The following is a 56,821-nucleotide window of genomic DNA, read 5'->3' on the forward strand; positions in this document are numbered from 1 at the left end:
TGCCGGCCTGTGCTGCTGCCCTTGCTGCAAGCGCAGGGCTGGCCGGTGGAGTGGCTGCCGTTGGTGGATCTGGCGGGACCGTGGCCGGAACACGACTGCCATGTGTTTTCGATGAGCTTGCCAGGCCTGTTGCAGCCGGAGCCCGCGCCGGAGCCGGCCTATCTGCGCGCCGAAGCCGCCGGCCGCGCCGTCTGGCGCGCGCGCTTGCCAAGCAGCGGCCGCAAACTGGGACTGGTGTGGCGCGGCCGGCCGGAGCATGAGTTTGATCATTGCCGCTCCTTGCCGGATCTGGAGATGCTGCTTCCCTTGCTGGCCTTGCCCGGTGTTCAGTGGCTGGCCTTGCAGCCGGAGTTGAACGAGGCTGAGCGCGACTGGCTGCGCGCGCGCGGCGTGCCGGCCCTGGGTGATGAGCTGGCGGATTTCTCCGCCAGTGCCGCCTTGCTGGCGGAACTGGACGGACTGGTGACGGTGGACACCGCCTTCGGCCACTTGGCCGGCGCGCTGGGCTTGCCCTGCGCCTTGCTGCTGTCGGCGCGGCACACCGACTGGCGCTGGGGGTTGGGGAGCGAAACCACGCCCTGGTATCCGCGGCATCGCCTGTTCCGCCAACGCGAGCCGGGGGATTGGACGGAAACGCTGGCTCGCCTGGCGAACTCGCTGCCGGACTGCCTGGACCTCAGCGGCTGAGTGCGACAGGGAGATCGATCACAGCCACTTGCCCGGATTCATCAAGCGCTCCGGGTCCAGCGCGGCCTTGAGCGTGCGCATCAGTTCCAGCGCCAGCGGGTCCTTGTAGCGCTCTAGCCATTGCGGCTTGAGCTGGCCTATGCCGTGTTCGGCCGCCAGCGTGCCGCCCAGGCGGTAGACGTGGTCGTAGACGATGGCGTTGACCGCGGCTTCGTCTTCGAACAGATCGACGTTGCCGGGCCGGGTATAGCTGATGTTGTAATGCAGATTGCCGTCGCCGGCGTGGCCGAAGGCGACGATGCGCACGCCGGGATAAGCCCGACGCAGCGCGGCGCCGCAGTCGCGCACCAATTGCGGCAGCGCCGAGGTCGGCACCGCGATGTCGTGCTTGATGCTGGGTCCGTCCAGTTTCTGGATTTCCGAAATCTCCTCGCGCAGCAGCCACAGCTTGCGTCGCTCGGTCTCGCTTTGCGCCACCACGCCGTCGCGCGGGTTCTGCCCGGCCAGCCAGTCCAGCAGCGCCTCGTTCAACGCGGCGGCGTCGCCGCCGTCGGACAGCTCGATCAACAACAGCCATGGCGCGGTGAACGGTAATTGGCCGGGACGATGGCGCGCGATCGCCTGCTGGCAATCGGCCTCGATCACCTCGAAGGCGGTGAGACGGTCGTCGAAGCGCTGGCGCAGGCCGTTGAGCCAGGCGATGGCGGTGTCGATGTCGTCCACGCCGATCAGCGCGGTGGCGCGGGCGCTGGGCAGCGGAAACAGTTTCAGCGTGGCGGCGGTGATCAGGCCCAGCTGTCCTTCGGCGCCGATGAACCATTGCTTGAGATCCAGGCCGGTGGTGTCCTTGCGCAGGCCGGCCAGCGCATCCAGCACTCGGCCGTCCGGCAGCACCACTTCCAGGCCCAGCGTCAGTTCGCGCATGGTGCCGTAGCGCAGCACCGCGACGCCGCCGGCATTGGTGGACAGATTGCCGCCGATCTGACAGCTGCCTTCCGAGGCCAGCGACAGCGGAAACAGCCGTCCGGCCTGTTCCGCCGCCAGCTGCACCTCGCGCAGCGTCGCGCCGGCTTCCACGGTGATGGCGTTGTTGTCCGCGTCCAGCTGGCGCACCGCGCGCAGCCGTCGCATCGCCACCACCAGTTGGCGGCCACTGGCGTCCGGCGTGGCCGCGCCGCAAGTGGAGGTGTTGCCGCCTTGCGGCACGATAGCCACTTGGTGGCGGCGGCAGAGCTTGACCAACTCGGCCACCTCGGCGGCGCTGCCGGGCAGCGCCACCGCCAGCGGGCGGCCTTGATAGCGGCGGCGCCAGTCCAGCGTGTAGGGCGCGGTGTCGGCGGCTTCGGTCAGCAGGTGGGCTGGGCCGATCAGGGAGGCCGCGGCTTGGAGAAAGTCGTCCATGTCAGAAAGGGCCTCCGGCCGCGCGCAGCAGATCGGGCAGACCGTCGTGATCGCTCAGCGGCCGTTCCGGCGCGTTGCTCCAGTGCAGATCGCCGATGGCGGCGTTGCGCGCAGGATGCAGCGGATAGTGCACCTGGTTGTCGTCGCGGTTGACGTCGCCGACGCAGAGCAGGCGCACTGGGCTATCGCTATTGTTGATGAAGGTGTGGGCCAGGCCGCTGCCGGCCTTGAAGCCGACCGAGTCGCCGGGCCGCAACCGGTGCAGCGCGCCGTCCAGCCAGACGTCGGGCTCGCCCTCCAGCACGTGGACGAATTCGTCCTCGGTTTTTTCCGCGTGCGGCCAGCTGGTGCGTTGGCCCGGCTCCAGCAGTTCATGATGGATGCCGAGGCGGGCGAAGCCGTAATGCTTGCCCAGCGCCGCGCCGCGCGCCAGCGGTTCCCGGCTGTCGGGATAGCTTTGCGAACCGGGCTCGATCAGCTCGCTCCAGTGTTTGATGCAATCAGGACGGGAGGACATGGGCGGGGCTCCGTGGGGGCTTAGTCGGGAATGTCCGGCGCCATCAGCACATCGGGGTGCTGCCAGCCCGGCTGCTGGGCGATGCGCTCCAGCCAGGCCTGGACCTGAGGCCAGTCGGCGATGGCCAGGCCAGCGTCGGCCAGCCACCACAGATAGGCGCTGGCGGAGAGGTCGGCGATGCTCAGGCGCTGGCCGGCCAGGTAAGGCTGTTCGGCCAGCGCGGCGTTCAGGGTGTCCAGATCGGCGCGCGCGCGTTGTTCCAGCCAGGCTTCCACCTCCGGCTGAGGCAGCCGGTTCAGCCGCGACCAACGCAGATTGGGCACCGACAAGCCGACACGGTTGGCTTCCCAACTCAGCCATTCGCGCACGGTCTCGCGGCTGCCGTGCTCGCCGCTGAGCTGGCCGAAATTATTGGCCAGCCATTGCAGGATGGCGTTGGATTGGCACAGCGCGGTGCCGTCGGCCACCAGCACCGGCACTTCGCCGAAGCGGCTGGCGGCTCGGAAATCCTCCGGGCGCTGCTCGCGCGGCACGGCCAGGTCCACGTGGACGTAATCATGGGAAACATCGGCCAGCATCAGCGCCAGGCGCACTTTATAGCTGTGGCCGGACAAGCGGTTGCCGTAAAGAGTCAGTGTGGTCATTGAGTGTCAGGGTCGGTGAGAAGTTTCGCTAGCCGATGATACCGCCGTTGCGCCGCGGCGCGAACCCAGCCAAGCCAGCGCAAAGGCCAGCGGCACCGAGAACAGGGCCGGGTTGGCGTAGGGAAACAGCGGTTTGGCGTGGCCCAGCACGCCCACCCATACCGCTGGGCCGGCCACGATCAGCGCCGCTGCCGCGGCCAGGCCGCCCAGGCTACCCCACAGCGCGCCGCGCGCGCTGAGGCCGGGCCAGTGCAGGGCGAGCAGTAGCACCGGAAAATTGGCCGAGGCGGCGATGGCGAAGGCCAGGCCCATCAGGAAGGCGATGTTCTGCTGTTGGAACAGCGTGGACAGCAGCAGCGCCAGCAGGCCCAGGCCGACGGTGGCCAGCCGCGACACCCGTAGCTCGGCGTTGGCGTCGGCGCGGCCGCGCCGCCACCAGGCGGCGTAGAGATCGTGGCTGATGGCGCTGGCGCCGGCCATAGCCAGGCCGGATACCACCGCCAGGATGGTGGCGAAGGCCACCGCCGCCACCAGGCCCTGCCAGGCCGGGCCGCCCAATAAGGTGGCCAGGTGGATGGCTGCCATATTGCCGCCGCCCAGCAGCTTGCCGGCGGCGTCGTGGAAGCTGGGTTCCGGCCCCACCAGCGCCAACGCGCCGTAGCCGATGATGATGTTGACGGCGAAGAACAGCGCGATCAGGCCGGTGGCGAAGCAGGCGGACTGGCGCGCGGCGCGGCGGTCCGGCACGGTGAAGAAGCGCATCAGCACATGGGGCAGGCCCAGCAGGCCCAGGCAAAGGCCCAGGCCCAGCGACAGCACTTCCAGCGGATCGCTCAGCGCCGGGCTGGGCAGGAAGGCTTGCGGTCCGCGCAGCGCCTCGGCGGCGGCGAACAGCCGCGCCGGATCGCCGCCGAAGCGCGCCAGCACGCCGCCGGCCAGCAACAGCGCGCAGCCGCACATCAGCACCGCCTTGACCATCTGCACCCAGGTGGTGGCCAACATGCCGCCCAAGGCCACGTAGAGCACCATCAGCGCGCCGACCAGGCTCACCGCGGCCAGATAGGGCAGGCCAAACAGCAACTCGATCAATTTGCCCGCGCCCACCATCTGCACGATCAGATAGAACAGCGTCACCGTCAGCGAGTTGACACTGGCGGCCAGCCGCACGCCGTCATGGTTGAAGCGGCGGCTGAGCACCGCGGCGGCGGTATAGCAGCCGCTGCCACGCAGTTTCTCCGCCAGCAACAACAGCAAGAGCGGCCAGCCGGCCAGGGTACCAACGGCATAGGCCAGCGAATCGTAGCCCTGGGACAGATACATGCCGGCCGCGCCGAGGAAGGCCGCCGCCGACAGGTAGTCGCCGGCCAGCGCCAGGCCGTTCTGCCAGCCGCGGATACGGCCGCCGGCGGTGTAGAAATCGCCGGCCGAGGTGGTGCGCCGCGCGGCGGCGGCGGTGATGGCCAGCGTCAGCAGCGCGAATAATAGGAAAAAGGCGGAAGCGTGGCTCATGAACGCTCCGCATCGTCGGCGCGGCCGGCGGCCAGCGCATAGCCGGCGGCCAGCAGGAAGAACAGCAGGAACATGGCCAGCGCCAGCAGGACGGATGCCGGCCAGCCGCCCAGCTTGGCTTCCAGCCAGGCCGGGCGCAGCGCCAGCAGCAGATAGTAGCCAAGGCAGCCGGCGGCGGCGGTCCAGGCCAGCCGGCGGGAGAGGGTGCTTGTTCGCGTCATGGCGGCGAATTCTGGGGAAAAGCGCTAGTGTAGCGCATCCAGCGCCGCCGCCGCCGGAGGCTTGCCGCGGCGAGGGGCGCTGTTTATGATGGTCATGTGCTGCACATGACCATCTATCAGGGAGGTTTACGGCAATGACGACGGAACGGATTCCGGTGCTGGTCACCGCGGAGGACAAGAAGCGCTACAAGGCGCTGGCCGAGGCCGCTGGCCTGCCGGTGGGGGAGTTCATGCGCCGTGCCGCCGACGCTTTCCGGCCCGGGGACGACGATGCGCTGCTGGCCGCGATGATTGCGCAGATGGAGAAAACCACCGCGCAAGCCAGCGCCGCCATCGACGAGACCTTGAGCTATGTCGAGGCCTCCAACCGCCGCATCGCCGTCATGGAAGCGCGCGCCAGTGGCAAGCGGGTGGCGTGATGGGGGTGGCTGACAAGATGTGGGACGCGCTGACCACCGTGATCAAGATGAACGATAAGGTGGAGCGCATGGCCGGAGCGATGAAAAGCCAGCAGGCCAAGATCGAAAGCCTGACCGAGCGCGTGATTCGTCTGGAAACCCTATTGGAAATCGCGCTGGCGCAGCAGGGCGCCAAGCCCGCGCGGCTCAAGCGCATAGGCCGGCAGCCCGAAGCCGATGCCGGCGGCGACTGAGTTTCTTCAGCCCAGCAACAGCGCGATGTAAAGCCGGAAGCGGTCCTCGTGGCGTTGCAGATCCAGGCCGGTGATTTCGGCGATGCGGGCCAGCCGGTAGTCGAGCGTGTTGCGGTGGATGTGCAGCGCCCGCGCGGTGGCGCCGGGATGGGACTGGTGGGCGAACCAGGCTTCGGCGGTGCGGCGCAGCCCGCTTTTGCCGGCATGCTCCAGCCGTCGCAGCGGCAGACGCAGTTGCTGCGCCTGCCAGCCGTGATTGAGATCGGACAACAGCACCGGTAGCATCAGTTCGTAATAGCTGTGCGCCCGCCGTTCCGGCTGCCGCTGCCGGCCGATGCGCGCGGCGGCGCGCGCGCTGCGGCAGGATTGGGCGGCGCCATCGCGGCCTGGCAGCGCAATGCCCATGCCCAAGTGGTAGTCCGGCGTGTCCGCCTGTTCCAGCCAGGCGTTGAGCGCGTGCAGCCGGCGGCGCAGCTGCGTTCCGCCTTCGGCCTCGCCGTCTTCTGAGCAAGCCTCCACCAAGACCAACTCGTACGGAGCCGCGACCGCGCTCAGCAGCCGTGGCCAGCGCGTCGCCAGCGCCGCCTGCAACTGCTGCAGCGCCGCCTGGGCCTGGTCCGCGGCCAAGTCCGTCGCATCCAGCTGCAGGCTCAGCGCCACGTGGTTCTGATCCAGCCGCAGCCCCAGCCGCTGCGCCCAAGCATCCAGCGCCGCGTCGGATTCCTCGCGTATCCACTCCAACACGAAAGCCTCGCGCTGGCGCGCGTCGTGTTGCAGCGCCCGCTGCAACTGCGCTTGTTCCAGAATCATCTCGGCGGTCAGCCGCACCAGTTCGCCGAACTGGCGCACCTGCTCCGGCTGGCCGGTCAGGCCGACCACGCCGGCGATGCGGCCGTCCACCTGCAAGGGCAGATTGATGCCGGGGCGCGAGCTATGCAGCTTGCCGGCGGTGGCCTCGTCTATCTCCACCGTGCGCCGCTGTGCCAGCGCCAGCAGCGCGCCGTCGTGCAACTGGCCCAGCCGGCCAGCGTCGCCGCTGCCCAGAATCGCGCCTTGGGCGTCCATCACGTTCACATTGAAGGGGATGATGCGCATGGTGCGGCTAACGATGTCCTGCGCGAGTTCGGCGGTCAGAATGGGCATGGCGCTTCCCGGTTTTGTGCGTTTGCATAATATATTCCGGCAATCCCAGTGCATAAACCAGATGTTTGCATGAAGAATTTTCCGGCGGCGCTGACCAGAATGGGCGGCACAATACAAAAACAATATTCATCAGAACCAAGGAGATGCGCCGGAGGGAAGGCCCCCGCGCGCGGAGGAGATGGATTTGAACCCTAGCGAAACCCTGAACGCGCCGCGGCAGGACATTCTGGACGGTGCTTACAAAAAAGCCGTGTGGCGGCTGATTCCCTTCATTTTTGTCTGTTATCTGTTCAATTACCTGGACCGCGTCAACGTCGGCTTCGCCAAGCTGGAGATGCTGGACGCGCTGGGCCTGAGCGAGACGGTCTACGGCCTGGGCGCCGGCATTTTCTTCATCGGCTACGTCTTGTGCGGCGTGCCCAGCAATCTGATGCTGCACAAGGTGGGCGCGCGGCGCTGGATCGCCTTGCTGATGCTGGTGTGGGGCGCGCTGTCCGCCTGCCTGATGTTCGTCTCCACGCCGCAGTCCTTCTATACGCTACGCTTTTTCACCGGCGTGGCCGAGGCCGGCTTCTTCCCCGGCATCGTGCTGTATTTCACCCGCTGGTTCCCCGCTGACAAGCGCGGCCAGGTGATGGCCTTGTTCATGTCGGCGATCCCGGTGTCCGGCGTGCTGGGCGGCCCGCTGTCCGGCTGGATGCTGCAGCATTTCGCCGCCGGCCAGGGCGGCCTGGCCGGCTGGCAGTGGTTGTTCCTGCTGCAAGGCCTGCCCACGGTATTGCTGGGTCTGGGCGTGTATTTCTATCTGAACGACGGCATCGCCCAGGCGCGCTGGCTGAGCGCGGAAGAAAAGACGGCGATGCAGCAGGCGCTGATCGACGACGAGGCGCGGCGCGCGGCGCAACGTCCGATGGAGCAGTCTTTCGCCAGCGTGCTGGGCAATGTCAATGTATGGATGTTGGGCGCGATCTACTTCGCCATCCAGATGGGGGTGTACGCGATCAACTTCTGGCTGCCATCCATCATCAAGGGCTTGGGCTTTCAGAACGCCGGCGCCATCGGCTGGCTCAGCGCGCTGCCATATCTGGCCGCCTGCTTCTTCATGGTCTGGGTCGGCCGTTCCGGCGACCGGCGCGGCGAGCGCCGCTGGCACGTGGTGTTGCCGCTGTTGATGGGCGTGGCCGGCTTGCTGCTGGCGGCCAATAGCGGCGGCGTGGTCTGGTTGTCCATGCTGGGCCTGACCCTGGCCACCATGGGCGCGCTCGCCGGCCTGTCGATGTTCTGGCCGTTGCCCACCGCCTTCCTGGGCAGCGCCGCCGCCGCCGGCGGGCTGGCGTTGATCAACTCCCTGGGCCAGGTGGCCGGCTTCGTCAGCCCCTTTCTGGTTGGCTGGATCAAGGACTTGACCCACAGCACCGATCCGGCGCTGTACATCCTGTCCGGCGTGATGCTGGCGGGCGCGCTGCTGGTGCTGAGGATTCCGCCGCGGCTGGTCAATCGCTAATATCTTGCTCTTGTCATCTTCTGTGATTGAAAACCGCATGAAAATCGTCATAGCCCCGGACTCCTACAAGGAAAGCCTGAGCGCGCTGCACGTGGCCCAGGCGATCGAGGACGGTTTCCGCGAAATATTTCCCGCTGCCCGCTATTGCAAGCTGCCGATGGCGGATGGCGGCGAGGGCACGGTGCAGGCGATGCTGGACGCCTTGGGGGGGCAGTGGCGCGAAGCGCTGGTGCGAGGCCCGTTGGGCGAGGCGGTGTCCGCGCGTTACGGTTTGACCGTGGACGGCGTCGCGGTGATCGAGATGGCCGCCGCCAGCGGTCTGGCGCTGGTGCCGACGGCGCGGCGCAATCCCTTGTTGACCGGCAGCCACGGCACCGGAGAACTGATACGCGCGGCGCTGGACGCCGGCGCGCGCCGCTTCGTGCTGGGGATAGGCGGCAGCGCCACCAATGACGGCGGCGCCGGCATGCTGCAGGCGCTGGGCGCGCGGCTGCTGGACGCGGACGGGCGGGAGCTGCCGCCGGGCGGCGCGGCGCTGGCGCGGTTGGCGCGGCTGGATTTGTCCGGCCTGGAACCGCGTTTGGCCGGCTGCCGCATCGACGTGGCCTGCGACGTCGACAACCCTCTGACCGGGCCGCGCGGCGCGTCGGCTGTCTTTGGGCCGCAGAAGGGCGCGACCCCGGCGATGGTGGCCGAGCTGGACGCGGCGCTGGCGCATTTCGCCGCCCGCCTGGAACACGAGGCGGGCGTGGCGGTGACGGAGGTGGCGGGAGCCGGGGCCGCCGGCGGCATGGGCGCCGCGCTGTTGGCCTGCTTGGGCGGGCAGCTACGCTCCGGCAGCGCCATCGTCGCCGAGGCGGTGGGCCTGGACGCGTCGCTGGCCGACGCCGATCTGGCGGTGACCGGCGAAGGCCGTATCGATGGCCAGAGCGTGCAGGGCAAAACCCCTATCGGCGTCGCCCGCGTCGCCCGGCGTTATGGCGTGCCGGTGTTGGCGATTGGAGGTTGTTTGGGCGCCGGCAGCGAGCTGACCCATGCGCATGGGCTGGACGCGGTGTTCGCCGCGGTCAGCCGGCCTTGCAGCGTGGAACAGGCGCTGGCCGAGGCGGGCGACAATGTGCGCCGCGCCGCGCGCAATGCGGCGGCGGCGCTGGCGCTGGGCATGAAACTAAGCTCGCAGAACCGGTTCACGATCTAGCGAGCAAGAGCGAGACAAGGCAAAAACAGCCGAGGGAGCGGAATGTACAGGCGGTACATGAGCATTTCGACGCCGTTTTCAACAGCGCAGCAGACTTTGAATCGGTTCTCAGAAACGCTCGAAGTCCGGCACATAGCGCCATTGCCCGGCGGTCAACTGGCCTATCGCCAGCCGGCCGATGCGGATGCAGCGCAGCGCCAGCGGGCTGACGCCGAGGCCGGCGCAGATATCGTCCAACCAGCGCGCGTCGCGCGCCGGCAACACCAAGCGCAGCTGGCGGTCGCTCTGGCGCGAAATCTTGAGATCGCGTGGAGGCTTGCCGCCGGGGCGCAGGCCGTTCTGCCGTTGCTGTAGATCTGCGGCGGAAGGCGCGGCGTCGACATTGATCAGGAACTCCAGCTGGCAATCGGCCAGCCGCTGCGCCAGCTTGCGGTCCTGGGTCAGCGCCACCAAGCCGTGGGCATGCTCGGCCATCGCGCCGAAACCTTGCAGATGCTGGCGATGGCGCGGCAGCCAGCTCAGGCCGCTGACATCGCCGGGCATCTGGCTGTCCGGCCCCAGCAGCGTCAGCGGCTCGGCGTCGGCCGGCTTGTGCAGCAGCAAGGTGATTGCCGCGTCGCGTTGCGCGTCGGGCCGGCCCAAGAGTTCGACGCACTGCTGCGGCTCCACCCGGCTGCCCAGCGCGGTGACGATCCGGCCGTCCACTTTCACCAGGCCCTGCTCGATGCAGGCATCGGCTTCGCGCCGCGTGCACAAGCCCAGTTCCACCATGCGTTTTGAAAGTCGGATTGCGGTGTCGCTCATTGTGTCTGGCCTTGAATGCGGGTGTTCGGGCAGGGATTATCCCCTTTGCCGGCATGGCCGACAAATCTGACGAATCGGTTATCCTTCTGGCCTGGTACTGCTGCGGAAGCGCCGCGCAGAATCTGCTCAAACGGGAGAGGCCGTGAATATACTGATCATTGGAGCGAGCCGGGGCCTTGGCAAGGCTTTTGTGGAAGGATTGGGGCAGGAGGGCGATCGCGTGATCGGCATCTCCAGGCGTAGACCGGAAGGTTTGAAGCCGCCGGCTGGCGTGGCTTTGGACTGGATCGAAGCCGATTTGTCGAATCCGACCCAGGCGGTGCGACAGGTGATGAGCGCGTTGCCGGAACGGCTGGACGTGGTGATGTGCAATGTGGGCATCTGGGAGCGGAAGGCGTTCGAGCCGTCCTATGCGTTTTCCCATTGCTCGGACCTGGAGCTGATGGAGGTGGTGCAGGTCAATATCACGGCGACCATCCTGCTGCTCAAGCATGTGCTGCCGCGCATGTCGGGCGCGGCCAAGCCGCAGTTGTTCTTGACCGGATCGACATCGGCGCTGCCGCGCAGCGGCCGGCCCGAGGTGGCTTTCGCCGCCAGCAAGTTCGCCTTGAGCGGCATGGCCGACGCGCTGCGCGAAGAATATCGCGCCCAGCGTCTGGCCGTGACCTGCCTGCAATTGGGCTACCTTAACACCGAGGACGATTTGTCCGTGCCGCGCGCGCAAGCGGCCGAGCGCGGCGCCGGCCAGCTGATTCCCTTGCATGATGTGGTGAGCCTGACGCGCGCCTTGCTGAACTTGTCCGATGCCTCCTTCGCGCGGGAAATCATCCTGCCCGCGATCCTGGATGAGCGCTTTTGAGGCCGGGCGGCGTGGGGCTGCTCAGGATGCCGCTCCCGTGCGCAACAGCATAAGCAGACGTTTACGGGTCGTTTAAATGGCCGAATCGCATTAAAGTGTCGCCATCATGAGCCTGCTTCCCCAAGCGCTGGACGCGCTGAACTGTCCGCTGACCGGCATCAATCTGATCGAGGCCTCGGCCGGCACCGGCAAGACCTGGACCATCGCGGCCCTGTTCGCCCGGTTATTGCTGGAGGAGCGCGACGGCCAGCCGCCGCCCGGCATCGATCAACTGCTGGTGGTCACCTACACCAAGGCCGCCACCGCCGAGCTGCGTGAACGGCTGCGCCGGCGCTTGAGCGAGCTGGCGCAGACATTGGCCGGCGACGGCGACCCCGGCGGCGATCCCTTCCTGCCGGCGCTGGCGGCGCGTTTTCCACCTGGTCCGGTACGGACCCTGGCGCTGCAGCGGCTCAACGCGGCGATCACCGGCTTCGACGCCGCCGCCATTTACACCATTCACGGCTTCTGCCAGCGGGTGCTGACCGACGCCGCCTTCGAAAGCAGCCAGACCTTCGAAGCCGAACTGGTCAGCGACGACGAGGACAGACTGGTCGAAATCGTCGACGACTTCTGGCGACGGCGAGTGGTGGACGACCCTTTGCTGGCCCAGGTGTTGGTGGATAACGGTGAAACGCCGGACGCCTGGCTGGCCGAGGTGCGCCCCTATTTATCCAAGCCTTATCTGCGCATGCGCGCGCCGCATGTCGCCGGCCTCGAACGCGCCTTGCTCGCGGTGGAGCAGGGCTGGCGGGCGCTGGCGGCGCGGCCGGAACTGGCGGCGGAGGCCGCCGATGTGTTGCGCGCGGTCGAAGGCTTCAATGCGCGCAGCTACAGTCCGGCCATCATTGGCCGCGCCATCGAGGCGCTGGACGCCCTGCTGCGCACGCCGGACACGGTGCCGGTGCTGGACAAGGACGGCCGCCGCCAACTGGATAAATGGCTGCCGTCCAACCTGGCCAAGGGCATGAAGAAAGGCCATACCGCTCCGGAGCATCCCTTGTTCGCCTTGGTGGAGGCCTGGCTGGGCGCCTGGGACGCTTATCTGGCAGAAGTGGCCCTGTCGGTGGCGCAACTGAAGCTGGAGTTGATCGATTGGGTTAATCAGCAGCTGAGCGCGCGCCGCGCCGGCGAGCGCAGCCGTGGTTTCGACGATCTGTTGACCGATCTGGGCGCGGCGCTGATTGATCCGATCAGCGGCCCCTTGCTGGCGGCCCATGTGGCACGCAGTTTCCAAGTGGCGCTAATCGATGAATTCCAGGACACCGATCCCATCCAATACTCGATTTTCCGCCATTGCTTCGTCGCGCAGCAGCGGCCGGTCTTCCTGGTTGGCGATCCCAAGCAGGCGATCTACAGCTTCCGCGGTGCCGACATCTTCGCCTATCTGGCGGCGCGCGACGACGCGCAACACCATTACACGCTGGACACCAACCGCCGTTCCGAGGCGCCGCTGGTGTGCGCCGTCAACGCGCTGTTCGCGCGCGAGCTGCCGTTTCTGATCGACGGCATCGCCTACCAGCCGGTGGCGGCGGCGCCGGCTTCCGGCGGCCGGCTGGAAGTCGACGATGGCCGGTCGCCGTTCTGCTTCCAATGGCTGCAGCCGGAGGCGGCGGACAAGGCCGCCAGCGGCGAAGCCGCCACCGCGCTGGCCGCGGACGCCTGCGCCGACGAGATCGCGCGCTTGCTGGCGTTGGCAGCCGCCGGCCGCGCCGCCATCGTCGGTGGCGAGACGCGGCGGCCGCTGGCCGGCGGCGACATCGCGGTGCTGGTGTCCACCCATCGCCAGGGGGATAGGGTGAGGCAGGCGTTGGCCGAGCGCGGCGTGGCCAGCGTGGCGCTGACCCTGGAGAGCGTGTTCGCCAGCCGGGAGGCCGGCGAGTTGCTGGCCTTGCTGCGCGCCTGGGCGGAACCGGCCAGCGAGGCGCGCTTGCGCGCGGCGCTGGTGACCGAGCTGGCCGGCGTCGACGCCGGCGAACTGCTGTCCAGGGTCGAGGACGAGACACGCTGGGAAGCTCAGTTGCAGGCCAATGCCGCCGATCATCTGCTGTGGCGCGAACGCGGCTTCATGGCGGCGTGGCGGCATTTCTTCGCGCGCGAGCGAGTGGCCGAGCGCCTGCTGCCGCTGCCGGACGGCGAGCGGCGGCTGACCAATCTATCGCATCTGGCGGAATTGCTGCAGCAGGAAAGCGACAGCCGGCAAGGCATGGCGCCGCTGCTGGCCTGGCTGGAAGCGCGGGTGGCGCAGCCGCCGGGCGGCGAAGAAGCGGTGCTGCGGCTGGAGAGCGACGCGGCCCTGGTCAAGATCGTCACCATCCATACCGCCAAGGGCCTGCAATACCCGGTGGCCTTCTGCCCCTTTCTATGGGGCGGCGCGCTGGAGCGGCGCGACACCGCCTTCTGGCGTTACCACGCCGAGGAGCAATCCTGGCTGGCGCCGGACGTCGCCGCCGACGCCGACGTCAGGCTGGCGGCGCGCAGCGAGCTGCTGGCGGAAAAACTGCGCCTGCTCTATGTGGCGCTGACCCGGGCGCAATATCGCCAATACCTGTGCTGGGGCTGGGTGCGCGGCATGGAAACCGCGGCGCTGTCCTGGTTGCTGCATGGCCGCGACGCGCGTGGTTTGCCGCAGCTGGAACAGCTGGAACTGGACGCCGGCGTGGTCAGGCGTCAGCTGGACGGCTTCGTCGCCGCGGCCAATGCCGAGGCCGGCGCCGCCTGCGCGGTGCTGGAAGGCGCTGTGGAGCGGTCATCGCTGGCCGCGCCGCGCGCCGGCGGGCAGGACTACCGGGCGCAGGTTTTCGCGCGGCGGCTGGCCGCGCCGTGGCGAGTGGCCAGCTTCACCTCGCTGACCCATGCGCAGGCGGCCGGCAAGTGGCAGGAAAGTCCGGACCACGATGCGCGCCAGCCTTCGGCGCCGGCGCCGCAAGAGCCGCCGGCGCTGGATCGCTTCGGCTTTCCACGCGGCGCCAAGGCGGGTACCTGCTTGCACGAGATTTTCGAAACCATCAGCTTTGGCGTCGACGCGGCCGGGCTGCGCCAAGCGGTGGAACTGGCGCTGGCCAAGCACGGCTTCGCGCCGGAATGGGCCGAGGCCGGTTATGAGATGGTGGCGGCGACGCTGAACGCGGAACTGGACCCGGGCGTGACGCTGGCGGCGGTGCCGGACGACAAGCGGCTGGTGGAGATGGAGTTCATGCTGCCGGCGCCCAAGCTGGAAGTGGCACGGCTGGCCGCCATCCTGTCCGCGCCGGAGCACGGCCTGGCCGCGCCCTTGCGCGCGGCGGCTGCGCAGTTGGACTTCGCCACCGTGCGCGGCTTCCTCAAGGGCTTCATGGACTTGGTGTTCGAGGCGGACGGGTTTATCTACCTGGTGGACTACAAATCCAACCATCTGGGCGGCCAGCGCGAGGATTACCGGGTGGAGCGCTTGGCGGAGTCGATAGCTCAGGAGCATTATTATCTGCAGTACCTGATCTATAGCGTGGCGCTGCGCCGCTATTTCAGCGCGCGCGGCATCGATTTCGCCGCCCGCTTCGGTGGCGTGCGCTATCTCTATCTGCGCGGCATCGGCGCCGATGGCTGCGGCATCTGGCGCGACCAGCCGGCGCCGGCGCTGCTGGACGCGCTGGACCATTGGTTTGCCGGCGGGCATGCGTAGGAATGCGGAGTGCGCGAGCCAGGGGTATCCAACTAAGCTGAATTATCTGAAGTGGAACGCATCCGGTAAGAACGTGTTTACGATCTCGCGAGCGAAGGCGAGACAAGGCGAAAACGAGCGAAAAAGCGGAATACACAGGTGGTGCATGAGCATTTTGAGCTCGGTTTCAACGCCCATTTCTATCTATCCCGCCGACGCGCAGCAGATCGTAAACAGGTTCTTAAGGGGAGAGTAGCGCCGGGGCGAGCCGACAATAACAAGGACGCATCATGTTCGAATCCGCCGAAATCGGCCACAGCATAGACAAAAAGACTTTCCGCGAAGCCATGCCAAAATTGCGCGAGGCCTTGCTGGATCTGCAATACGACCTGAAGGAAAAAGCCGACTTTCCAGTGCTGATCCTGATCCACGGTTTCGACGGCGCCGGCCGCGGCGAAACCATGAATCTGATCAATGAATGGCTGGACCCGCGGCTGATAGACACCGTCGCCTTCGCCGAGGCCAACGATGATGCCCGCGCCCGGCCCTGGATGTGGCGCTACTGGATGCAGCTGCCGACCAAGGGCCGCATCGGCATGTTCTTCGGCTCTTATTATTCCGACGCCTTGTTCGATCGGGTATTCGCCCGCAGCGACCGCGACGCGCTGGACCGGCAGATTTTCGACATCCTGCGTTTCGAGCGCATGCTGACCATGGACGGCGCGCTGGTGCTGAAATTCTGGTTCCACCTGACCCGCGAGCAGCAGCACAAGCGGCTCAAGCAGATGGAAAAAGACCCGGCCAGCAGCTGGCGCGTGACCAAGACCGACTGGGAGCACTACGAGCGCTATGACAAGATCCGCAAATCCGCCGAGCACATCCTGCGGCTGACCAATACCGCCGCCGCGCCCTGGGTGGTGGTGGACGGCGAGGACGCCAATTACCGCAGCCTGACCGTGGGCAACACCCTGCTCAACGCCATCCGCAACCGCCTGGCGCAAGCTCAGGGTTCGCAGGCCGAGCTGATAGACGCGCCGCCGTTGCTGGCGCCGATAGACAACAAGCTGTTGCTGGACACCCTGCAGCTGGACCAGGCCATGGACAAGGCGAGTTACAAGGCCGAGCTGGAGAAACTGCAAGGCCGGCTGCACCGGCTGACCCGGCATCCGCGCTTCGCCCAGCACTCGCTGGTGCTGGCCTTCGAAGGCAACGACGCCGCCGGAAAGGGCGGCAGCATCCGCCGCATCACCCAGGCGCTGGATGCGCGTCGTTACCGGGTGGTGCCCATTGCCGCGCCGACGCAGGAAGAAAAGGCCAAGCCCTGGTTGTGGCGTTTCTGGCGCCATGTACCGGGCAAGGGCGGCATCACCATCTTCGACCGCACCTGGTATGGCCGGGTGCTGGTGGAGCGGGTGGAGGGCTTCGCCAAAGAGGCGGACTGGATGCGCGCTTATTACGAGATCAACGACTTCGAGCATCAGCTCAGCGAAAACGGCGCCGTCATCGTCAAGTTCTGGCTGGCTATCAGCAAGGACGAGCAGATGGCGCGTTTCAAGGGCCGCGAGGAAACCGGCTTCAAGCGTTTCAAGATCACCGAGGAGGACTGGCGCAACCGCGACAAATGGGATGCCTACAAGCTGGCGGTCAGCGATATGGTGGACCGTACCAGCACCAGCAAGGTGCCCTGGACACTGGTGGAAGCCAACAATAAATACTATGCCCGCATCAAGATCCTCAAAACCATTTGCGATGCGCTGGAAGCCAGGCTGGGCTGAGGTTGCGGCCGGGCTGCTCGCGTTGCTGCTGGCGGCTCCGGCCCTGGCGGCCGGGCTGACCCTGCGCGCCGGCGTGGCCAACGACAGCTTTGGTCCCTTGTTCAGCGCTCAGGACGGCGTGCTGGCCGGCCAATACCGCGCGGCGTTGGAGCAGATAGGCCGGCTCAGCGGCATCCGCTTTGAGCTGGAATATTACCCGTCCTCGCGCTTGCAGCAATTGTTCGAGGTGGCCAAGGTGGATGTGGAAGTGGGCGTCAATCCATCCTGGCGCGCGTTGTCGCCGGTGGCCGGCTTCTACACCAAGCCCATAGACGTTCAGGCGCTGCGGTTGTGCTTCGCCGCCGGCAAGCGCCGCAAGGGCGCGCTGCCGGCCGGCCTCAGCGGTTTGAGCGTGGGCGTGCTGCAAGGGCGTGTCTACCCGGCGCTGGAACCGGGCTTTGCCAGCGGCCAGCTCAAGCGGATGGAGGCCGCCAGCGAGTACGACTTGCTGGGGGGCCTGCGCCAGGGCCGCATGCAGGCCATTGTCTTGAGCCAGCGTCAGCTGGACACCTTGCTGAGCCACTCGCCGGAGGCGCCGCCCTGCGTGCCGGGGGAAAGCGTCGGCAGCGTGCCGGTGATGCTGCGGCTGCACCCGCAATACCGCCAGCTATTGCCGCAATTGGACAAGGCGATTCAGCAGCTGCAAGATAGCGGCAAATTGCGCTGAGGCGTCCCATTCCCGCTCCGCGCCGCGGAGCGCAAAGCATTCGGATCCCAATCGATGTCTGTCCAGCAAGCCCTGCTGCCCGCCGAACTGGCGCGCCTGTTCTCCCGTCTCGATCCCGATGTCGACGATGCCGCGCTGGCGCTGATCCATGAACTGGCCAGCGCCAATCAGGCCGGCCATGTCTGCCTGCCGCTGGCGCAGCGGCCGGAACGCAAGGCGCTGCGGGCCAGCGCCTTGGTTGGCCCGCCCGGCGCTTACGCGCCGCTGATTCTGGATGAGGCCGGCCGTTTGTACTTCGCCCGCCATTGGTTCGACGAGGCGCGGCTGGCCGCGCGGCTGAGCGTCCTGGCGGAGCCGGGCCCCGCGCCGGACGCGGAGAGTCTGCGTCGGATGCTGGACGCGTTGTTCGGCGCGGCTGGGGACGCCACGGCGCCGGACCGGCAGAAGCTGGCAGCTGCCTTGGCCGCGCGCCAACGGCTGATGGTGATTTCCGGCGGCCCGGGCACCGGCAAGACCACCACCGTGGTCAAGCTGCTGGCCTTGCTCGCCGGCCTGTCGCCTCGACCGCTGGTGATGGCGATGGCCGCGCCCACCGGCAAGGCGGCGGCGCGGCTGGCGGAATCGGTGCGCGGCGCACGCGAGCGCTTGGCCGTCGATGAGGCGGCGCTGCGCCAGCTGCCGCAACAGGCGCAGACCCTGCACCGCCTGCTGGGCCTACGTCCGGGCGTCGCCGCGCCGCGTCATCATCCGGGCAACCCATTGCCATTGGATGTGTTGGTGGTGGACGAGGCATCGATGATAGATCTGTCGCTGATGGCACGCACGGTGGAGGCGCTGCCGTCGCAGGCGCGTCTGATCCTGCTCGGCGATCGCGATCAACTGGCCTCGGTGGACGCCGGCGCGGTGCTGGGCGATCTATGCGCGGACATCCATTACCGGCCGGAAACGCTGGACTGGCTGCGCGCGAGCTGCGGGGAAACCCTGGCGGCCACGCCGGGCGCCGGCGGCAAGCTCACCGACTGCGTGGCGCTGCTGACGCATAGCCACCGCTTTGGCGCGGCTTCCGGCATCGGCGAGCTGGCGCGGCGGGTCAACGCTGGCGACGGCTCGGCCAGCTGGGCGGTGCTGCAGGACGCGGCCTGGCCGGACGTGGCGGCGACGCCGGCGCTGGATGCCGCCGAAGTGTTGGCGCGCTGGCAGCCTTATTGGCGGGCGGTGCGCGCCGGCGCGCCGTTGGCCGAGCGGCAGCGTGCCTTCGCCGGCTTCATGCTGCTGGCGGCGGAGCGGCGGCAGGTGGACGCGTTCAACCGCCGCATTGAGCAGCAATTGGAAGCGGACGGCGACAAGCCGGCCGGCCGCGACTGGTATCCGGGGCGGCCGGTGATGATCAACGAGAACGATTACGGCCTGGGCCTGTTCAACGGCGACATCGGTTTCGCGGTGCAGCGCGAGGCTGGGTTGCGCGTGGCTTTTCCCGGAGACGACGGCGGCTGGCGCGAGTTCGCGCCCGGTCGCCTGCCGCAGCATGACACCGTGTACGCGATGACGGTGCACAAGAGCCAGGGCTCGGAGTTCGGCGAGGTTTGTCTGCAATTGCCGGACACGGCGGGACCGGTGCTGAACCGCGCGCTGGTGTATACCGCGATCACCCGCGCGCGCGACCGTTTCATTGTCGCCGGCGCGCAGGCGGTGTGGGAGCAGGCCGCGGCCGCCGCGCCGCCGCGCCACTCCGGCCTGGCGGACAAATTGAAATGACGTTGCGATTAAATTGTCGGCGCGGCGTGTGGCCGCATCGACAATTCCGCAACAGCCTGCCGCAAAATAATCTGTTTATTTGCCGGCTGTTACGCCAGATATAGTCAAAGCGGAAGAAGCATCCTAAGATGCAGCCTTCCCGAAACACATCGCAGCGGAGTTGGCAATGCAAGTGGATGCGGTTCTGGCTTATCTCGACAAGATTACCCGTTTCGATCGTCAGCAGTTCACGCCTTTGTATATCGGCAAAGAGCGCCTGGGCTGGGTCAACGCGGTGTGGAAAGAGCGCTTGCTGAGCAGCGAATCGCAGCTGTTCGAAGAGCAGTACCAGAAACTGCATTGCCGTCTCGACGGCAGCTACCGCAGCATCAGCCACGCCTTGGCGCAGGCGGCGCGCCGCTGGCAACAGGCCGGTTGGCTCAATGGCTGGCGCAATGAAAACTTCACCGCTTTCCGCCACGACGGCTCTCCGTTCTTCGAACTGGAGCGCGCCGCCTTCCGCCCGTTGGGCCTGACCAGCCGCGCGGTGCATCTGAACGGGCTGATCCGGCTGCCGTCCGGAGAAGTGCGGATGTGGGTGGGACGCCGCAGCCCGCACAAGGCGGTGGATCCCAACCGCATGGATAACCTGGTCGGCGGCGGCGTGGCCGCCGGCGAGAGCATAGAGCTGGCGCTGGAGCGCGAAGGCTGGGAAGAGGCCGGCGTGCGCCGCGAGCAGGTGCGCGATCTGCCGCAAGCCAGCCTGCTGCTGGCCGAGCGCCCGGTGCAGCGCGGCCTGCATCGCGAGTGGATTTATGCTTTCGATCTGTGGCTGGAGCAGGGTGAGACACCCTGTAATCAGGACGGCGAGGTGGCCGAGCACATCCTGATGTCCTTCGCCGAAGTGGAGCAATTGCTGCTGGAAGAGCGCTTCATGATAGACGCGGCGCTGGTGGCGACCGATTGCCTGGCGCGCCATGGTTATTGGGGCGAGCGCACCGCGCCGATAGACGCGGCGCTGGCGCGCATTCGCCATGCGCAGCGCAGCGATGTGCACGCCTTGACCTCCTGCTGATTCCCTTGCCGCGCCGGGATGCCATTCACAGTGCCTGGCGCGGTTCTCCCGCCATTGATCTATCCATTTATATTACAACTGCGTGAATTAATTCAGGAATCTTTGCCTGACAGTGCTTGTAATGGGTAGAATCATTCTCAAGAGCGGCAAAAGCCGTCAATAAATGCCAAGGGCTATTGGCCCGCGCTGTTTCTCCTGCCTGTCACCACATGCTGATCTCCGTTCTCGTCTTCGCGCGACGACAACGCTTGGGTATGACCATTGAAATGACAATGTGCTTATTTTGGCAGAATTAACGAAACGGCGGCATCGGGAGATTTCTCACTTGTCAGCGGCGCAGCGACGGCGCGGCATGCGGCAGTCGGCTGGCTGCGCACGATCTTGGGGGGCGTAAGGGGGATGTATCGTTTGAAACTGATCTCGGAGCAGTTCGGCGTCGACGACAGCGGGCCGCTGCATCCCAGCCAGGAGCAGGCGCGGCGCGCGGCGCTGGTGATGTGGAATGTTTATCGCGGCCAGCTGCGCATCGAGATTCACCGCGTGGTGGACCTGCGCAGCCGCAAGACCGAAAAGCTGGAGGAATTATGCTGACTGTCGCGTTTTAGCCAATGTAGTTGGCGGCAATTGTCTTGCGTTCTCGTTTGTTGGCTGAATATGACAAATGCGGGCGCAGGGTGAGAGAAGTTTCCATTGCGCGATTTTCAGCGCTTGGCTATTGTCCAGGTTCCTATTAAACCCAAAGCAGGCGCAGCCGGATCGGCGGCCTCTGCACTGGAGCGATCTTTGTTCAATTGGTTCGAAAAACGGGTAAATCCGTATCCCGACACGCCTCCGGCCCAACCTCCCTCGGGCTTTTTTCCATTTCTCTGGTTCTGCACCCGCGGCTTGCGCGGTCTGATTGCGGCCGTCATTCTGCTGACCGCCGGCATAGGCGCTTTCGAAGCCCTGCTGTTTTCCATGCTGGGCTCGGTGGTGGACTGGCTGGGCGCGGTCAAGCCCGCACTGCTGTGGGACACGCAAAGCCATAATCTGTTGCTGCTGGCGGGCATCCTGCTGGCCAGTCCGCTATTGATCGCTTTGCAGGCCTTGATCAAATACCAGGGTATTTCCGCCAACTTCCCTATGCTGTTGCGCTGGAACTTCCATCGCCATCTGCTGCGGCAGAGCATGAATTTCTATCAGGACGAGTTCGCCGGCCGGGTTTCGGCCAAGGTGATGCAGACCGCGATCGCGGTGCGCGAGACGGTGATGATAGTCGCCGACATCCTGGTGTTCGTGGTGATCTACTTCGTCACTATGATCGCCGTGGTCGGCAGCTTCGACAGCCGTTTGCTATGGCCTTTCCTAGCCTGGCTGGCGCTGTACGTGGCCACGCTGTATTTCTTCGTGCCCAGGCTAGGCCTGGCCGCCACCGCCCAGGCCGACGCGCGCAGCCTGATGACCGGCCGCATCACCGATGCTTACACCAATATCGCCACGGTGAAATTGTTCTCGCATGCGCAGCGCGAGGCCGGCTTTGCCCGCGGCGCGATGCAGGAGTTCCTGGCCACCGCCTATCGCCAGATGCGCTTGATCAGCGGTTTCGAAATCATCAACCACAGCCTGAGCATGTTGCTGATCGCCAGTACCGCCGGCGTCACGCTGTGGCTGTGGAGCATGGGCGAAGTCGGTGTCGGCGCGGTGGCGGCGGCCACGGCGATGGCGCTGCGCCTGAATGGCATTTCGCACTGGATCATGTGGGAAATGGCCTCCTTGTTCGAGCAGGTCGGCACGGTGCAGGACGGCATCGCCACGCTGGCGCGGCCGGTGCTGGTCAATGACAGCGCAGATGCCAAGCCGCTGGCGGTCAAGCAGGGTGAGATTCGTTTCGAGCAGGTGGACTTCAGCTATGGCGGCAGCAAGAGCGTGATCGAACAGCTGTCGCTGACGATACGCCCGGGCGAGAAGATAGGTCTGGTCGGCCGTTCCGGCGCCGGCAAGTCCACCATCGTCAATCTGCTGCTGCGTTTCTACGACCTGGATGGCGGTCGTATCTTGATCGATGGCCAGGATATCGCGCGGGTGACACAGGACAGCTTGCGCGCCCAGGTGGGCATGGTGACGCAGGATACCTCCTTGCTGCACCGCTCGGTGCGCGACAACCTGCTGTACGGCAGGCCAGACGCCGACGACACCGCGATGGAGGCGGCCGCGCGCCGCGCCGAGGCGCATGATTTCATCCTGACCCTGACCGATCCCAAGGGACGGAGCAGCTATGACGCCCATGTCGGCGAACGCGGGGTCAAGCTGTCCGGTGGCCAGCGCCAGCGCATCGCGATCGCGCGGGTCATGTTGAAGGACGCCCCCATTCTGCTGCTGGACGAAGCCACCAGCGCGCTGGATTCGGAAGTGGAAGCTGCGATCCAGCGCAGCTTGTACCGCTTGATGGAAGGCAAGACCGTGGTGGCGATCGCCCACCGCCTGTCCACCATCGCGGCGATGGACCGCTTGATCGTGCTGGACAAGGGGCGAGTGGTGGAAGAAGGCGATCATCGCGGCCTGTTGGCCAAGGACGGTTTGTATGCGCGACTATGGGCGCATCAGAGCGGGGGCTTCCTCGGCGAAGAAGACGACGACGAAGCCGAGCCGGTGGCCAGCATCGCCTGACTCCGACCGCGGGCGGAATGAACCGGGCGGGGCGCGCAAGCGTCCCGCTTTTTTCATTTTCCGCCCAAGGACGCGGCATTGGGCTGCGGCAAGCGTTTTAGTGAAAACAACGGTGGCGATAGCGGGGAAAACGAGGAAATATCAAGACAGGCGGAGGGGATGTGGCGCACCCGACAGGGATCGAACCTGTGACCTTCAGCTTCGGAAACTGACACTCTATCCAACTGAGCTACGGGTGCGCTGTGACTTGCTTTGAGGCAGGGCCGCATCATAGCGCAACTTCCTTACCCGAGTCCAGTGTATGGTTTTGCCTTGCCTTCAGGCTTACCGTATAATTATCCTATTTTAAATGTCATTAATTCCAGGCGAGGCTCGTAATGAGTAATGAGAACGGAATGGCTCCCGGCCAGGTCATCAAAGTGCTGGTTGGCGTCGTTGTCTTTCTTGTAGTGGCAATCTGGCTTCTGGCCAAGCTGGCTACCAGCGGTTACAACGTGGATGCCGAAGTAATGACCAAGGAGGCCATCGCCTCTCGCCTGAAACCGGTTGGCGAAGCCAAGGCCAGCGATGCGCCTCCGGGCATGCGCACGGGCGAACAGGTTTACAAGGGCATCTGCATCTCCTGTCACGGCACCGGCCTCGCCGGCTCGCCTAAGTTCGGCGACACCGCGTCCTGGGGCTCGCGCATCGCCAAGGGCTGGGATACCTTGACTCAGCATGCCTTGCAGGGCTTCAACGCGATGCCGGCCAAGGGCGGCGCCACCGATTTGAGCGATGACGAAGTGAAGCGCGCGGTGGCCTATATGGGCAACTCCGCGGGCGGTAAGTTCACCGAACCGCCGGTGGGCGGCGCTGGCGGCGCGGCCGCGGCGGCCGATCCGGCGGTGGTGGGCAAGAAAATCTACGACAGCGTGTGCATGGCCTGCCACGCGGCCGGCATCGCCGGCGCGCCCAAGTTCGGCGACAAGGCGGCTTGGGCTCTGCGCCTGAAGCCCGGCTTGGACGAAGTGGTCAAGATCGGCATCAAGGGTCTGAACGCGATGCCGGCCAAGGGCGGTTATACCGGCAGCGACGCCGAGTTCCGCGCGGCGGTGGAATACATGGTGAATAATTCCAAATAAGCGGCGGTCCCTCGGAACAAAAAACGCCTTGCTTCAGCGCAAGGCGTTTTTTATCGCTGAAAAATGGCGATTTATATGTTTTTCCGGAAAATTAGGCCTAATGTTGACGACAATGTCCTATGTCAACAAAACCGCGCTGTAACAAGGGACAGGTGCCCTGCTTAGGCGCTTGGGGCATGATGAGCCATCTGTTTAGGTCGTGAAGCGTCAGGCGCTTCGCGGCTTGGTGTGGGGATTCAGTGGGTTTCCACTTTCGCTTCACCCAGAGATGTTCCTCATTCTTCATATGGCGCCACTGGCGCCATTTTCTTTTCCCGCGCTCGGGCATGTCGCCCACGATAGCCGTGCTTCAGGAGTCCGCCGGTTTTTCCTTGTTGGCCAGCATTGCGCTGAGGCTGGCCAGCCGCGATTTGCCCTCGGTCTTGCTGACGATGGGCTCGGCGCCGGGTTTGCCGAAGTGGCGCATATCGTCGCCGTTGATTTCGCTGATGAAGCGTGAAGGCTCGACGAACTGCCATTCGCCGGCGCGCTTGCGCTTGACGCAGTAGGTCAGCGTCAGCATGCGCTGGGCGCGGGTGATGCCGACGTACATCAGCCGGCGTTCTTCTTCCACCATGCCGTTATCGACGGATTCGCTGTGCGGCAGTATGCCTTCCTCGGTGCCGACCAGGAACACATATGGGTATTCCAGACCCTTGGACGCGTGCAGCGTGGACATCTTCACCGCGTCGACCTCGCCTTCCTCGCGTCCTTCCAGCATGGTGATCAGTGCGATGGTCTGGGTCAGCTCCACCAGGTTCTTGCCGCTGTCCTCGCCCTTGCGGCTGAGCCAGCCCACCATTTCCAGGATGTTCTTCCATTTGGTTTCGGCGATGCGCGGGCTGTCCTCGCTATCGTAAAGCCAGGCTTCGTAGCCTATGGCTTGCATCATCTCCATCGCCAGCGGGCCGCCGTCCTCGCGGGTGGCGCGGTATTGCAGATTGGCGATGAAGTCGCAGAACTGCTCCAGCGGTTCGAGCTGGGCTTTTTGCACCTGCAGGCGGAAGCCTTCCTCATGGGCGCTGGCGAACAGGCTCTTGCCGCGCTCGCCAGCCCAGGCGCCCAGCCGTTCCAGCGTGGCGGTGCCGACGCCGCGCTTGGGCGTGGTCAGCGCGCGAATGAAGGCCGGATCATCGTCGGGATTGGCGATCAAGCGCATATAGGCCAGCATGTCCTTGATTTCCGGCTTGTCGAAAAAGCTCTGGCCGCCGGCCATCTGATAGGGGATGCGCTGATTGCGCAAGGCTTGCTCGAAGATGCGCGCCTGGTAGTTGCCGCGATAGAGGATGGCGTAGTCCTTGAACTCGGTGCGGTATTCGAATTTGTGCGCCAGCAGCCTTTGCACCACGGTTTCCGCCTCGTGCTCCTCATCCTTGCACTGGATCACATGGATGGGCTCTCCCAGGCCCAGCTCGCTCCACAGCTGCTTTTCGAACAGTTTGGGGTTATTCGAGATCACCGAGTTGGCGGCGCGCAGGATGCGCGCGGTGGAGCGGTAGTTCTGCTCCAGCTTGATGATCTTGAGCTTGGGGAAGTCGCTTTGCAGCAGCCGCAGGTTTTCCATATTGGCGCCGCGCCAAGCGTAGATGGACTGGTCGTCGTCGCCCACCGCGGTGAACATGCCGCGCAGGCCGGTCAGCAGCTTGACCAATTGGTACTGGCAGGTATTGGTGTCCTGGTATTCGTCTATCAGCAGGTAGCGCAGCTTGTGCTGCCATTTCTGCAGCACTTCTTCATTGCGTTGGAACAACTGCACCGGCAGGCGGATCAGGTCGTCGAAGTCCATCGCCTGATAGGCGCTCAAGGTGTCCTGATAGGCCAGATAAGTGGTGGCGCAGATGCTCTCCCACTCTCCCTGGGCTTCCAGCAGCATCTGGTCCGGTGTTTTTAGGTCGTTTTTCCACAGCGAGATCTGGCTTTGCACCTTGCGCACTTCGTCCTTGGAAGTGGTTTTCAGGATGTCGGAAATGATTTTGCCGGCGTCGAAGGCGTCCAGGATGGAAAACTGCGACTTATAGCCCAGATGCGGCGCTTCCTGGCGCAGCATCTGCATGCCCAGCGAGTGGAAAGTGGATACGGTGATGCCGCGGATCTCCGCCGGCGTCATCAACTTGCCCACCCGCTCCAGCATTTCTCGCGCGGCCTTGTTGGTGAAGGTGATGGCGGCGATATTGCGCGCGCTGATGCCGCCTTCGCGGATCAGGTGCGAAATCTTGTAGGTGATGACTCGGGTTTTGCCGGAACCGGCGCCGGCCAGCACCAGCAAGGGGCCGTCAAGATATTGGATCGCCGCGCGCTGCGGCGGATTGAGCAAGGGTGCGGACATGGCGGTATGGGGAAGGGGCCCGGCAGGGCGCAGTAAATCGGTAACTCAGCCAGTGCATTGTAGCATGGGGTATCATGGCGCTATCCGCGGATGACATCTCAGAGCCTGTTCAAAGTCTGGCGAGCAAGAGCGAGGCAAGGCGAAAACGGTTGAAGAAGCGGAACGTACAGGTGGTACATGAGCATTCTGAAAGCGTTGTTAACGCCGTATCGCCGAAGCGCCGCAGACTTTGAACAGGTTCTCGGATCGATCCGCCACTCATGAGGTGCATATGGCCATCTACGCTATCGGCGACATTCAAGGCTGCTTCCAGCCATTTCAGCAGTTGTTGCGGCAAATCGAGTTCAACCCCGGCAAGGACACCTTGTGGCTGACCGGCGACCTGGTCAACCGTGGACCGCAGTCGCTGGAAGTGCTGCGCTGGGTGTTCCAGCATCAGGATCACGTCGAAATCGTACTGGGCAATCACGATCTGCATCTGCTGGCGGTGGCGGAGGGCTTCGGCAAGCTGCACCGCAGCGATACCTTGCTGGATATACTCAATGCCGCCGACGGCAAGGTCTTGCTGGACTGGCTGCGCTGCCAACCGATGATGATAGCCGGCCACGGCTACGCGATGGTGCACGCCGGCCTGCTGCCGGAGTGGAGCATTGATCGGGCGCTGGACTTGGCGGAAGAAGTGGAGGCCGGCCTGTCCGGGCCCAAGCATCGTGAATTCCTGTCGCGGCTGTATGGCAACCGGCCGACGCGCTGGAGCGAGGAGTTGCGTGGCGCCGATCGTCTACGCGTGATTGTCAACGCGATGACTAGGATGCGTTTCCTGAACCGCGATGGCGAAATCGACCTGAACTATAAGGGCGAACTGGACAATGCGCCGGCCGGCCTGACGCCCTGGTTCGAGGCGCCGGGGCGCTGGCAGGGCGAGATGCCCATCATCTGCGGCCATTGGTCGGCCTTGGGCGTTCACATTTCCGAAGACGTGGTGGCGATAGATTCCGGCTGTCTGTGGGGCGGCAGTCTGACCGCGATGCGGCTGGGCGATCAGGCCTTGTTTTCCTTGCCGTGCCCGGCTTTTCGCGAAATCACCGCCTGAACGGCGCGTGACGCGCCGCGGCGGCAAATAAAATATCGTCAAGCCATAGTCAGCCCGCCCTCATCACTGTCATAATCCGGGCTCTTGCCAGAGCCGTTTTTTTATTTGTATGAGTTATCTTTCCATTGAGTTCGCGCTGGCATTCCTGGCCTTTTTCGCCCTGTATTGGCTGTGCCGCAAGCGCACGGATTGGCAGAACGGTTTGTTGTTGCTTGCCAGTTACGCCTTTTATGCCAAGCTGGACTGGCGCTTCGCGCTGATTCTCGCCATCTACACTGTATTGCTGACCGTGGTGTCGGCGCGCATGCTGGATTCCATTCGCCCCAAACGCTGGCTGCGCGTGGGCCTGCTGATGGCGGTGGGCAATCTGGCGGTGTTCAAATACTTCGACTTCTTCCGCGAAAGCGCGCAAGCGGGCTTGCACGCGCTGGGCATCGCCGCGGTGCTGCCGGCGGTGGATTTCCTGATGCCGGTGGGCATCTCTTTCTATACCTTCCAGTCGGTCAGCTATCTGGTGTCCCTGTACCGCGGCGAAGTCCGTTTCGCCCGGGTCAGGGAACTGGGCTTGTTCCTGGCCTTCTTTCCCACCTTGCTGGCCGGGCCGATCTGCCGCGCCAGCGGCCTGCTGGAGCAGCTGCGCAGCGGCGCGCGCCGCCACATCCTGCATTTGGACCGCGCGTTGGGCTTGGTCGTGCTGGCCTTGGCCAAGAAGCTGTGGCTGGCCGGCTGGCTGGCCAGCGCCTGGGTGGACCCGGTGTTCAGCGCGCCGGAAACTTATCACCCACTTGAGGTCTGGGCCGCGTTCTATGCCTACGCCTTCCAGATCTATCTGGATTTTTCCGGCTATACCGACTTGGTTACCGCGCTGGCGCTGCTATTGGGCATCCAGTTGCCGCGCAATTTCGACGCGCCCTACCTGGCGCATAATCTGCGCGATTTCTGGCGGCGCTGGCATATGTCGCTGTCCAGCTGGATTCGCGATTACATCTACATTCCGCTGGGCGGCAACCGGCTGGGCTTCGCCCGTGCCCAGCTCAATTTGCTGGCCGCGATGCTGCTGTCCGGCCTGTGGCACGGCGCCAGCCTGAAGTATCTGGTGTGGGGCGGCATGCACGGCCTGGGCGTGGTGGGCTTGAACCTGGGCGACCGGCTGCTGGGCAAGGAAGCGCTGACGCGGCGCTGGGCCTGGCTGGCGCGGCTGCTGACCTTTCATTATGTGTGCCTGGCCTGGGTGTTTTTCCGCGCGGCCTCGCTGGAGGATGGCTGGAGCTTCCTGGAGGCCATGGCCGGCACCGGCCAGGAACTGACGCTGAACGCGCCCGGCTTCCTGGCGCTGACCGCCGCCGCCTTTATCGGCCTGCCTTATCTGAGCGCAGCGCGGGAGCACGGCATCGCCCAACTGGCCCGTCTGCCGTGGTGGGGCAAGCCCAGTTTGTTGGCCGGCTGCGCCTTGCTGATCATCGTGGTGTCGCCGCCGGGGATCCCGGGTTTCATTTATTACCAGTTTTAAGCGCGCGCGGCGGAATCGCCGCGCAATTTCACCGTCTTATCGTCAGTCTTACCGCATTGAGGCCTGCGTCACATGATCGCCCGTTCCGCCATTCGCCAAGCCCTGGCCATACTCGGCAGCAGCATGCTGTTGCTGTGCTGGATTGAGCAATCGTCCATCAACGCCTACTGGCGGCAGACTTTTCACCGCCCCAGCCAACTGGAAGTCTTGTCCGATCTGAGCGTCTGGCGCGTCGGTGCGGATCTGGGGCGCGGTTTCCGCGATCACAGCCGTGGACTGCTCGCGCGGCTGGACCGCTGGGACGACGATATGATCGCCTACTTCAACGCCTGCTGCCTGCGCCCGGCGCCGCCGCCCGTGCTGGCGCCGCAAGCGCAGGCCGGCAGCAAGGCTCCGTCCACGGCAAGCGAACCGGTCTTGCCGGCCGGGGTCAAAACCCAGCCGCCAGCGGTGTCCGCTCCGCAGCAGGCCGCGGCCAAGGACAGCCGATTATTGCTGCGGCCGGGGCAGAAAGTGTTGCTGGCCGGAGATTCCATGATGCAGGGCGTGGCGCCGCATTTGCTGCGGCCGCTGTTCAAGCTGCACCAGATCAAGGCGCTGGACGTCAGCAAGCAGAGCACCGGCCTGACTTATCCGGACTTTTTCAATTGGCCGGACACGATAGAGCGACAATTGGCGGCCAATCCTGACATCGGTCTGGTGGTGGTCTTCTTGGGCGCCAACGATACTTGGGACATGGTGGGCGGCAGCCGTTACATCCGCTTCGCCTCCGAGGAGTGGGAGCAGCGTTATCGCGAGCGCATTCGCGCCATCCTGGCCTCGGCCAAGGCGCATAAGACGCAATTGTTGTGGTTGGGCGCGCCGAATATGGGCAAGGACAAGCTCAACCGCGGCGTGCATTACATAAACGGCATCTTCCGCGAGGAAGTGGAGAGCGCAGGTCAGCGTTATTTGTCCACGCGCGAGGCCTTGGGCAGCGAGGACGATGCTTTCGCCAAGTTCATGACCTTGCCCGAGCAGGGCGAGGTGGCGGTCAGAACCGCCGATGGCATCCATTTCACCCGTCAGGGCCAGGTCTTGCTGGCACGGCGGGTATTGGCAGAATTGAGGTTTGAATGAAGTTGAGACTCAGCGTCGCCTTGGCTGGCCTGTTGGTGTCTGCGGCGGTTTGGGCCGCCCCGGTGCAGGATTTCGGCGAGGTCAATCTGGCGCGGCTGGCGTCGCGACTGAAGGGGATTTCCACAGCGGTTCAGCCGGTGCGCATTACCCAGCTGGGGGATTCGCATACCGCCGCCGATTACCTGACCGGCACGCTGCGCGAGCGTTTCCAGGCCAAGTTCGGCGATGCCGGCGCCGGCTGGACGCCGCCGATGGCGGTGCCGGGTCAACGCCATGCGCTGGTGATAGAGCGCAGCGAGGGCTGGACGTTGATCAACAGCCGCAAGGACGGCGATCCGGACTTCCCGCTGGGTGGCTATATTGCCCAGGCGCAGCGGCCGGGCGCCACCATCAGCGTGTTGCCGCGCAATCCGCTGGACGGTTTGTGGCGAGTGCGCTTCCGCGTGCGCGCGGCGCAAGACGGCGCCGGCGCGCTGGAAGTGGACGACGGCCACGGCAGCCGCAAGCTGAACCCGCCGGAGGCGGGCAAGGGCTGGCAGACGGTGGAGCAGAAGCTGTACTTCCCCTTCGTGGTGCGCGCCGGGGCGTTGCCGGCGGCGGAACTGGGCGGCATTGAGCTGGAGCGGCTGGCGCCTGGCGTGGTGCTGGACAGCATAGGCAGCAACGGCGCGCAGCTGTCGATCTGGCAACGCTGGGGCAAGAACTGGAGCGCGCAGCTGGCGGAACGCAATAGCGATCTGGTGATCCTGGCTTACGGCGTCAATGAGGCGTTCGACGATCGCCTCGACCTGATCGAGTATCAGCTCAATCTGCAGGCGGCGATCAACACCATACGCCGCGATCTGCCGCAGGCGGCCATTCTGATGCTGGGCGCGCAGGACGCGGCGCGTAAGCGCGGCGCGGTCAGCAAGGAGTGTTCGCCGGGACGCCCGCTGCAATTGGCGGCGGTCAAGCGCATTCAGCAGAAAGTCGCGCGCGACAGCCATATGCTGTACTGGGATTGGGAGCAGGCGATGGGCGGGCCCTGCAGCATGAAACGCTGGCAGGCGCAGCAGCTGGCGCGGCCGGACCTGGTGCATTTCTCGCAGCAAGGCTATGCCAAGCTGGCCGATGATTTATTCGATAATCTGATGACGCGGCTCAGCCTGTGAGCGTGGCGGCGATGGATGAAGAAAAGCCCCCGGAACGGGGGCTTTTGCATTGGGGAAGCTTCGTCGCAGGTGCTCAGTGTTGCTGAGCCGGTTCCTGAGCCGCTTCCGCGGCCGGAGGCGGGCTCAGCCGCAGCGCGCGCGCCACTTCCTGCTGTGCTTGCTGCGCCAGCGCGAAGCGGGTATCCAGCCCGTGTTCCCAAGCCTTCAGCGGCTGGCCGTAGCTGACCTCGACTTCCATAGCCGGCATCGCCAGCACCTTGCGCACGCTTTGCAGAAAGGTCAGGTCACCGATGAAGGCCGGTTCCAGCGTCTGTTCGCCGTCTGCGCCGTAATAGCGCAGGCCCACCGGCTGAACGGTGCCGCGCGACAACAGCGCGGCCTCGAACAAGGAAGCCTTGAACGGCAGCAGATCGAGACCGTCCGAGGTGGTGGACTCTGGAAACACCGCCATGCAGGCGCCGTTTTCCATCGCGTGCGCCAGCGCCTTGTAAACGCGGCTGGCGTCCTTGCGCTTGCTGCGGTCGATGAACAAGGTGCCGCCCAGATGCGCCAGCCAGCCCAGCACCGGCCAGGAGCGGAGTTCGCGCTTGGCGACGAAGCGGGACACCGTGCAGCTATTGAGCACGAAGATGTCCAGCCATGAGATGTGGTTGGCCACCAGCAGGGTATTGGGCGGGTAGAAGCCGGGGTTGACGCCGTTGATCCGCACGCTGATGCCCAGGATCTTCAGCGCGTGAGCGGCCCAGCGCCGGGTGACGACGGCGCGTTCGGCGTGGGCCAGCCGGGAATAGCGCGTAACCAGGATGAAAACGCCGACGGCCAGATGGCCGAACAGGCGCGCGACGCGCCCGATCCGGGTGAGCAGGGAGGTGGTGGCGATTGACTTCAAGATACGTTGAGGCTCGGTGCGCTAAGGTTGAGGCCGTAACTCTAGCATGGCTGGCATAGTGGGCAATAGTAGGAGCTGCGCTGGCCCTGGCGTAAATGCCGGATCGGCGTGCCGCATTGCCGGCATGGTTCATCCTGGCGGCCGTAAACCATATAGGTTTGCTGGAAGTAGCCGGGTTTGCCGTCGCTATGCACGAAATCACGCAGCGTGCTGCCGCCGGCCTCGATAGCGCGGGTCAGCACTTTGCGGATTTCTTCGGCCAGCCGGCGGTATTCGCCGTCGCGCACCGCGTTGGCGGCGCGGGCGGGATGGATGCCGGCGTGAAACAGCGCCTCGTTGGCGTAGATATTGCCTACGCCCACCACCACATGATTGTCCATCAGCATCAGCTTGACCGCGCTGCCGCGGCGTTGAGCTGCTCGGATCAGGGTGTCGCCGTCAAAACCGTCGGACAGCGGTTCCGGCCCCAGTGCCTGCAGCAAGGGGTGGTGCTCGATGGCGCCGACATGCCATAGCACCGCGCCGAAACGGCGCGGATCACGGTAGCGCAGCACATTGGGCCCCAGCAGCAGATCGATGTGATCATGTCTTTCCGGCGGGGTGTCGGCCGGCAGGAAACGCAGGCTGCCGGACATGCCCAGATGGATGATCAGGGTGCCGGCATCGGTGCCCAGCAGCAGGTATTTGGCGCGGCGATCGACCGAACGTATCGTCAGGCCGCGCAGGGTGGCGTGCAGTTCTGGCGGTACCGGCCAGCGCAGGCCGGCGTGGCGGACCACGGCGCCGCCAAGCTCGGCGTTCAACAAATGGGGCAGAATCCCGCGGCGGGTGGTTTCGACTTCTGGCAGTTCTGGCATGGGTAGAATGGGCGCGAAGATAAAAACAGGTCATGCTATTCTACGCATTCAACAGGTTTATAAGCAGGTCTCTGACTCCATGCGAATGCAACGGCTGAAAAAAACACTTCCCTTGTTGATGGTCTTGCTGCTGTCGGCGTGCGCCAATTTCAAGCATCCCGGCGCGGCGCGCTCCGTCGATACCGGCAAGCCGGCGGGCGACGAGGCCGCCGCCGCGGCTAAAGAGGACGATGCCCTGCTGCCCAAGGCGGAGCTGGCGCCCGAAATCCTCTATGGCGTGGTGGCCGGAGAAATCGCAGCCCAGCGCGGCTCGGTGGGCGCTTCCGCGGTGACCTATCTGGAACTGGCGCGTCAGACGCGCGACCCGCGGCTGGCGCAGCGCGCGGCCGAGTTCTCCATGTTCGCCGGTTTGCTGAAGGAAACCTCGGAAGCGCTGACTTTGTGGATGGAGCTGGCGCCGGACTCGGTGCCCGCGCGCGAGCAGCTGTTCATCACCCTGCTGCGCGCCGGCAAGCTGGCGGAAAGCAAGCCGCTGATCGAAGCGCTGCTGCAGAAAGAACCGGAACGGGCTCCCGCCATCTTCGTGCAACTGGCGCGGTTGACGTCGCGTCAGAGCGACAAACAGGCGGCCTATGAGCTGGTCCAGCAGTTCGCCGGCCGCTATCCGGACCTGGCCGAGGCGCGCTTCGCGCTACTGGCCGTGGCCGCCGAGGCCGGCGATCAGGCCACGATGAACCGCGAGTTCGATCGCCTCGCGCAGATCGCGCCGGCCTGGGATTTGCCGGTGGCGTGGCAGGTGGACCGCCTGCGGCGCGAGCAGCCGGACCAGGCCATCGAGTTCCTGCGGCGCGAACTGGCGCGGCGGCCCAACGCCGGTCTGGAACTGAAGCTGGCCTATCCGCGGCTGCTGGTGGGCGCCAAGCGCTTCGGCGAGGCGCGGCAGGCTTTCGACCAACTGCTGCCGGCCTATCCGGACAATCCAGACCTGCTTTACGCCTCTGGCCTGATGGCCTACCAGATGCGCGATCTGCCCGCCGCGGACAAGTATTTGCGCCAGGCGCTGGCCGCCGGCCATCCCGAGGCCAATTTCATCCGCTATACCCTGGGACAGATCGCGGAGGAGCGCCAGGACGCCGCCGCGAAGGGCTGGTATGAGATGGTGGGCGCTGGTCCGCAATTCCTGCCGGCTCAAGGCCGGCTGGCAATGATGGAGGCTGGCGACGGCAAGCTGGAGCTGGCCTTGGCGCGGCTGGCGCCCTTGGGCGGCAATGATCAGGAAAAAATCACCCTGGCCTTGCTGCAATCACAGCTGGCGCGCGAGGCCAAGCAATACGGCAAGGCCTACGAATTATTGAGCAAGGCGCTGCAGCGCATGCCCAAGGCGCCGGAGCTGTTGTATGAGCGGGCGCTGGTGTCCGACAACCTGGGCAATATCGGCAATGCCGAGCGCGACCTCAAGCTGGTGTTGAAGGAAAAGCCGGGCGATGCCCAAGCCTTGAATGCGCTGGGTTATACGCTGACCAACCGCACCGGCCGCCATCAGGAGGCGCTTGGCTATATAGAAAAAGCGCTGAAGAGCGAGCCGGACAATCCCACCATCCTAGACAGCCTGGGTTGGGCGCAATACAAGCTGGGCCGGCTCGAGGCCGCGCTGAAAACGCTGCAGAAGGCCTACGCGCTCTTGCCCGACCCCGAGCTGGCCGCGCATCTGGGCGAGGTGTTATGGAAGCTGGGCAAGAAAGACGAGGCGCAGGCGGTATGGGACAAGGCGCTGGCGGAAAGCCCGGAGCATGATGTGCTGCGCGAAACCATGCGCCGTCTGGGGGCCCATTGATGAAGTGGAGCGGTCTGATCCTGGCCCTGTCTCTTGCGCTCACCGGCTGCGCGACGCGCGAGGCGGTGTTCATGCCCGCCGCGACGCAGTCCGCGGACCAGCCCTTCGCGGTCAGCGGACGTTTGTCGGTGAATCTGGACGGCAAGGGGCATGTCGCCAACTTCGATTGGCGGCACCAGCCTGAGCGCGATCAGTTGGCGATCAACTCGCCGCTGGGCAATACCGTGGCCGAAGTGATCCGCGACGCCGGCGGCGTCACCCTGCTGGCGGACGGCAAGGCCTGGCAGGCTGCGGATGTGGAAAGCCTGACCGAGAAAACCCTGGGCTGGCCGCTGCCGCTGCCGCTGTCCGGCCTGGCCTGGTGGATCCGTGGCATGCCCGTGCCGGGCGAGGCGAGCGAAGTCCGTCCCGACGGCGAATTGCTGCAGCAGGGTTGGCGCATCCGCTTTGTGCGCGAGGCCGAGTCCGGCGAGCGCTATCCCAAGCGCGTGGATCTGGCCCGAGACGGTTTGACGGTCAGAGTGGTGACCCGCGACTGGCGCTGACGCGCGTCGCGTCCTCCGTATTATTTCTATTGATTGCCATGGTGTTCTGTTGATGAGTTCCCCCGTATTCCAAGACTTTCCGGCCCCGGCCAAGCTCAATCTCTTATTGCACGTCGTCGGCAAGCGCCCGGACGGCTATCATTTGCTGGAGACGGTGTTCCGCTTCGTTGACTTCAGCGACACCGTGTCGCTGGCCTTGCGCGACGACGGCCGCATCGTGCTGGAGACGCCGATCGCCGGCGTGGACCCGGAGCAGGACCTGACGGTGCGCGCGGCGCGTCTATTGCAGGCCCATGCCCAGTGCGGGCTGGGCGTGGCCATTCGTCTGGACAAAAAGATACCGATGGGCGGCGGTTTGGGCGGCGGAAGCTCCGACGCCGCCACCGTTTTGCTGGCCTTGAATCGTATGTGGGGACTGAATCTGCCGCGGGCGACTTTGCAGGAACTGGGCTTGAAGCTGGGCGCGGACGTTCCGGTGTTTATTTTCGGGCGCAGCGCGCTGGCCACCGGCGTTGGCGAAAAACTGAATGAAATCAAATTGAAGCCGGCATGGTATGTGGTAATTCACCCTCAGGTGCAGGTGCCCACCGGCAAAGTATTTCAAAATTTTTCGCAAGAGGTGTTGACAGAGGTAGGGGTCGTCGGCATAATGCGAATCCTCGAAACAACGCAGCGACGACGAAACGATCTGCAAAACGTTGTTTCGAATATGTACCCAGCGGTGAATGAAGTGCTGACCGAATTAAGAAAATATGGTTCGCCGCTGATGACTGGTTCCGGTTCCTGTGTGTTTCTGGAGTGCCAGTCAAAAGACGAAGCCGATAAAGTTTATCAGGCGGTGTCGATAAAATATAAGGGGTTTTTAGCAAAAGGACTCGATGTCCATCCCTTAATCGACAGCGCTGAATAAAGGTTACTGGGGAGTCGCCAAGTGGTAAGGCACCGGATTTTGATTCCGGCATTCGTAGGTTCGATCCCTACCTCCCCAGCCAAGACTTTCTCTCAATAAGAGAGAGCATGAAAAAAGCGTGTAAGAATCCCTTACACGCTTTTTCTTTATCTAGCTAAGGCACACGAATCATGGCGGCATACGACAGTTTGATGGTATTCACCGGGACCGCGAACCCGGAACTGGCCCAAAACGTAGTCAAACATCTGGATATCTCGTTGGGACGCGCCGATGTCGGCAAGTTCAGCGATGGCGAAGTGGCGGTGGAGCTGCTGGAAAACGTCCGCGGACGCGACGTCTTCATTCTGCAATCGACCTGTGCGCCGACCAATGACAATCTGATGGAAATCCTGACTATGGCCGACGCGTTGAAACGCGCTTCGGCCGGTCGTATTACCGCAGCAATTCCGTACTTCGGCTATGCGCGCCAGGATCGCCGTCCGCGCTCCGCCCGGGTGCCGATCTCCGCCAAGCTGGTGGCCAATATGCTGACCAGCGCCGGCATCGATCGCGTGCTCACCGTCGATCTGCATGCCGACCAGATCCAGGGTTTCTTCGATATCCCGGTGGACAACGTTTACGCGACGCCGGTGCTGCTGAAGGACATCCGTTCGCAGCGCATCGAAGACCTGATCGTGGTCAGCCCGGACGTGGGCGGCGTGGTGCGCGCCCGCGCGATGGCCAAGGCCTTGAACACCGACCTGGCCATCATCGACAAGCGTCGTCCCAAGGCCAATGTGGCCGAGGTGATGAATATCATCGGCGACGTGTCCGGCCGTACTTGCCTGATCGTCGACGACATGATCGACACCGCCAACACCCTGTGCAAGGCGGCCAGCGCTCTGAAGGAGCGCGGCGCCCAGCGCGTGCTGGCCTATGCGACTCACCCGATCTTCTCCGGTCAGGCGATCGATCGCATCAAGAATTCCGACATCGATATGGTGGTGGTGACCGACACCATCCCGTTGACCGCCGAGGCCAAAGCCTGCCCGAACATCCGGGTGGCCTCCATCGCCGGCCTGCTGGCCGAGACGCTGCGCCGGATCAACAACGAAGAATCGGTGTCTTACCTCTTCAATGAGGAACTGGTTGCGGCGGGCGCCTGCCTGCCGTGAACATCGGGCCCGCTGGTCGCGGCGGGCCGGGTGCTTTTAATCTGAAACTGGAGTTTTGCCATGTCTTTTGAATATACCGCCAGCAAGCGTGAAGAGTCGGGTACGAGTGCGAGCCGCCGCCTGCGTCACGCCGGCCAGGTTCCGGCCGTTGTTTACGGCGCTTCCAAAGAAGCCGTATCCATCGTTCTGGACCACAACACCATGTACTACGCGCTGAAGAACGAAGCGTTCCACACTTCCGTTCTGGATCTGGTCATCGACGGCCAGAAAGAACAAGTTAAAGTGGCTGCGTTCCAAATGCACCCGTACAAACAGCAAGTAATGCACATCGACTTCGCTCGCGTGTAATCTAGCTGCCGTGCCGTCTGACGGTAACGGTTGAAAAGCTCGTTGCTAGCCGTCGGCCCGCAACGAGCTTTTTCATTTGGAACAGAGAATATGTCCGGCATTCGCCTGATAGTCGGCCTGGGCAACCCCGGCGCCGAATACGATAGAACCCGTCACAACGCTGGCTTCTGGCTGGTGGACGAGTTGTGCTGGCGCTATAAGGGCAACTGGCGCACGGAAGGCAAGTTTCAAGGCGACGTCGCCCGCGTGGATATCGATGGCCAGGACGTCTGGCTGCTCAAGCCCATGACCTATATGAACCTGTCCGGGCAAGCGGTGTTGGCGCTGGCCCATTTTTACAAGATTCTGCCGGACCAGATCCTCGTCGTGCACGATGAGCTGGACCTGCCGCCCGGCGCGGCCCGCTTCAAGCAAGGCGGCGGCCACGGCGGCCACAATGGTTTGAAGGACATCGCCGCGCGGCTGAGCTCGCCGGCCTTCTGGCGTTTGCGCCTGGGGATCGGCCATCCGGGAGACCGCAACGAAGTCGCCAATTTCGTGCTGAAGAAGCCACGCGCCGAGGAACAGCAGGCGCTGGACGAGGCGATCGAGCAGGCGCTGCGGCAATTGCCGGCGGCCATCGGCGGCAAGATGGCGGCGGCGATGAAGGAATTGCACACGGCGGCCAAATGAGCCGCTGGGCAAATCGCCGGCTTGCCGCTATGCTGCGGCAGAACAAGATTTTTCAAGAATTCGAAGGAATGCGGACATGAGTCTGAAATGCGGTATCGTCGGCCTGCCCAATGTGGGCAAGTCCACCCTGTTCAATGCGCTGACCAAGGCCGGCATCGAAGCCGCCAACTATCCGTTCTGCACCATCGAGCCCAATGTCGGCATCGTGGAAGTGCCGGATCAGCGCTTGGCCGAATTGGCCAAGATCATCAATCCGCAACGCGTTCAGCCGGCCATCGTTGAGTTCGTCGACATTGCCGGGCTAGTGGCGGGCGCCTCCAAGGGCGAGGGCCTGGGTAACCAGTTCCTGGCCAACATCCGCGAGACCGACGCCATCGTCAACGTGGTGCGCTGTTTCGAAGATGAGAATATCGTTCACGTCGCGGGCAAGGTAGATCCTATCGCCGACATCGAGACCATAGGCACCGAACTGGCGCTGGCCGATCTGTCCGCGGTGGAAAAGGCGATGACGCGCGAAGGCAAGCGCGCCAAGTCCGGCGACAAGGACGCGCGTGCCTTGATCGCGGTGCTGGAAAAGCTGGTGCCGCATCTGGATCAGGGTCTGCCGGCGCGTTCGCTGGACTTGAGCCCGGAAGAAAATGCGTTGATCAAGCCGCTGTGCCTGCTGACGATCAAGCCGGCGATGTATGTGGCCAATGTGGCCGAAGACGGTTTCAGCAACAATCCCTTGCTGGAGCGGGTGCAGCAGTTGGCCGACAAGGAGGGCGCGCCGGTGGTGGCCTTGTGCGCGGCGATTGAATCCGAAATCGCGGAACTGGATGATGCCGACAAGGCCGAGTTCCTGGAAACGCTGGGCCTGGAAGAGCCGGGCCTGGACCGCCTGATCCGCGCGGGTTACAAGCTGCTGGGTCTGCAGACCTACTTCACCGCCGGCGTTAAGGAAGTGCGAGCCTGGACGATTCATATCGGCGACACCGCACCGCAAGCGGCCGGCGTGATTCACACCGATTTCGAACGCGGCTTCATCCGCGCGCAGACCATCGCCTATGCCGACTTCATCGCGCTGGGCGGCGAGGCCAAGGCCAAGGAGGCCGGCAAGATGCGCGCCGAAGGCAAGGAGTACGTGGTGCAGGATGGCGATGTGATGAACTTCTTATTTAACGTGTGATCTTATCGGATCGAAATAAAGGCATGCAGCTCTGGCTCATGCCTTTATTTTTGTAAGCCTACTGAGATGCGGCAAAATAGTGCCGACTGGATGTAAATAAAAGGGAACACGTTTTGGAACGCCAAGCTGAAGTCGCTGATGAGATTAGTCTGATTGATATTATTCGTTTCTGTAAAGAACAATGGCGTTTGATGGTTTTCCTCCCCATCATCGCCGCGCTGGCGGCGGTGGCCGTAGTGTTGAATATGGAGGACAGGTATGCGGCGACATCTCTGCTCCTCGTGCCCGCGCCGTTGGGTCCTCAGGGCGGCGCCAGCGTGTTGAAGGATAATGTGATGCTGGGCGAAGCGGCGGCTCATTTTGAGCTGGCCAAGCATTACGGCGTGACTGGCGCGGACAAGGCCAAGCTCAGTTTGTTGGACAATCTCAGAGTTTCCGCGGGCAAAGACGGTTTGCTTGAAGTCTCGGTCCAGGATGTGGACGCGGCATTTGCCGCCCGGCTCGCCAACTACTTGGTAGAGCAGACCCGGCAGCGGATTCTGGGCTTGCACGTGACGGAACAGAGCAAGAAATACCTGGTGCTGCAGGAGCGGATCAAGGTGGTGCAAGGTCAGGTGTCGGGAGCGAAGCGCGAGCAGAAGCAGCTGGGCGCGGTAGCCGAGACCTTCCTGAACAGCGGATCGGCGCGTGTGATCGAGAGTTTCGCGCGCTTGGAAGCGCAAATGAATGCTCAGCAAATGGAAGGGAATAGCCCGGTACAGTCGTCTTTATTGCAACTGCGCGCGGAATTGGAGCGCAGCAATCCGCAGGTCAAGTCCATCTCTCCGAGGCAGTTGGCTACGATGCGTGATTTGTTCTTCTATCAGGCCACGTTGGAGGAGCTGCAGAAGCAGGCTTCGGTGGCCAGAGCGTTGATGTCGCAGGATGTGCAGGTGGTGTTGCCGGCAAGCCCCCCTTTGGAAAAGGCGGGACCGAAACGGACTATGATCGTGTTGCTGGCCGGTCTGGGAGGCTTGGTCTTGGCGGTATTGATTGGCTTGGGGCGTAAGTTGGGGGCAACGCTGCGCCAGCGCTTGCACGCCGAGTAGGGGTGAATTGACATCATGGCCGCTTTTCGCGGCCATTGTTCTATCTAGAACTTGGCAGCGCCAACGGCTAGTGATATTCTCGCTTTTGACTATTTTGTTTTTCAAAATTACCAAAGGTTATATTGATATGCGCAAGCTGATGACGCTTCTCGTAATGGCGGGCCTGGCTGGCCAGGTGTTCGCGGCGGACTTGCTGGATACGGTCAAGCAGCGCGGCAGCCTGAAAATCGCGTTGGAGGGCACGTATCCGCCGTTCAACTTCAAGGACGCCAAACAGCAGCTGACGGGTTTCGATGTCGAGATCGCCACTGAAATCGCCAAGCGTCTGAAAGTGAAGCCGGAATTCACCACGGCGGAGTGGAGCGGCCTGCTGGCGGGCTTGCAGGCCGGCAAGTTCGACATCGTGGTCAATCAGGTGGGCGTGACCGACAAACGCAAGGACGTGTTCGACTTCTCGCAGCCCTACACCTACTCCAGCGCGCAGTTGATCGTACGCAAGAACGAGAGCCGCGTTTTCAAGAGCCTGGCGGACCTGAAAGGCAAGAAGCTGGGCGTGGGCCAGGGCAGCAATTACGCCGATATGGCCAAGGCGGTGGCCGGCATCGAGGTGAAAACCTATCCCGGCGCGCCGGAATACCTGCAGGATCTGGCCAGCGGCCGCGTGGACGCGGCGCTGAACGACAGCTTGCTGATCCCCTTCGCCATCAAGCAGGCCAAGTTGCCCTTGAAGGCCGGCGCGCCGGTGGGCGAGGTGGCGACGATGGCTATCCCGTTCGCCAAGAACAATCCGCAGTTCAAGGCGGCGATAGACAAGGCGCTGGGCGATATGAAGGCCGACGGCAGCTTCAAGAAGATCTCGGTCAAATGGTTCGGCATCGACGTGTCGAAAGCGCCGGCGGCAGCGAAGAAATAATAAGTAATTCGTATTAGAATTTATGAAGTAAGACGCCCCTGCTTGTGCGGGGGCGTCGGTTTTTTAGGGAAAACATGAATGACTGACTGGATTGTGCTGCTGGAGTCGGCGCTGCCGGTGCTGCTGCAAGGCGCGGGGCTGACACTGCTGTTCGCGGTGGTGGCCATGGTGCTGGGCCTGGCGCTGGGCTTCCTCGTGGCCTTGCTGCGGGTGGCGCAGGTGCCGCTGCTGGCGCAATTGGCGGCCTTCTATGTCAGCGCGATGCGTGGTACCCCTTTATTGGTGCAGATTTTCGTCATCTATTATGGCCTGCCCGGAGCCGGCATCGAACTGGGGCCGGTGACGGCGGGCATTCTGGCGCTGACACTGAACGTGGCCGCCTATTTGTCGGAGAGCCTGCGTGGCGGCATTGCCGGCGTGCATCGTGGCCAATGGGATGCCGGCTTGTCGCTGGGCTTGAGCTGGTGGCAGACCATGCGCCACATCATCGCGCCTCAGGCTTTGCGACTGGCGGTGCCGAGTCTGTCCAACTCCTTGATTAGTCTGATCAAGGACACCTCGCTGGTCTCGGTGATTACCGTGACCGAATTGATGCTGGCAACCAAGGAAGTGATAGCCCAGACCTTCCAGCCCCTGCCGCTCTATCTGGCGGCGGCGGCCATCTACTGGGTGTTGAGCGCCAGCTTCGAGCGGGTGCAGCGCTATGTGGAGCAACGCCTGGAACTGGCGCACAAGCGTTGAAAAGCAAAAGCCCCGCGATGCGGGGCTGTGTCGTTTCTGGAGCGCGAGCTCAGGCCGGCGCGTACAGGTTTTCTATCATCGCCCGGCAGCGCTCGGCGATCACCTTGCGGCGCAGCTTCAGCGTGGGCGCCAATTCACCGGCATCGACGCACCAGGGCTTGTCGATTAGCGCGAATTTCTTGATGTGCTCCCAGTTGCCGAAGTAGCGGTTGAATCGCTTGATCTCGCGGTCTATCAGCTCGACGATCTTGGGATGGCAGCTCATTTCGCTGTCGGTGGTGTAGGCGATGCCATGCTCGGCGCACCATTCCTTTAGCTTCTCGTACAGCGGGACGATCAGCGCCGCCGCGTATTTCTGGCCGTCGCCCACCACCATGATCTGGTCGATAAAGGCAGATTCCTTCAGCTTGTTCTCCAGCGCTTGCGGCGCGATGTATTTGCCGTTGCTGGTCTTGAACATTTCTTTCTTGCGGTCGGTGATGCGCAGGTAGCCATGCTCAAGCACACCGATGTCGCCGGTGTGCAGCCAGCCGTCCTTCAAGACTTCGGTGGTGAGTTCCGGCTCCTTGTAATAGCCGAGCATCACATTGTCGCCGCGCACCAGGATTTCGCCATCGTCGGCCAAGCGTAGTTCAACCCCGGGCAGCGGCAGGCCCACGCTGCCGATGCGGGTGTCCCTGGCGTTGAACGGGTTGGCGGAAATCACCGGCGCGGATTCGGTCATGCCGTAGCCTTCCGCCACCGATACGCCGCAGGCCCAGAACAGGCGAGCCAATCGTGGTTGCAGCGCGGCGGAGCCTACATTGATCCATTTGAGTTCGCCGCCCATCGCGGCGCGCCATTTGCGGTAGACCAGCTTGTCGGCCAGAGCGTGCTTGGCGGCTTCCAACGGCGAGCGGCGGGCATTGGGGTCGAAGCGCTCGGCGCGCTCCACCGCCCACAAATAAAGACGGCGTTTGAAGCCGCTGAATTCGCGGGCCTTGCCCACCAGCTTGTCGTGCACTTTCTCCAGCACGCGCGGCACGGCGCTGAAGGTATGCGGCTTGATGTCGGAGAGCGCGGCGGACAGGCATTCCACGCTGGAGAAATACACGCCGGCGCTGCTGTACATATAGTAGAACACGCCAGCGCGCTCGAAGATGTGCGATAGCGGCAAAAAGCTCAGCGCACGGCATTCGCCGTGCGGCAGACGAGTGAATTCAGCGGTGGCGATCACGGTGCTGAGCACATTGCGGTGCGACAGCATCACGCCTTTGGAGCGTCCGGTGGTGCCGGAGGTGTAGATGATGGTATAGACATCGTCCGGTTGGATCGCGTCACGGCGGCGTTCCAGTTCGGCTTGTCGCTCCGGCTTGGCCTGCGCGGGGATTTCTGTCCAGGACGGGCAGCCGTCGATCTGGCCCAGGGCGTAGATCGGGCAACTGAATTTACCTAGCGCCTCATGCAATTTGCGTTGCAATGCGGCATTGCCTACGAAGGCAAGCTTGACCTCGGCATGAGACAGGATATAGCGTGCATCATCGAGGGTCATGGTAGGGTAAAGCGGCACGCTGATGGCGCCGACTTGTTGCAGCGCCAGATCGGCCAGCACCCATTCTATGGAATTGTCGGCGGCAATGGCGACCTTGTCGCCGCTGGCGATGCCCAATTCCAGCAGACCCAGGCTGAAGCGGTTGACGCTGTCCGCGACTTCCTCTGTCGACAGCCTGCGCCATTCCTTGCCGGCCTTGGCGGCGAGGCAATCGGTTCGCGGGTGGCGTTCGAGTTGGCGGGTCAGGATGTCAAATACGCGTTCTAGCTTCATTCGTACAATTGTTTGAATGCGAAACGCTGCAAAATAGTCCTAAAGCGCGTGGATGTAAAGCTAAAGCCAGTAAAAACTTAGTCAAGATCAATGGAGTAGCCACCGTTTTAGCGGCGACTTCCTTGAAGTTGCCGAATAATGATGAAAGAGTCATGGCTGGGTCGCGCTGAGAGGCGGATTGCGGTCGGTTTGTCGGACAACGAAATCAAACTGATGATTTTTTGAGGAAAAGTCGTGAAATTTGCAACCAGATCCATTCATGCCGGCTACGACAACGCCGAGCACGGCAAGGCGGTGATGCCGCCGGTGTACCAGACTTCGGTGTTCGAATACGGCCAGGTCGGCGAGTCCATGCCCTTCGTCTACGCGCGAACCAGTAATCCCACCCGCGCGGCGCTGGAAGCCTGCCTGGCCAGCCTGGAAAACGCCAGCCACGGCCTGGCCTTCGCCAGCGGCATGGCGGCCATCGACGCGGTGCTGCGCGCCTGCCTGAAGCCCGGGGACGAGGTGATCGCGGTGGCGGATCTTTATGGCGGCGCTTATCGCTTGTTGAGCAAGGTGATGGAGCCAGCGGGTATTAAGGTTAGCTTCGCGGATTTGAGCGACAGCCGCAATCTGACGGCGCTGATCAGCGCGCAGACCAAGCTGCTGTGGCTGGAGTCGCCGACCAATCCCTTGCTGGGCATGGTGGATATCGCCGCGTTGGCTGAAATCGCCCATGCGCATGGCGCGCGGGTGGCGGTGGACAGCACCTTCGCCACGCCTTATCTGCAGAACCCGCTGGATCTGGGCGCCGACGTCGTCGTGCATTCCGCCACCAAATACCTGGCAGGGCATTCCGACGTGTTGCTGGGCCTGGTGGCGGTCAAGGATGAAGCACTGCACCGCGAGATCAAATTCATCCAGAACGCGGCCGGCGCGGTGCCGGGGCCGCAGGATTGCTTCCTGACGCTGCGCGGCATCAAGACCCTGCACCTGCGCATGGATCGCCATTGCGACAACGCCGAGCGCGTGGCGCGTTATTTGCAGACGCATCCCAAGGTTGAACGGGTGTTCTTTCCGGGCTTGCCGGAGCATCCGGGCCATGAGCTGGCCCGGCGGCAGATGCGTCGCTTCGGCGGCATCGTCAGCATCTGGCTGAAGGATGACAGCCGCGCGGCGGCCAGCCGGCTGGCAGAGCGACTGCAATTGTTCGCGCTGGCCGAGTCGCTGGGAGGGGTCGAATCCCTGGTCAACCACAGCTACACCATGTCGCACGGCGGCATGCCGCCGGAGCAGAAAGCCCGGTTGGGCATTCGCGAAGGCGGGGTGAGGCTGTCGATAGGCATAGAGGATATCGACGATATCCTGGCCGATCTGGAGCAGGCTCTGGCGGACTGAATCTGACAGCGTTGTTTTTCAACCGACGCCCACGTGGGCGTAATCGAGGAAATATATGGCTTCCGCTTTGTGTCGCCGCTGGCAGTTGCAAACTCCTTTAATCCAGGCGCCGATGGCGGGCGGCGCAACCAGTCCGGCATTGGTGGCCGCGGTCAGCCAGGCCGGCGCTCTGGGCTTTCTGGCGGCGGCGATGCTGCCGCCCGAGCGCTTGCTCAGCGAGGCCGCCGAGGTGCGAAAGCTGACCGACAAGCCGTTCGGCATCAATCTGTTCGTGCAGGATGATCCGGTGCCCAGCCCACAGGTCTTGCAGCAAGCCTTGGAATGGCTGGCACCCTTGCATCAGGAACTCGGGCTGCCGACGCCGCAGGTGCCGGAACGTTTCTGCGAGCCGTTCGCCCGCCAGTTCGAAGCCCTGTTGGAGGCCAAGCCGGCGGTGGCCAGCTTCACTTTCGGCATTCTTAACCGCAATCAGCTCAAGCTCTTGAAGCAGGCCAAGATAGACGTGATCGGCACCGCCACCAATATGGCGGAAGGGCTGGCCTGGGCCGAGTTGGGCGCAGACGCGATCTGCGCGCAGGGGCGAGAGGCGGGCGGCCATCGCGGCACCTTCATCGGCCGACCGCAGGATAGCTTGCGGCCCATGCTGTCGCTGGCCTATGAACTGGCGCAGAACCAGCCGCTGCCGGTAATCGCCGCCGGCGGCATCATGAACGGGCGCGACATGGCCGCCGCGATGCGTCATGGCGCCCAGGCCTGCCAGTTGGGCACCGCGTTTCTGCGCTGCCCGGAATCCGGTATCTCGACGCAGTGGAAAAGCGAGCTGGCCAAGGCCGCACCCGGCAGCACCCGGCTGAGCCGCGCGTTTTCCGGCCGCCACGCGCGCGGTCTGAACAATCGTTATATGGAGTTGATGGCCGAGCGGGAGGAGCTGGTGCCGGCCTACCCGGTGATGAACGCGTTGACCGGGCCTTTGCGCGCGGCGGCGGCCAAGGCTGGGCTGCGCGACTTCCTGTCCTTGTGGGCCGGCGAGAATGTGGCCGCTGGCCGGGAATTGCCGGCGGCGCAGCTGGTGGCGACGCTGCATCAGGAATGGCTGGCGGCTTATGGCTGAGCCGCTGGCGGCGGCGGGCTTGAAGGCTGCCGCGATCTGGCGCACAATACTCGAGTAATTTACTTGGGTATAGACGAGTGATGGATACGGCGATCGAAGAAAAATACACGGTTCAACCCATTCTGTGGCTGCGGCGCTGGGCGGACAATCTGCTCAGCTTCCGTTTGCAACGGCCCGATGCTTACCGCTTCGAGCCAGGGCAGTTCGCGCGGCTGGGTCTGCCGCTGGGCGAGCAAGGCGGCCAAGTATGGCGCGCCTATTCGATGTGCTCAGCAGTTACCGACGAGTATCTGGAGTTTTATTCCATCGTGGTGCCGGACGGGCAGTTCAGTTCGAGACTGGCGCGCTTGCAGCCGGGCGACGAGGTCATGCTGGACAAGAAAGCGATGGGCTTCTTCCTGGCGGACCGGCTGCCGCCGGGCAAGGATTTGTGGCTGTTGGCCACCGGCACCGGCTTGGCTCCCTATCTGTCGATTCTGCAAGACCCCGCTCAGTGGCAACGCTTTGACCGCATCGTGCTGGCGCACTGTGTGCGGCACGCCGGCGAGCTCAGTTATCAGGATTTCATCGCCGAGTTGAGCGAACATCCCTTGTGGGACGAGCACGGCCACAAGCTGCAATACTTACCCATCGTCACGCGCGACGCGCCGGAAGGCGTGTTGAACGAACGCATCCCGGCCTTGCTGGCCAATGGAGGTTTGGAGCGGGCGGCGGGGCTGGCGATGTCACCGGAAAACTCGCGTTTCATGATCTGCGGCAATCCGGCCATGGTGGAAGATACCCATAGACAGCTGATGAAGATGGGTTACCGGATGAGCCGGCAGAGCGCGCCGGGCCATCTGGTATTGGAAAACGGCTGGTAGCCGACGCGCCCAGGGCGGCCTATAAGACCTTGCTCATGAACAGGCTGAGCGGGTCGGGCAGGTAGGCTCCGAATGGCGAGCACAGGCTGAAGCCGCCACGCTGGTACAGGCCGATCGCCTCCGGCTGGGATATGCCGGTTTCCAGTTTCAGTGCGGAGAGACCGGCGGCCTGCGCTTCTTGCTCCAGGCGCGCCAGCAGCGCCCGGGCCAGGCCCTTGCCGCGCTGGGACGGCGCCACGAACATGCGCTTGATCTCGCCGTAATCCTCATGTAGCACCAGCGCGGCACAGCCTGTGGCCACGCGGTTCTCATCGCGGGCGACGATGAAGCGCACATGGGGCTGTTCCAGCGCCGCCGGGTTCATCAGGTGGTTGCTTTCCGCCGGATACAGCGCCGCCTGATAAGCGTCCAACTGGCGGATCAAGGCCAGCACATCGTGTTGCAGCGGAGATTCCAGTTGCAGTTGCATGGGAGGCCGCTTCACTTGTTGGAGTTGGCGAGTAGGGCGCCGAACAGCAGGAAGGTCATGCCGCCGGCCTTGTTGAGCAGTTTGCCGCCGCGTTCGCTGGCCAGCCAGCGGCGCGCGCGTTGTGCGGTCAGCGCGTACACGGTATGAATCAGAATGATCAGCGCGCTGAAGGAGCCGACCAGCAGCAAGAATTGCGGCGCATAGGCGCCCTGGGTGTCGATGAATTGCGGGAAGATGGACAGGAAGAAAAAGATAGACTTTGGGTTGGTCAGCTGTACCGCCATGCCTTCCCCGAAACGCCGGGCAAAGCCGCGCGGCTGGGTTTGTATTTCGTCGAAGCGGAAGGCCGGCGCGCGCAGCAGCTTGATGCCCAGATAGAACAAATAGGCCGCGCCTATCCATTTCATCACGGTGAAGGCCAGCGCCGACGCGGCCAGCAGCAACCCTAGGCTGGTGGCCGACACGCCGGCGACGATGAAGGAGCCGCAGGCGGTGCCCAGGATGCCGCCCAGCGTGCCGCGCAAGCCGAAGCGCAGCGAATTGGTCAGGGTCATCAAGACGCCGGGACCGGGGCTGAGCACGGTGGCCGCGGCCATCAACAGATAAAGTGGATAATGCTGCATGAGACTGTCCTGATCGAGGCTATGGGGTTTAGTCTACTCAAGCTTGGTTGTCGATGACAATGTTGTTGCGGCGAGGCGATCAGCCGACGTCGATCCGGAGAACGCGTTATGACGATACGCATCGTGCAATTGGGTAGTCCGCGCCACCCGCAGGAGGGCACGCGCATCGGCACGGTTCGGCGGCCGCCGCGCGGCGTGCCCAAGAGCGAGTTCGCCAGCGGTGACTGGTACGATGTCTGGTTTCCCAATCTGGCGCCTAGCGCGGAGCTGGTGAAGCTGGCGCAAGCGGCGCGGAGCGCAGCAGAATGGCAGGCGTTCGAGCGGGCGTATCGCGCGGAGATGAAGGCGCCGGAGCAAAGCCGTGAATTGGACTTGCTGGCGGCGCTGTCGCACGGCAGTCACTTTTCCATGGGGTGTTACTGTCAGGACGAGGCGCGCTGTCACCGCTCGGTGTTGCGGGCCTTGTTGCAGGAGCGCGGCGCGGCATTGGAGTGAGCTTTGATTCCGCCGGGCCGGCTTGTATCATATCGCTTTGTATTCGCCCGGAATGTCTGCCATGCCTGATTTGTCCACGCTATTATTGTTCAGCCTCGCCTGCGTTGCGCTGGCGGCAACGCCGGGGCCGGATATGTTGTTGATCGCCAGCCGCAGCGCCAGTCAGGGACGCCAGGCCGGTTTCGCCACGCTGGCTGGCATTCAGTTGGGCACTTACTGTCACGCGTTGGCAGCGGCCTTTGGACTGGCGCAATTATTCGTGTTGGCGCCGCTGGCCTACGACGCGGTGCGACTGGCCGGCGCCGCTTATCTGTTCTATCTGGCCTGGACCACCTTGCGCAGCCGCAGCGTGTTGGCCGCACCGGGCGCCGCCGCGCCGCAGTCCATGCCGCGCATCATGGCCCAGGGGCTGCTCACCAATTTGCTCAATCCCAAGATGGCGCTCTTCGTGCTGGCGCTGTTCCCGCAGTTCGTGCATCCGGAGGCTGGGCCGGTGGCCTTGCAGATCATGGTGCTGGCAACCTTGCTGAATGCGATCGGTCTGCTGATCAATGGCGCCATCATCCTGGCGGCCAGCCGTTTCGGCCGTGCGCTTGGCGACAAACTGGGTCAAAGCCGCTTGCCGCAGTATTTGCTGGCCACGGTGTTCGGCGGCCTGGCACTGCGCTTGGCGTTGGCGAGCAAGGACTGAAGCGCGCCGCGTCACGCGTCGCGTTTAGCCCAGGGCAATATCAGTTGCGCGATGACGCCGCCGTTGGCGGCGTTTTGCACGTGGAGCATGCCGCCTTGAGCACGGGCCAGGGTTTCGCATAGCGGCAGCCCCAATCCCATGCCGCGCGCGCGGGTGGTGAAGAAGGGCAGGAAAATCTTGGGCAGAATGGCTTCGTCAATGCCGGGTCCGTTGTCCACGACTTTGAAGCGGTAGTTGTGTCCGTCGCTTTCACCGCTGATCACGATGCGGCCGCCTTGCTCCTCCAGCGCGTCACAGGCGTTCTGCACCAGATTGTGCAGGATCTGCTCCAGCGCGGTACGCTCGGCGCGCGGCCACTCTTCCGGGCTCAGATTGTGCCATTCCAGCGTGATGTTCTGATCCGCCAACTCGGCCTGACGCAGAAACAGCAATGAGTTCACCAGCGCGTCGGGATCCAGCGGCGTGGTTTCCGTCGCTTTGGGGTGGGCCAGCAGGCGGCTGAGCCGGCTGATCAGCGCCGCGGCGCGGCGCGCTTGCGCGCCGGTGGCGAGCAGGGTGTCGCGCACGGCGCCGCGCTGTGACGGTTCGTCCAGCGCGCGCTCCAGTTGGCGGGTGTTGGCGATGATGGTGGTCAATGGCGGGTTCAGTTCCTGAGCGAGGCCGGCCATCATTTCGTTCAGGGTATTGAGTCGGGCCTGGGCCGCCAGCCGGTCCTGCTGCTGTTGGCGCTGTTGCGATGCGCGCTGGCGGTGCCAGGCGTACAAGCCGACGGCGATGGCGGCGAGCAGCGCGTTCCACAGTAGGATCTCCAGCCAAGGGAGGCTGTCCCAACTCAAGGCGGTACGGCTGGACAGGCGGAAAGGCTGGCTGACGCTGGGCAGTTTGCGCTCCAGGCTCAAATCCCAGTCATTGGCGGCGGCGCCGACCTTGCGTTGCAGCAATTCGATGCGGTGGCCGCGCAGTTGCAGCGAGATGTTCTCCAGCGGCTCCGGCAATTCGGCCTTGGCCAGCATGCGTTGAGGATCGATCAGCAGCGCCCAGCCATCGGGGCTTTGCAGCCAGTAGCGCTGCGCCGCGTCGAAACCGAGTATGGTCTGGCGCTGCTGTTGAGCCTGCCACAGCAAGGCTAGCGGCGGGCGCAGGCCGCTGGGATCGCCGTGCCATTGTTGTTGCCGCCAATAGCCGATGGCGCTCAGCTGCGGCATCGCCGTTTGCAGGCGCTTGAGCATGTCCGTCGGCAAATGGCTTTGTTCGGAGGCGGCCAGCGTGGCCAGCACCGCGTCGTGTTGCGACGCCTTCTGGCTCAGCAGGCGCAAGGTGATGAAGGATTCTTGCCGAAAGCGCTGTTCCAGAGCGCCAAACTGGCGCCAGCCCAACCATAGGCAACCCGCCAGGCTGAGCAATAGCCAGGCGATCAGGGCGTAGCGGCGGTCCAATGACATCATGGCGGCGATTATCGCACGGCGCCGCGGCGGCGCCAGCCTGGAGTGTTAAGGATTATTGTGCAGAAAGTGTACGCGTGCGCCCCGACGGAGGCCGGGGCGCACAATGCTCACTTCACGCAATCGACGCAATAGACCTTGCGGCCGTCGATGTCGCTGGCCACCAGCCCGTGGACATCTGTTTCGAAGCCGGGCAGCTCGCGGTTGAAGTCCTGGGCGAAGCGCAGGTAGTCGACGATGGTCTGGTTGAAGCGCTCGCCGGGAATCAGCAGCGGAATGCCTGGCGGATACGGCGTCAACAACACCGCGGTGACGCGGCCTTCCAGCTGTTCCACCGGCACGCGTTCGATCTCGCGGTGGGCCATCTTGGCGAAGGCGTCGGCGGGGCGCATCGCCGGTTCCATTTCCGACAGGTAGATCTCGGTGGTGATGCGTGCGACGTCGTGCTTGCTGTAAAGCAGGTGGACGCGCTGGCACAGATCGCGCAGGCCGACACGTTCGTACTGCGGGTATTTGGCGATGAACTCCGGCATCACCCGCCACATCGGCTGGTTTTTGTCGAAGTCGTCCTTGAACTGCTGCAGCAGCGAGATCAGCGTATTCCAGCGTCCCTTGGTGATGCCGATGGTGAACATGATGAAGAAGCTGTACAAGCCGGTTTTTTCCACCACCACGCCGTGCTCGGTCAGATACTTGGTGACGATGGCGGCCGGGATGCCCATCTCTTCGAAGCTGCCGTCCACGTCCAGGCCCGGGGTCAGCACCGTGGCCTTGATCGGGTCCAGCATATTGAAGCCATCCTCGATGCCGGCGAAGCCGTGCCAGCGTTCGTCCGGGCGCAGCTGCCACTCGGCCGGGTCGCAGATGCCGTCGTCGGACAGATCGTCCGGCCCCCAGACGCTGAACCACCAGTCGCGGCCGTATTCCTCATCGACCTTGCGCATGGCGCGGCGGAAGTCCAGCGCCTCGACCAGCGACTCCTCCACCAGCGCTTGTCCGCCCGGCTGCTCCATCATCGCCGCCGCCACATCGCAGCTGGCGATGATGGAGTATTGCGGGCTGGTGGAGGTGTGCATCAGATAGGCCTCGTTGAACCAGGCGGTGTCCAGCTGCCGTTGTTCCGGGTCTTGCACCAGAATCTGCGAGGCCTGGCTGATGCCGGCCAGCAGCTTGTGGGTGGACTGGGTAGAGAAGATCAGGCTGTCCTTGCAGCGCGGACGGCCTTCGCCGATGGCGTGGAAATCGCCGTAGAAATCATGGAAGCCGGCGTGCGGCAGCCAGGCCTCGTCAAAGTGCAGGGTGTCGACTTCGCCGTCCAGCAGGTGCTTGATTTCTTCCACATTGTAGAGAATACCGTCGTAGGTGGACTGGGTCAGCGTCAGGATGCGCGGCTTGGCTTGCGGGTTCTTGGCCAGCGCTTCGCGGGCGAAGGGGTTGGCCTGGATTTTCTTCTTGATGTTGTCGAGCTGGAATTCGGATTTCGGAATCGGGCCGATGATGCCGTAGTGGTTGCGCGTCGGCATCAGGAACACCGGAATGGCGCCGGTCATCATGATGGCGTGCAGATTGGATTTGTGGCAGTTGCGGTCCACCAGCACGATGTCGCCGGCCGCCACGCAGCTGTGCCAGACGATTTTATTGGAAGTCGAAGTGCCGTTGGTGACGAAGAACAGATGGTCGGCGTTGAAGATGCGCGCGGCATTGCGTTCCGAGGCGGCAATGGGACCGGTGTGGTCCAGCAGCTGGCCCAGTTCGTCCACTGCGTTGCAGACGTCGGCGCGCAGCATGTTTTCGCCGAAGAATTGGTGGAACATCTGGCCGACCGGGCTCTTCAGGAAGGCGACGCCGCCGGAGTGGCCGGGGCAGTGCCAGGAATAGGAGCCGTCGTGGGCATAGTCCACCAGCGCGCGGAAGAACGGCGGCGCCAGGCTGTCCAGATAGCTTTTGGCTTCGCGGATGATGTGGCGGGCGACGAATTCCGGCGTGTCCTCGTGCATATGGATGAAGCCGTGCAGCTCGCGCAGGATGTCGTTGGGAATGTGCCGCGCGGTGCGGGTTTCGCCGTACAGATAGACCGGGATGTCCGGGTTGCGGCGGCGGATTTCCGCGACGAAGCCATAGAGCTTGCCCAGTGCTTCTTGCGCCGCGTCTTCGGTGTGGAATTCCTCGTCGTCGATGGACAGGATGAAACCGGCGGCGCGGCTTTGCTGCTGGGCGAAGGAAGTCAGATCGCCGTAGCTGGTGTAGCCGATCACGCTCATGCCCTCCGCCTCCATGGCGGCGGCGAGTTCGCGGATGCCGGAACCGCTGGTGTTTTCCGAGCGGAAATCCTCGTCGATGATCACGATGGGGAAATGAAAACGCATACCTGAGTCCTTGTTGCTGTTAACTCGGACACGCGCGCAGGGCGGGACGCGTAGCTGGGCCGCCGGAGCGCTGGACAGCGAACCGGGGCCGCGGGCACCTGTAACCCTTTGCGGTGTCACTCGGTGCGCGTTGGGGCGCAGTTCTGTACGCACGGGCAGACCTGGGTCCGCCGCCGCCATGGAGGCTGGCCTTGAGGCGCGAATAAAAACAGGGCGCTTTGCGCCGCGGTCCGTGGCTGGTCGCGGCGGAATCCGCGCGGCCTTCACGTCTGCCGGCCTGGAGAACATCCCAAGAAAGCGCGCATTTTAGACCTTTTGCTTGTCATGTTGTTGCGCAACAAAAGGTTTGGCCGAAAAAAAGCTGGGCCAGCAGGCTTTATTGTCCCGCCTCCGTGCATTTCGCCGCAGGCCTAGTCGTCCAACTGGCTGTTTTGATTGTCTTTGTCAGCATCTTGAGATGGCTGGCGCGGCAGTGGCGGCTGTTGTTTTTTGCCACGCCGCGACCAGTAAAGCCCGCAAGCCTTGGCCACGATGGCGCCGCCGCTGAGCAGCAGCAGGAATAGCAGTGGGCCGGCCACCAGCCAGGGGAAGAAGGCGATCAGGCCGGCGCAGATCAGCAGCGCCACGCCTATGGTCAGGAAGGCCGAGGCCTCGCTGGCGTCGACCGTGCGGGTGCCGCGCACCACCACGCCGAGCGCGTCGCCGATGCGCGCCGCCTGGCGCGCGGCGGCGCTGGCGCCGCTGATCGCCGCGGTGCGCGGCGGCAGCAGCAGGCCGTGATAGTCCTTGGGGCGTGGCTTGGTCAGCGTTGGCCGGCGGCGTTGACCGGCGAGGATAACCTCGGTGGAGTGGTCCAGGTCCAGCAGAAACTGTTGGGCCAGCTTTTCCGCCAGCGCCTGATCCTCCACCGCCACGTCCAGCTCGCGGTTGGCCAGCCAACTGGACAGATTGAGGTTGGTGGAGCCTATGCGCGCCCAGCGCCCATCCGCTACCGCGGTCTTGGCGTGGATCATCGGGCCGTCCCATTCGAACACGCGCACGCCCGCTTCCAGTAACGGACGGTATTGGGTGCGCGACACGGTGGCGATCCAGCCGATATCGCTGGAGCGCGGCACCAGCAAGCGGACATCGACACCATCGCGCGCCGCTTGCTTCAACGCGGTCAGATACATGCTGGTGCCCATGAAGTAAGCGTCGGTCAGCCACAAGGTGCGGCGGGCGAAGCAAGCGATCAGTAAATCCAGCCGCATCATCTGCGCCGTGGCCGGGGTGGTGGCGATCAGGCGCGCGGCCACACTGCCGCGGGCTTCTTCCGGTTCCGGAGGCGGAGACAGCCAGGCTTCGGGCAGCGGGCTGCCGCAGCTGGCCCAGCTGTCGGCGAAAGCCGCCAGCGCGTCGGCCGCCAGGGGGCCGCAGAGTTTGACTCCGGTGTCGCGCCAAGGCGCGAGCCCGCGTTCCGGCCGTCCTTCCCAACTGGAACTGATGCACAGCCCGGACACGAACACGGTGCGGCGGTCTATCACGATCAGCTTGCGGTGATTGCGCCCCAGCATGCTGAGGCCGGATGTCAAGGAAGGCGGATTGTAGGCGCGCAGCTCGGCGCCGGCCGCGAGCAAGGGTTTGAAAAAGCTGCCCAAATGCGCTTTCCAGCTGCCCAGCCAGTCATACAGCACGCAGACCTTGACGCCGGCGAGCGCACGCTCGGTCAGCAGATCCCGCATCCGCAGGCCAAACGCGTCGTTGGCGAAAATATACATCTCGATGAACACGGAGTCCCGGCTGGAGGCGATGGCCTGTTCCCAGGCCGGGAAATTCTCCACGCTGTCATACAACAGTTCCACCTGGTTGCCGCCAACCAAGGGAGCGCCGGCGGAACGGGACAGGGCCTGCTCGGCCAGATGGCGGATCAGATCCTGATTGGAAGGGGCTGGTGATGGAATAGGCATTTGGTTTTTGTCTGACAATATTCGTTATTCTATTGAAATGGCGGTTTTGGATGTCCTTGACAATGCGGCTTGACAGTCGTTTTATTGAACTTATGCGTCACAAAACTACAAGTTTCTCCGTGAGTTTTGGAATTTTCTCTATGTGAAAATTCAAAAAAAACATTTGTAACTTGATGATTTTAATCATCTAATGCGCTGCACAAAAACCGGTTGCAGGGTCAAGCTCCTTGCCCTTAGAATCGAAACATTCGTTTCACATTATAAGCAGGACAAAGATATGGACAGACAACGCTGGCTGCAGGGCACCCTGTACCATCCGGATTTCGAACAGGACAGTTGCGGCTTTGGCTTGATCGCCCAACTCGACGACAAACCCAGTCATTGGCTGGTCAATACCGCCATTTCCTCGCTGGCCAAGCTGACCCACCGCGGCGCCGTGGCCGCCGACGGCAAGTCCGGCGACGGCTGCGGCCTGCTGTTCCGCAAGCCGGACGGCTTTCTGCGCGAGGTGGCCGCGGCGGCGGGCCTGTCGCTGAAGGCAGTGTACGCCGCCGGTCTGGTGTTCCACCATCCGGAATCAGAGCGCGGTGAGCGCAGCTTGCGTCGACTGCGCGAATTCCTGGAAGCCCAGGGCTTGGAGGTGGCCGGCTTCCGACAGGTTCCCACGGACAGCGGAGCTTGCGGGGAGGCGGCGCTGGCATCGCTTCCCGCCATGGTCCAGGTCTTTGTGAACTGTCCATTCGGCATGGACGAATTAATGTTCCAACGCCGCCTATACATGGGTCGTCGCCAGGCTGAGAAAGCCAATAAGGCAGACGACCCGTTTTTTTATCTGCCGACGCTGTCACCGCACACTTTGTCCTACAAAGGCCTGGTGACGCCGGAAAACCTGCCCAGATTCTTTCTGGACTTGAACGATCCCCGCTTCGAATCCAGCCTGGCGGTATTCCACCAACGCTTCTCCACCAACACCTGGCCGCAATGGAAGCTGGCGCAGCCCTTCCGTTTCCTCGCCCACAATGGCGAAATCAATACCGTGCAGGGCAACCGCCACTGGGCGCGCGCGCGCGAGCGCATCATGGCGTCTCCGCATCTGGACATGGACGCGGTTCGTCCCATTGTCCAGACCGACGGCTCCGATTCGATGTCGCTGGACAATATGCTGGAAGGCCTGTTGATGGGCGGTATTCCTTTATTCCGCGCCTTGCGTCTGCTGGTGCCGCCGGCTTGGCAGAACGTGGACTCCACCGACAAGGATCTGCGCGCCTTCTATGAATTCAACTCCATGCATATGGAGCCATGGGACGGCCCGGCCGGCATTGTGCTCACTGATGGCCGCTACGCCGCTTGCATGCTGGATCGCAATGGCCTGCGTCCGGCGCGTTGGGTGCTGACACGC

At 63.9% G+C, this 56,821-nt stretch carries 49 protein-coding genes, 2 tRNA genes and 1 pseudogene (2 of these 52 running past the window's edge); 35 read left to right on the top strand and 17 right to left on the bottom strand.

Going from position 1 to position 56,821, the window contains the following annotated elements; genetic code table 11:
* Positions 1 to 687 carry the 3' portion of a tetratricopeptide repeat protein gene (locus VI26_RS09345; protein WP_048409455.1) on the top strand. Its footprint begins 1,173 nt before the window's first position, so the window shows 687 of its 1,860 coding nt (coding positions 1,174-1,860); its start codon lies off the left edge, out of view; the stop codon is at positions 685 to 687.
* Between the two features lie 18 nt (positions 688 to 705).
* Here VI26_RS09345 and VI26_RS09350 read toward each other — a convergent pair whose 3' ends face one another.
* The 5 genes and pseudogenes from VI26_RS09350 to VI26_RS23230 form a co-directional block, all read right to left on the bottom strand.
* A complete protein-coding gene (locus tag VI26_RS09350; protein WP_048409456.1) occupies positions 706 to 2,088 on the bottom strand; it encodes an FAD-binding oxidoreductase in 1,383 nt (460 codons plus the stop codon).
* Position 2,089: 1 nt separating this feature from the next.
* Positions 2,090 to 2,605 carry a cupin domain-containing protein gene (locus VI26_RS09355; protein ID WP_048409457.1) on the bottom strand — a complete coding sequence of 172 codons (516 nt, stop codon included), beginning with the start codon at positions 2,603 to 2,605 and terminating at the stop codon, positions 2,090 to 2,092.
* 20 nt (positions 2,606 to 2,625) lie between these two features.
* On the bottom strand, positions 2,626 to 3,249 hold the full coding sequence (locus VI26_RS09360) for a glutathione S-transferase family protein (RefSeq protein WP_048409458.1): 624 nt from the start codon (positions 3,247 to 3,249) through the stop codon (positions 2,626 to 2,628).
* Between the two features lie 6 nt (positions 3,250 to 3,255).
* A complete protein-coding gene (locus VI26_RS09365; protein WP_053074342.1) occupies positions 3,256 to 4,758 on the bottom strand; it encodes a sodium/solute symporter in 1,503 nt (500 codons plus the stop codon).
* Positions 4,755 to 4,985: pseudogene (locus tag VI26_RS23230) on the bottom strand (DUF485 domain-containing protein); the annotation flags it as partial. The gene VI26_RS09365 and the pseudogene VI26_RS23230, both read right to left, overlap by 4 nt.
* A gap of 128 nt (positions 4,986 to 5,113) precedes the next feature.
* Here VI26_RS23230 and VI26_RS09370 point away from each other — a divergent pair.
* Together VI26_RS09370 and VI26_RS09375 are read left to right on the top strand one after the other, a co-directional pair.
* Positions 5,114 to 5,398, top strand: coding sequence for a hypothetical protein (locus VI26_RS09370; RefSeq protein ID WP_048409459.1), 285 nt, complete (start codon positions 5,114 to 5,116; stop codon positions 5,396 to 5,398).
* Positions 5,398 to 5,631, top strand: coding sequence for a hypothetical protein (locus tag VI26_RS09375; RefSeq protein ID WP_048409460.1), 234 nt, complete (start codon positions 5,398 to 5,400; stop codon positions 5,629 to 5,631). The genes VI26_RS09370 and VI26_RS09375 overlap by 1 nt, the downstream gene beginning before the upstream one ends.
* Positions 5,632 to 5,637: 6 nt before the next feature.
* Here VI26_RS09375 and VI26_RS09380 read toward each other — a convergent pair whose 3' ends face one another.
* Positions 5,638 to 6,774, bottom strand: a complete 1,137-nt coding sequence (locus VI26_RS09380) for a sugar diacid recognition domain-containing protein (RefSeq protein WP_048409461.1) — start codon at positions 6,772 to 6,774, stop codon at positions 5,638 to 5,640.
* Between the two features lie 184 nt (positions 6,775 to 6,958).
* Here VI26_RS09380 and VI26_RS09385 point away from each other — a divergent pair, with 184 nt between their 5' ends.
* Positions 6,959 to 8,278, top strand: a complete 1,320-nt coding sequence (locus tag VI26_RS09385; RefSeq protein WP_231580991.1) for an MFS transporter — start codon at positions 6,959 to 6,961, stop codon at positions 8,276 to 8,278.
* A gap of 37 nt (positions 8,279 to 8,315) precedes the next feature.
* Positions 8,316 to 9,476: a glycerate kinase gene (locus tag VI26_RS09390; RefSeq protein ID WP_048409463.1), complete on the top strand. Its 1,161-nt coding sequence runs from the start codon at positions 8,316 to 8,318 to the stop codon at positions 9,474 to 9,476.
* A gap of 108 nt (positions 9,477 to 9,584) precedes the next feature.
* Here the strand turns inward: VI26_RS09390 and VI26_RS09395 are convergent, their stop codons facing one another.
* Positions 9,585 to 10,280 (bottom strand): S4 domain-containing protein, encoded by a 696-nt coding sequence (locus VI26_RS09395; protein WP_048409464.1) that lies wholly within the window; start codon positions 10,278 to 10,280, stop codon positions 9,585 to 9,587.
* Between the two features lie 142 nt (positions 10,281 to 10,422).
* Here VI26_RS09395 and VI26_RS09400 point away from each other — a divergent pair, with 142 nt between their 5' ends.
* The 8 genes from VI26_RS09400 to VI26_RS09435 all read left to right on the top strand — a co-directional run bounded on the left by VI26_RS09400 (position 10,423) and on the right by VI26_RS09435 (position 22,754).
* On the top strand, positions 10,423 to 11,139 hold the full coding sequence (locus tag VI26_RS09400) for an SDR family oxidoreductase (RefSeq protein ID WP_048409465.1): 717 nt from the start codon (positions 10,423 to 10,425) through the stop codon (positions 11,137 to 11,139).
* 106 nt (positions 11,140 to 11,245) lie between these two features.
* Positions 11,246 to 14,839 (top strand): exodeoxyribonuclease V subunit beta, encoded by a 3,594-nt coding sequence (gene recB, locus VI26_RS09405; protein WP_048409466.1) that lies wholly within the window; start codon positions 11,246 to 11,248, stop codon positions 14,837 to 14,839.
* Between the two features lie 269 nt (positions 14,840 to 15,108).
* Positions 15,109 to 16,593, top strand: coding sequence for a polyphosphate:AMP phosphotransferase (gene pap, locus VI26_RS09410; protein ID WP_048409467.1), 1,485 nt, complete (start codon positions 15,109 to 15,111; stop codon positions 16,591 to 16,593).
* Positions 16,568 to 17,299 carry a transporter substrate-binding domain-containing protein gene (locus VI26_RS09415; RefSeq protein WP_048409468.1) on the top strand — a complete coding sequence of 244 codons (732 nt, stop codon included), beginning with the start codon at positions 16,568 to 16,570 and terminating at the stop codon, positions 17,297 to 17,299. Before pap ends, VI26_RS09415 begins: the two co-directional genes overlap by 26 nt.
* Before the next feature lie 54 nt (positions 17,300 to 17,353).
* The gene (gene recD, locus VI26_RS09420; RefSeq protein ID WP_048409469.1) at positions 17,354 to 19,054 is read left to right on the top strand and encodes an exodeoxyribonuclease V subunit alpha; all 1,701 of its coding nucleotides are present in this window, start codon (positions 17,354 to 17,356) and stop codon (positions 19,052 to 19,054) included.
* 166 nt (positions 19,055 to 19,220) lie between these two features.
* Positions 19,221 to 20,108 (top strand): NUDIX hydrolase family protein, encoded by an 888-nt coding sequence (locus tag VI26_RS09425; RefSeq protein ID WP_048409470.1) that lies wholly within the window; start codon positions 19,221 to 19,223, stop codon positions 20,106 to 20,108.
* A gap of 408 nt (positions 20,109 to 20,516) precedes the next feature.
* Positions 20,517 to 20,699, top strand: a complete 183-nt coding sequence (locus VI26_RS09430) for a hypothetical protein (RefSeq protein WP_158274340.1) — start codon at positions 20,517 to 20,519, stop codon at positions 20,697 to 20,699.
* A gap of 192 nt (positions 20,700 to 20,891) precedes the next feature.
* A complete protein-coding gene (locus VI26_RS09435; protein ID WP_048409472.1) occupies positions 20,892 to 22,754 on the top strand; it encodes an ABC transporter ATP-binding protein in 1,863 nt (620 codons plus the stop codon).
* Between the two features lie 162 nt (positions 22,755 to 22,916).
* Here VI26_RS09435 and VI26_RS09440 read toward each other — a convergent pair.
* A tRNA-Arg gene (locus tag VI26_RS09440) sits at positions 22,917 to 22,993 on the bottom strand.
* A gap of 210 nt (positions 22,994 to 23,203) precedes the next feature.
* On the opposite strand from VI26_RS09440, the gene VI26_RS09445 reads away from it, so the two are divergent.
* A complete protein-coding gene (locus VI26_RS09445; RefSeq protein ID WP_331282526.1) occupies positions 23,204 to 23,875 on the top strand; it encodes a c-type cytochrome in 672 nt (223 codons plus the stop codon).
* 349 nt (positions 23,876 to 24,224) lie between these two features.
* On the opposite strand, the gene VI26_RS09450 is transcribed toward VI26_RS09445, so the two are convergent.
* Positions 24,225 to 26,240, bottom strand: coding sequence for a UvrD-helicase domain-containing protein (locus tag VI26_RS09450; RefSeq protein WP_048409474.1), 2,016 nt, complete (start codon positions 26,238 to 26,240; stop codon positions 24,225 to 24,227).
* A gap of 271 nt (positions 26,241 to 26,511) precedes the next feature.
* Here VI26_RS09450 and VI26_RS09455 point away from each other — a divergent pair, with 271 nt between their 5' ends.
* From VI26_RS09455 to VI26_RS09470, 4 genes are all read left to right on the top strand, one after another.
* Complete coding sequence (locus VI26_RS09455) at positions 26,512 to 27,333, top strand: symmetrical bis(5'-nucleosyl)-tetraphosphatase (RefSeq protein WP_048409475.1); 822 nt, start codon at positions 26,512 to 26,514, stop codon at positions 27,331 to 27,333.
* Between the two features lie 109 nt (positions 27,334 to 27,442).
* A complete protein-coding gene (locus tag VI26_RS09460; RefSeq protein ID WP_048409476.1) occupies positions 27,443 to 28,843 on the top strand; it encodes an MBOAT family protein in 1,401 nt (466 codons plus the stop codon).
* A gap of 72 nt (positions 28,844 to 28,915) precedes the next feature.
* Positions 28,916 to 29,962 (top strand): SGNH family hydrolase, encoded by a 1,047-nt coding sequence (locus VI26_RS09465; RefSeq protein ID WP_048409477.1) that lies wholly within the window; start codon positions 28,916 to 28,918, stop codon positions 29,960 to 29,962.
* Positions 29,959 to 31,113 (top strand): SGNH/GDSL hydrolase family protein, encoded by a 1,155-nt coding sequence (locus VI26_RS09470; RefSeq protein ID WP_053074345.1) that lies wholly within the window; start codon positions 29,959 to 29,961, stop codon positions 31,111 to 31,113. The genes VI26_RS09465 and VI26_RS09470 overlap by 4 nt, the downstream gene beginning before the upstream one ends.
* Before the next feature lie 73 nt (positions 31,114 to 31,186).
* On the opposite strand, the gene VI26_RS09475 is transcribed toward VI26_RS09470, so the two are convergent.
* Both VI26_RS09475 and mutM read right to left on the bottom strand, forming a co-directional pair.
* Positions 31,187 to 32,002: a 1-acyl-sn-glycerol-3-phosphate acyltransferase gene (locus VI26_RS09475; protein WP_048409478.1), complete on the bottom strand. Its 816-nt coding sequence runs from the start codon at positions 32,000 to 32,002 to the stop codon at positions 31,187 to 31,189.
* Between the two features lie 41 nt (positions 32,003 to 32,043).
* Positions 32,044 to 32,859 carry a bifunctional DNA-formamidopyrimidine glycosylase/DNA-(apurinic or apyrimidinic site) lyase gene (gene mutM, locus VI26_RS09480; RefSeq protein WP_048409479.1) on the bottom strand — a complete coding sequence of 272 codons (816 nt, stop codon included), beginning with the start codon at positions 32,857 to 32,859 and terminating at the stop codon, positions 32,044 to 32,046.
* Between the two features lie 79 nt (positions 32,860 to 32,938).
* Here mutM and VI26_RS09485 point away from each other — a divergent pair, with 79 nt between their 5' ends.
* The 11 genes from VI26_RS09485 to VI26_RS09535 all read left to right on the top strand — a co-directional run bounded on the left by VI26_RS09485 (position 32,939) and on the right by VI26_RS09535 (position 42,232).
* Positions 32,939 to 34,693, top strand: coding sequence for a tetratricopeptide repeat protein (locus tag VI26_RS09485; protein ID WP_048409480.1), 1,755 nt, complete (start codon positions 32,939 to 32,941; stop codon positions 34,691 to 34,693).
* On the top strand, positions 34,693 to 35,238 hold the full coding sequence (lolB, locus tag VI26_RS09490; RefSeq protein ID WP_156183822.1) for a lipoprotein insertase outer membrane protein LolB: 546 nt from the start codon (positions 34,693 to 34,695) through the stop codon (positions 35,236 to 35,238). Before VI26_RS09485 ends, lolB begins: the two co-directional genes overlap by 1 nt.
* A gap of 52 nt (positions 35,239 to 35,290) precedes the next feature.
* A complete protein-coding gene (gene ispE / locus VI26_RS09495; protein WP_048409482.1) occupies positions 35,291 to 36,148 on the top strand; it encodes a 4-(cytidine 5'-diphospho)-2-C-methyl-D-erythritol kinase in 858 nt (285 codons plus the stop codon).
* Positions 36,149 to 36,155: 7 nt separating this feature from the next.
* Positions 36,156 to 36,230 (top strand) — tRNA-Gln (locus VI26_RS09500).
* An 88-nt stretch (positions 36,231 to 36,318) separates the two neighbouring features.
* A complete protein-coding gene (locus tag VI26_RS09505) occupies positions 36,319 to 37,302 on the top strand; it encodes a ribose-phosphate pyrophosphokinase (protein WP_043589892.1) in 984 nt (327 codons plus the stop codon).
* A 60-nt stretch (positions 37,303 to 37,362) separates the two neighbouring features.
* Positions 37,363 to 37,650 carry a 50S ribosomal protein L25 gene (gene rplY, locus VI26_RS09510; RefSeq protein WP_043589895.1) on the top strand — a complete coding sequence of 96 codons (288 nt, stop codon included), beginning with the start codon at positions 37,363 to 37,365 and terminating at the stop codon, positions 37,648 to 37,650.
* Positions 37,651 to 37,740: 90 nt separating this feature from the next.
* Positions 37,741 to 38,322, top strand: coding sequence for an aminoacyl-tRNA hydrolase (gene pth / locus VI26_RS09515; protein WP_048409483.1), 582 nt, complete (start codon positions 37,741 to 37,743; stop codon positions 38,320 to 38,322).
* 76 nt (positions 38,323 to 38,398) lie between these two features.
* A complete protein-coding gene (ychF, locus tag VI26_RS09520; RefSeq protein WP_048409484.1) occupies positions 38,399 to 39,490 on the top strand; it encodes a redox-regulated ATPase YchF in 1,092 nt (363 codons plus the stop codon).
* Positions 39,491 to 39,603: 113 nt separating this feature from the next.
* Positions 39,604 to 40,578: a hypothetical protein gene (locus tag VI26_RS09525; RefSeq protein WP_156183823.1), complete on the top strand. Its 975-nt coding sequence runs from the start codon at positions 39,604 to 39,606 to the stop codon at positions 40,576 to 40,578.
* 139 nt (positions 40,579 to 40,717) lie between these two features.
* On the top strand, positions 40,718 to 41,491 hold the full coding sequence (locus VI26_RS09530; protein WP_231580992.1) for a transporter substrate-binding domain-containing protein: 774 nt from the start codon (positions 40,718 to 40,720) through the stop codon (positions 41,489 to 41,491).
* Positions 41,492 to 41,569: 78 nt separating this feature from the next.
* Entirely contained in the window at positions 41,570 to 42,232 is a 663-nt protein-coding gene (locus VI26_RS09535) for an amino acid ABC transporter permease (RefSeq protein WP_048409486.1), read from the top strand.
* A gap of 49 nt (positions 42,233 to 42,281) precedes the next feature.
* On the opposite strand, the gene VI26_RS09540 is transcribed toward VI26_RS09535, so the two are convergent.
* Complete coding sequence (locus VI26_RS09540; protein WP_048409487.1) at positions 42,282 to 44,036, bottom strand: long-chain fatty acid--CoA ligase; 1,755 nt, start codon at positions 44,034 to 44,036, stop codon at positions 42,282 to 42,284.
* Positions 44,037 to 44,270: 234 nt separating this feature from the next.
* Here VI26_RS09540 and VI26_RS09545 point away from each other — a divergent pair, with 234 nt between their 5' ends.
* The 3 genes from VI26_RS09545 to VI26_RS09555 all read left to right on the top strand — a co-directional run bounded on the left by VI26_RS09545 (position 44,271) and on the right by VI26_RS09555 (position 47,390).
* Positions 44,271 to 45,416: a PLP-dependent aspartate aminotransferase family protein gene (locus VI26_RS09545; protein WP_048409488.1), complete on the top strand. Its 1,146-nt coding sequence runs from the start codon at positions 44,271 to 44,273 to the stop codon at positions 45,414 to 45,416.
* 55 nt (positions 45,417 to 45,471) lie between these two features.
* Positions 45,472 to 46,527, top strand: coding sequence for a nitronate monooxygenase family protein (locus tag VI26_RS09550; protein ID WP_048409489.1), 1,056 nt, complete (start codon positions 45,472 to 45,474; stop codon positions 46,525 to 46,527).
* Positions 46,528 to 46,607: 80 nt separating this feature from the next.
* Positions 46,608 to 47,390: a ferredoxin--NADP reductase gene (locus VI26_RS09555; RefSeq protein ID WP_048409490.1), complete on the top strand. Its 783-nt coding sequence runs from the start codon at positions 46,608 to 46,610 to the stop codon at positions 47,388 to 47,390.
* Between the two features lie 19 nt (positions 47,391 to 47,409).
* Here VI26_RS09555 and VI26_RS09560 read toward each other — a convergent pair whose 3' ends face one another.
* Both VI26_RS09560 and VI26_RS09565 read right to left on the bottom strand, forming a co-directional pair.
* Positions 47,410 to 47,859 (bottom strand): GNAT family N-acetyltransferase, encoded by a 450-nt coding sequence (locus tag VI26_RS09560; protein ID WP_048409491.1) that lies wholly within the window; start codon positions 47,857 to 47,859, stop codon positions 47,410 to 47,412.
* 11 nt (positions 47,860 to 47,870) lie between these two features.
* Positions 47,871 to 48,482 carry a LysE family translocator gene (locus VI26_RS09565; RefSeq protein ID WP_048409492.1) on the bottom strand — a complete coding sequence of 204 codons (612 nt, stop codon included), beginning with the start codon at positions 48,480 to 48,482 and terminating at the stop codon, positions 47,871 to 47,873.
* Between the two features lie 108 nt (positions 48,483 to 48,590).
* Here VI26_RS09565 and VI26_RS09570 point away from each other — a divergent pair, with 108 nt between their 5' ends.
* Both VI26_RS09570 and VI26_RS09575 read left to right on the top strand, forming a co-directional pair.
* Positions 48,591 to 48,977, top strand: a complete 387-nt coding sequence (locus VI26_RS09570) for a DUF488 domain-containing protein (protein ID WP_048409493.1) — start codon at positions 48,591 to 48,593, stop codon at positions 48,975 to 48,977.
* 61 nt (positions 48,978 to 49,038) lie between these two features.
* Positions 49,039 to 49,668 (top strand): LysE family translocator, encoded by a 630-nt coding sequence (locus VI26_RS09575; protein WP_048409494.1) that lies wholly within the window; start codon positions 49,039 to 49,041, stop codon positions 49,666 to 49,668.
* 11 nt (positions 49,669 to 49,679) lie between these two features.
* Here VI26_RS09575 and VI26_RS09580 read toward each other — a convergent pair whose 3' ends face one another.
* The 3 genes from VI26_RS09580 to VI26_RS09590 all read right to left on the bottom strand — a co-directional run bounded on the left by VI26_RS09580 (position 49,680) and on the right by VI26_RS09590 (position 55,422).
* On the bottom strand, positions 49,680 to 51,113 hold the full coding sequence (locus tag VI26_RS09580; protein WP_048409495.1) for an ATP-binding protein: 1,434 nt from the start codon (positions 51,111 to 51,113) through the stop codon (positions 49,680 to 49,682).
* A 107-nt stretch (positions 51,114 to 51,220) separates the two neighbouring features.
* Positions 51,221 to 53,476: an arginine/lysine/ornithine decarboxylase gene (locus tag VI26_RS09585; protein WP_048409496.1), complete on the bottom strand. Its 2,256-nt coding sequence runs from the start codon at positions 53,474 to 53,476 to the stop codon at positions 51,221 to 51,223.
* 410 nt (positions 53,477 to 53,886) lie between these two features.
* Complete coding sequence (locus tag VI26_RS09590; RefSeq protein WP_048409497.1) at positions 53,887 to 55,422, bottom strand: phosphatidylserine/phosphatidylglycerophosphate/cardiolipin synthase family protein; 1,536 nt, start codon at positions 55,420 to 55,422, stop codon at positions 53,887 to 53,889.
* 277 nt (positions 55,423 to 55,699) lie between these two features.
* Here VI26_RS09590 and gltB point away from each other — a divergent pair, with 277 nt between their 5' ends.
* A protein-coding gene (gene gltB, locus VI26_RS09595; RefSeq protein ID WP_048409498.1) for a glutamate synthase large subunit crosses the window boundary here: on the top strand, positions 55,700 to 56,821 show its 5' end (the start). 3,327 nt of this gene lie beyond the right edge of the window; 1,122 of the gene's 4,449 nt are visible here — the first part of the coding sequence; the start codon lies at positions 55,700 to 55,702; its stop codon lies beyond the right edge, outside the window.

Origin of the sequence: Chromobacterium sp. LK1 (assembly GCF_001043555.1) — a bacterium.
GTDB lineage: Bacteria > Pseudomonadota > Gammaproteobacteria > Burkholderiales > Chromobacteriaceae > Chromobacterium > Chromobacterium aquaticum.

Bases quoted from the DNA above. Each gene is read 5' to 3' on its own strand.
- VI26_RS09415 (WP_048409468.1), top strand. From the start codon at position 16,568: ATGCGCTGGAAGCCAGGCTGGGCTGAGGTTGCGGCCGGGCTGCTCGCG.
- VI26_RS09560 (WP_048409491.1), bottom strand. From the start codon at position 47,859: ATGCAACTGCAACTGGAATCTCCGCTGCAACACGATGTGCTGGCCTTG.
- VI26_RS09530 (WP_231580992.1), top strand. From the start codon at position 40,718: ATGACGCTTCTCGTAATGGCGGGCCTGGCTGGCCAGGTGTTCGCGGCG.
- pap (WP_048409467.1), top strand. From the start codon at position 15,109: ATGTTCGAATCCGCCGAAATCGGCCACAGCATAGACAAAAAGACTTTC.
- VI26_RS09505 (WP_043589892.1), top strand. From the start codon at position 36,319: ATGGCGGCATACGACAGTTTGATGGTATTCACCGGGACCGCGAACCCG.
- ispE (WP_048409482.1), top strand. From the start codon at position 35,291: ATGAGTTCCCCCGTATTCCAAGACTTTCCGGCCCCGGCCAAGCTCAAT.
- VI26_RS09450 (WP_048409474.1), bottom strand. From the start codon at position 26,240: ATGTCCGCACCCTTGCTCAATCCGCCGCAGCGCGCGGCGATCCAATAT.
- VI26_RS09465 (WP_048409477.1), top strand. From the start codon at position 28,916: ATGATCGCCCGTTCCGCCATTCGCCAAGCCCTGGCCATACTCGGCAGC.
- VI26_RS09375 (WP_048409460.1), top strand. From the start codon at position 5,398: ATGGGGGTGGCTGACAAGATGTGGGACGCGCTGACCACCGTGATCAAG.
- VI26_RS09565 (WP_048409492.1), bottom strand. From the start codon at position 48,482: ATGCAGCATTATCCACTTTATCTGTTGATGGCCGCGGCCACCGTGCTC.
- VI26_RS09380 (WP_048409461.1), bottom strand. From the start codon at position 6,774: ATGCCCATTCTGACCGCCGAACTCGCGCAGGACATCGTTAGCCGCACC.
- lolB (WP_156183822.1), top strand. From the start codon at position 34,693: ATGAAGTGGAGCGGTCTGATCCTGGCCCTGTCTCTTGCGCTCACCGGC.
- VI26_RS09575 (WP_048409494.1), top strand. From the start codon at position 49,039: ATGCCTGATTTGTCCACGCTATTATTGTTCAGCCTCGCCTGCGTTGCG.
- VI26_RS09360 (WP_048409458.1), bottom strand. From the start codon at position 3,249: ATGACCACACTGACTCTTTACGGCAACCGCTTGTCCGGCCACAGCTAT.
- VI26_RS09580 (WP_048409495.1), bottom strand. From the start codon at position 51,113: ATGATGTCATTGGACCGCCGCTACGCCCTGATCGCCTGGCTATTGCTC.
- VI26_RS09455 (WP_048409475.1), top strand. From the start codon at position 26,512: ATGGCCATCTACGCTATCGGCGACATTCAAGGCTGCTTCCAGCCATTT.
- VI26_RS09390 (WP_048409463.1), top strand. From the start codon at position 8,316: ATGAAAATCGTCATAGCCCCGGACTCCTACAAGGAAAGCCTGAGCGCG.
- VI26_RS09570 (WP_048409493.1), top strand. From the start codon at position 48,591: ATGACGATACGCATCGTGCAATTGGGTAGTCCGCGCCACCCGCAGGAG.
- VI26_RS09395 (WP_048409464.1), bottom strand. From the start codon at position 10,280: ATGAGCGACACCGCAATCCGACTTTCAAAACGCATGGTGGAACTGGGC.
- VI26_RS09535 (WP_048409486.1), top strand. From the start codon at position 41,570: ATGACTGACTGGATTGTGCTGCTGGAGTCGGCGCTGCCGGTGCTGCTG.
- VI26_RS09555 (WP_048409490.1), top strand. From the start codon at position 46,608: ATGGATACGGCGATCGAAGAAAAATACACGGTTCAACCCATTCTGTGG.
- VI26_RS09470 (WP_053074345.1), top strand. From the start codon at position 29,959: ATGAAGTTGAGACTCAGCGTCGCCTTGGCTGGCCTGTTGGTGTCTGCG.
- pth (WP_048409483.1), top strand. From the start codon at position 37,741: ATGTCCGGCATTCGCCTGATAGTCGGCCTGGGCAACCCCGGCGCCGAA.
- VI26_RS09590 (WP_048409497.1), bottom strand. From the start codon at position 55,422: ATGCCTATTCCATCACCAGCCCCTTCCAATCAGGATCTGATCCGCCAT.
- VI26_RS09355 (WP_048409457.1), bottom strand. From the start codon at position 2,605: ATGTCCTCCCGTCCTGATTGCATCAAACACTGGAGCGAGCTGATCGAG.
- VI26_RS09540 (WP_048409487.1), bottom strand. From the start codon at position 44,036: ATGAAGCTAGAACGCGTATTTGACATCCTGACCCGCCAACTCGAACGC.
- VI26_RS09425 (WP_048409470.1), top strand. From the start codon at position 19,221: ATGCAAGTGGATGCGGTTCTGGCTTATCTCGACAAGATTACCCGTTTC.
- VI26_RS09370 (WP_048409459.1), top strand. From the start codon at position 5,114: ATGACGACGGAACGGATTCCGGTGCTGGTCACCGCGGAGGACAAGAAG.
- recB (WP_048409466.1), top strand. From the start codon at position 11,246: ATGAGCCTGCTTCCCCAAGCGCTGGACGCGCTGAACTGTCCGCTGACC.
- rplY (WP_043589895.1), top strand. From the start codon at position 37,363: ATGTCTTTTGAATATACCGCCAGCAAGCGTGAAGAGTCGGGTACGAGT.
- VI26_RS09585 (WP_048409496.1), bottom strand. From the start codon at position 53,476: ATGCGTTTTCATTTCCCCATCGTGATCATCGACGAGGATTTCCGCTCG.
- recD (WP_048409469.1), top strand. From the start codon at position 17,354: ATGTCTGTCCAGCAAGCCCTGCTGCCCGCCGAACTGGCGCGCCTGTTC.
- VI26_RS09365 (WP_053074342.1), bottom strand. From the start codon at position 4,758: ATGAGCCACGCTTCCGCCTTTTTCCTATTATTCGCGCTGCTGACGCTG.
- VI26_RS09460 (WP_048409476.1), top strand. From the start codon at position 27,443: ATGAGTTATCTTTCCATTGAGTTCGCGCTGGCATTCCTGGCCTTTTTC.
- ychF (WP_048409484.1), top strand. From the start codon at position 38,399: ATGAGTCTGAAATGCGGTATCGTCGGCCTGCCCAATGTGGGCAAGTCC.
- VI26_RS09350 (WP_048409456.1), bottom strand. From the start codon at position 2,088: ATGGACGACTTTCTCCAAGCCGCGGCCTCCCTGATCGGCCCAGCCCAC.
- VI26_RS09550 (WP_048409489.1), top strand. From the start codon at position 45,472: ATGGCTTCCGCTTTGTGTCGCCGCTGGCAGTTGCAAACTCCTTTAATC.
- VI26_RS09485 (WP_048409480.1), top strand. From the start codon at position 32,939: ATGCGAATGCAACGGCTGAAAAAAACACTTCCCTTGTTGATGGTCTTG.
- mutM (WP_048409479.1), bottom strand. From the start codon at position 32,859: ATGCCAGAACTGCCAGAAGTCGAAACCACCCGCCGCGGGATTCTGCCC.